This is a genomic window from Halodesulfovibrio sp. (assembly GCF_025210605.1).
Taxonomy (GTDB): Bacteria; Desulfobacterota; Desulfovibrionia; order Desulfovibrionales; family Desulfovibrionaceae; genus Halodesulfovibrio.
Window position 1 is genome coordinate 55,815 of the sequence record NZ_JAOARI010000024.1, and the last position, 57,671, is coordinate 113,485.

General features: G+C 44.7%; 47 protein-coding genes and 2 tRNA genes (1 of these 49 only partly in view). 21 read left to right on the forward strand and 28 right to left on the reverse strand.

Features of this window, described 5'->3' with window-relative positions; genetic code table 11:
- On the forward strand, positions 1-647 hold the 3' portion of the coding sequence (locus N4A56_RS09380) for an HD domain-containing protein (RefSeq protein WP_293668184.1). 157 nt of this gene lie to the left of the window's left edge; 647 of the gene's 804 nt are visible here — the last part of the coding sequence; its start codon lies off the left edge, out of view; it ends in the stop codon at positions 645-647.
- Positions 648-657: 10 nt separating this feature from the next.
- Positions 658-1,218 (forward strand): class I SAM-dependent methyltransferase, encoded by a 561-nt coding sequence (locus tag N4A56_RS09385; protein WP_295546763.1) that lies wholly within the window; start codon positions 658-660, stop codon positions 1,216-1,218.
- Between the two features lie 434 nt (positions 1,219-1,652).
- Here the strand turns inward: N4A56_RS09385 and N4A56_RS09390 are convergent, their stop codons facing one another.
- From N4A56_RS09390 to N4A56_RS09400, 3 genes are all read right to left on the reverse strand, one after another.
- A complete protein-coding gene (locus N4A56_RS09390; protein WP_295546766.1) occupies positions 1,653-3,644 on the reverse strand; it encodes an alkyl sulfatase dimerization domain-containing protein in 1,992 nt (663 codons plus the stop codon).
- 122 nt (positions 3,645-3,766) lie between these two features.
- The gene (locus N4A56_RS09395) at positions 3,767-4,426 is read right to left on the reverse strand and encodes an HAD-IA family hydrolase (protein ID WP_295546769.1); all 660 of its coding nucleotides are present in this window, start codon (positions 4,424-4,426) and stop codon (positions 3,767-3,769) included.
- 300 nt (positions 4,427-4,726) lie between these two features.
- Positions 4,727-4,803, reverse strand: a tRNA-Met gene (locus N4A56_RS09400).
- Positions 4,804-4,993: 190 nt separating this feature from the next.
- Between N4A56_RS09400 and fsa the strand changes: the two genes are divergently transcribed.
- On the forward strand, positions 4,994-5,647 hold the full coding sequence (fsa, locus tag N4A56_RS09405; protein WP_293668178.1) for a fructose-6-phosphate aldolase: 654 nt from the start codon (positions 4,994-4,996) through the stop codon (positions 5,645-5,647).
- Between the two features lie 83 nt (positions 5,648-5,730).
- Here fsa and N4A56_RS09410 read toward each other — a convergent pair whose 3' ends face one another.
- The 5 genes from N4A56_RS09410 to N4A56_RS09430 all read right to left on the reverse strand — a co-directional run bounded on the left by N4A56_RS09410 (position 5,731) and on the right by N4A56_RS09430 (position 11,332).
- Complete coding sequence (locus N4A56_RS09410) at positions 5,731-6,453, reverse strand: ABC transporter ATP-binding protein (RefSeq protein WP_295546772.1); 723 nt, start codon at positions 6,451-6,453, stop codon at positions 5,731-5,733.
- Complete coding sequence (gene cbiQ / locus N4A56_RS09415) at positions 6,453-7,220, reverse strand: cobalt ECF transporter T component CbiQ (protein ID WP_295546775.1); 768 nt, start codon at positions 7,218-7,220, stop codon at positions 6,453-6,455. Before cbiQ ends, N4A56_RS09410 begins: the two co-directional genes overlap by 1 nt.
- A 3-nt stretch (positions 7,221-7,223) precedes the next feature.
- Positions 7,224-7,880, reverse strand: coding sequence for a cobalt transporter CbiM (gene cbiM / locus N4A56_RS09420; protein WP_295546778.1), 657 nt, complete (start codon positions 7,878-7,880; stop codon positions 7,224-7,226).
- 165 nt (positions 7,881-8,045) lie between these two features.
- Positions 8,046-9,473 (reverse strand): sodium:proton antiporter, encoded by a 1,428-nt coding sequence (locus N4A56_RS09425; RefSeq protein WP_295546931.1) that lies wholly within the window; start codon positions 9,471-9,473, stop codon positions 8,046-8,048.
- Positions 9,474-9,889: 416 nt separating this feature from the next.
- Positions 9,890-11,332: a sodium:proton antiporter gene (locus tag N4A56_RS09430; protein ID WP_295546934.1), complete on the reverse strand. Its 1,443-nt coding sequence runs from the start codon at positions 11,330-11,332 to the stop codon at positions 9,890-9,892.
- 662 nt (positions 11,333-11,994) lie between these two features.
- On the opposite strand from N4A56_RS09430, the gene N4A56_RS09435 reads away from it, so the two are divergent.
- On the forward strand, positions 11,995-12,585 hold the full coding sequence (locus N4A56_RS09435) for an RNA methyltransferase (protein ID WP_293668314.1): 591 nt from the start codon (positions 11,995-11,997) through the stop codon (positions 12,583-12,585).
- Between the two features lie 344 nt (positions 12,586-12,929).
- Here N4A56_RS09435 and N4A56_RS09440 read toward each other — a convergent pair whose 3' ends face one another.
- Positions 12,930-14,165: a glycosyltransferase family 2 protein gene (locus tag N4A56_RS09440; protein WP_295546779.1), complete on the reverse strand. Its 1,236-nt coding sequence runs from the start codon at positions 14,163-14,165 to the stop codon at positions 12,930-12,932.
- Between the two features lie 563 nt (positions 14,166-14,728).
- On the opposite strand from N4A56_RS09440, the gene N4A56_RS09445 reads away from it, so the two are divergent.
- The 6 genes from N4A56_RS09445 to N4A56_RS09470 all read left to right on the forward strand — a co-directional run bounded on the left by N4A56_RS09445 (position 14,729) and on the right by N4A56_RS09470 (position 21,180).
- Positions 14,729-15,904 carry a class I SAM-dependent RNA methyltransferase gene (locus tag N4A56_RS09445; protein WP_295546781.1) on the forward strand — a complete coding sequence of 392 codons (1,176 nt, stop codon included), beginning with the start codon at positions 14,729-14,731 and terminating at the stop codon, positions 15,902-15,904.
- Between the two features lie 85 nt (positions 15,905-15,989).
- Positions 15,990-16,478, forward strand: a complete 489-nt coding sequence (gene gpt, locus N4A56_RS09450; RefSeq protein WP_293668169.1) for a xanthine phosphoribosyltransferase — start codon at positions 15,990-15,992, stop codon at positions 16,476-16,478.
- A 77-nt stretch (positions 16,479-16,555) separates the two neighbouring features.
- Positions 16,556-17,626, forward strand: coding sequence for a BMP family ABC transporter substrate-binding protein (locus N4A56_RS09455; RefSeq protein ID WP_293668168.1), 1,071 nt, complete (start codon positions 16,556-16,558; stop codon positions 17,624-17,626).
- A 30-nt stretch (positions 17,627-17,656) separates the two neighbouring features.
- Complete coding sequence (locus N4A56_RS09460) at positions 17,657-18,718, forward strand: ABC transporter permease (protein WP_295546783.1); 1,062 nt, start codon at positions 17,657-17,659, stop codon at positions 18,716-18,718.
- A gap of 2 nt (positions 18,719-18,720) precedes the next feature.
- Complete coding sequence (locus N4A56_RS09465) at positions 18,721-19,641, forward strand: ABC transporter permease (RefSeq protein ID WP_293668165.1); 921 nt, start codon at positions 18,721-18,723, stop codon at positions 19,639-19,641.
- Between the two features lie 3 nt (positions 19,642-19,644).
- Complete coding sequence (locus N4A56_RS09470; RefSeq protein WP_295546785.1) at positions 19,645-21,180, forward strand: ABC transporter ATP-binding protein; 1,536 nt, start codon at positions 19,645-19,647, stop codon at positions 21,178-21,180.
- An 80-nt stretch (positions 21,181-21,260) separates the two neighbouring features.
- Here the strand turns inward: N4A56_RS09470 and N4A56_RS09475 are convergent, their stop codons facing one another.
- The 3 genes from N4A56_RS09475 to N4A56_RS09485 form a co-directional block, all read right to left on the reverse strand.
- The gene (locus N4A56_RS09475) at positions 21,261-21,665 is read right to left on the reverse strand and encodes a VOC family protein (protein ID WP_293669316.1); all 405 of its coding nucleotides are present in this window, start codon (positions 21,663-21,665) and stop codon (positions 21,261-21,263) included.
- 537 nt (positions 21,666-22,202) lie between these two features.
- Positions 22,203-23,546, reverse strand: coding sequence for a multiheme c-type cytochrome (locus N4A56_RS09480; protein WP_293669317.1), 1,344 nt, complete (start codon positions 23,544-23,546; stop codon positions 22,203-22,205).
- Between the two features lie 42 nt (positions 23,547-23,588).
- Positions 23,589-24,155, reverse strand: a complete 567-nt coding sequence (locus N4A56_RS09485) for a NapC/NirT family cytochrome c (RefSeq protein ID WP_293669318.1) — start codon at positions 24,153-24,155, stop codon at positions 23,589-23,591.
- A gap of 287 nt (positions 24,156-24,442) precedes the next feature.
- On the opposite strand from N4A56_RS09485, the gene N4A56_RS09490 reads away from it, so the two are divergent.
- From N4A56_RS09490 to N4A56_RS09515, 6 genes are all read left to right on the forward strand, one after another.
- Complete coding sequence (locus N4A56_RS09490) at positions 24,443-26,833, forward strand: response regulator (protein WP_295546790.1); 2,391 nt, start codon at positions 24,443-24,445, stop codon at positions 26,831-26,833.
- Positions 26,826-28,277: a sigma-54 dependent transcriptional regulator gene (locus N4A56_RS09495; RefSeq protein WP_295546793.1), complete on the forward strand. Its 1,452-nt coding sequence runs from the start codon at positions 26,826-26,828 to the stop codon at positions 28,275-28,277. Before N4A56_RS09490 ends, N4A56_RS09495 begins: the two co-directional genes overlap by 8 nt.
- Before the next feature lie 169 nt (positions 28,278-28,446).
- Positions 28,447-29,049, forward strand: coding sequence for a cytochrome P460 family protein (locus N4A56_RS09500; RefSeq protein ID WP_295546796.1), 603 nt, complete (start codon positions 28,447-28,449; stop codon positions 29,047-29,049).
- A gap of 190 nt (positions 29,050-29,239) precedes the next feature.
- A complete protein-coding gene (locus tag N4A56_RS09505) occupies positions 29,240-30,574 on the forward strand; it encodes an ATP-binding protein (protein ID WP_295546798.1) in 1,335 nt (444 codons plus the stop codon).
- Entirely contained in the window at positions 30,564-31,217 is a 654-nt protein-coding gene (locus tag N4A56_RS09510) for a response regulator transcription factor (protein ID WP_293669327.1), read from the forward strand. The genes N4A56_RS09505 and N4A56_RS09510 overlap by 11 nt, the downstream gene beginning before the upstream one ends.
- A 159-nt stretch (positions 31,218-31,376) precedes the next feature.
- Positions 31,377-33,101 (forward strand): aldehyde ferredoxin oxidoreductase C-terminal domain-containing protein, encoded by a 1,725-nt coding sequence (locus N4A56_RS09515; protein WP_295546801.1) that lies wholly within the window; start codon positions 31,377-31,379, stop codon positions 33,099-33,101.
- A gap of 81 nt (positions 33,102-33,182) precedes the next feature.
- On the opposite strand, the gene N4A56_RS09520 is transcribed toward N4A56_RS09515, so the two are convergent.
- From N4A56_RS09520 to N4A56_RS09545, 6 genes are all read right to left on the reverse strand, one after another.
- Positions 33,183-34,583, reverse strand: a complete 1,401-nt coding sequence (locus N4A56_RS09520) for a glutamate decarboxylase (protein ID WP_295546803.1) — start codon at positions 34,581-34,583, stop codon at positions 33,183-33,185.
- Between the two features lie 183 nt (positions 34,584-34,766).
- Complete coding sequence (locus tag N4A56_RS09525; protein ID WP_295546806.1) at positions 34,767-35,207, reverse strand: hypothetical protein; 441 nt, start codon at positions 35,205-35,207, stop codon at positions 34,767-34,769.
- Positions 35,208-35,346: 139 nt separating this feature from the next.
- Entirely contained in the window at positions 35,347-35,478 is a 132-nt protein-coding gene (locus N4A56_RS09530) for a hypothetical protein (RefSeq protein WP_295546809.1), read from the reverse strand.
- A 497-nt stretch (positions 35,479-35,975) separates the two neighbouring features.
- Positions 35,976-37,196 carry a lactate racemase domain-containing protein gene (locus N4A56_RS09535; protein WP_295546811.1) on the reverse strand — a complete coding sequence of 407 codons (1,221 nt, stop codon included), beginning with the start codon at positions 37,194-37,196 and terminating at the stop codon, positions 35,976-35,978.
- Positions 37,197-37,206: 10 nt separating this feature from the next.
- Positions 37,207-39,300 carry a TRAP transporter fused permease subunit gene (locus tag N4A56_RS09540; RefSeq protein WP_295546813.1) on the reverse strand — a complete coding sequence of 698 codons (2,094 nt, stop codon included), beginning with the start codon at positions 39,298-39,300 and terminating at the stop codon, positions 37,207-37,209.
- 196 nt (positions 39,301-39,496) lie between these two features.
- The gene (locus N4A56_RS09545; protein ID WP_295546815.1) at positions 39,497-40,495 is read right to left on the reverse strand and encodes a TAXI family TRAP transporter solute-binding subunit; all 999 of its coding nucleotides are present in this window, start codon (positions 40,493-40,495) and stop codon (positions 39,497-39,499) included.
- Between the two features lie 239 nt (positions 40,496-40,734).
- On the opposite strand from N4A56_RS09545, the gene N4A56_RS09550 reads away from it, so the two are divergent.
- Positions 40,735-41,418 carry a GntR family transcriptional regulator gene (locus tag N4A56_RS09550; protein ID WP_293669342.1) on the forward strand — a complete coding sequence of 228 codons (684 nt, stop codon included), beginning with the start codon at positions 40,735-40,737 and terminating at the stop codon, positions 41,416-41,418.
- 51 nt (positions 41,419-41,469) lie between these two features.
- Here the strand turns inward: N4A56_RS09550 and N4A56_RS09555 are convergent, their stop codons facing one another.
- The 3 genes from N4A56_RS09555 to N4A56_RS09565 all read right to left on the reverse strand — a co-directional run bounded on the left by N4A56_RS09555 (position 41,470) and on the right by N4A56_RS09565 (position 44,039).
- Complete coding sequence (locus tag N4A56_RS09555) at positions 41,470-42,612, reverse strand: YcaO-like family protein (RefSeq protein ID WP_295546816.1); 1,143 nt, start codon at positions 42,610-42,612, stop codon at positions 41,470-41,472.
- Positions 42,613-42,621: 9 nt separating this feature from the next.
- Complete coding sequence (locus tag N4A56_RS09560; protein WP_295546819.1) at positions 42,622-43,638, reverse strand: TfuA-like protein; 1,017 nt, start codon at positions 43,636-43,638, stop codon at positions 42,622-42,624.
- An 86-nt stretch (positions 43,639-43,724) separates the two neighbouring features.
- Positions 43,725-44,039 carry a hypothetical protein gene (locus N4A56_RS09565; protein ID WP_293669348.1) on the reverse strand — a complete coding sequence of 105 codons (315 nt, stop codon included), beginning with the start codon at positions 44,037-44,039 and terminating at the stop codon, positions 43,725-43,727.
- An 873-nt stretch (positions 44,040-44,912) separates the two neighbouring features.
- On the opposite strand from N4A56_RS09565, the gene N4A56_RS09570 reads away from it, so the two are divergent.
- Positions 44,913-45,239 carry a hypothetical protein gene (locus tag N4A56_RS09570; RefSeq protein ID WP_295546822.1) on the forward strand — a complete coding sequence of 109 codons (327 nt, stop codon included), beginning with the start codon at positions 44,913-44,915 and terminating at the stop codon, positions 45,237-45,239.
- Positions 45,240-45,489: 250 nt separating this feature from the next.
- Here the strand turns inward: N4A56_RS09570 and N4A56_RS09575 are convergent, their stop codons facing one another.
- On the reverse strand, positions 45,490-45,840 hold the full coding sequence (locus N4A56_RS09575) for a hypothetical protein (RefSeq protein ID WP_293669352.1): 351 nt from the start codon (positions 45,838-45,840) through the stop codon (positions 45,490-45,492).
- 213 nt (positions 45,841-46,053) lie between these two features.
- Here N4A56_RS09575 and N4A56_RS09580 point away from each other — a divergent pair.
- A tRNA-Thr gene (locus N4A56_RS09580) sits at positions 46,054-46,129 on the forward strand.
- Between the two features lie 169 nt (positions 46,130-46,298).
- Here N4A56_RS09580 and cutC read toward each other — a convergent pair.
- From cutC to N4A56_RS09605, 5 genes are all read right to left on the reverse strand, one after another.
- Positions 46,299-48,731: a choline trimethylamine-lyase gene (cutC, locus tag N4A56_RS09585; RefSeq protein WP_295546825.1), complete on the reverse strand. Its 2,433-nt coding sequence runs from the start codon at positions 48,729-48,731 to the stop codon at positions 46,299-46,301.
- A 271-nt stretch (positions 48,732-49,002) separates the two neighbouring features.
- Positions 49,003-49,755 (reverse strand): phosphate ABC transporter ATP-binding protein, encoded by a 753-nt coding sequence (locus tag N4A56_RS09590; protein WP_295546828.1) that lies wholly within the window; start codon positions 49,753-49,755, stop codon positions 49,003-49,005.
- Positions 49,752-50,627 (reverse strand): ABC transporter permease subunit, encoded by an 876-nt coding sequence (locus N4A56_RS09595; RefSeq protein WP_295546831.1) that lies wholly within the window; start codon positions 50,625-50,627, stop codon positions 49,752-49,754. The genes N4A56_RS09590 and N4A56_RS09595 overlap by 4 nt, the downstream gene beginning before the upstream one ends.
- The gene (locus N4A56_RS09600; RefSeq protein WP_295546832.1) at positions 50,624-51,493 is read right to left on the reverse strand and encodes an ABC transporter permease subunit; all 870 of its coding nucleotides are present in this window, start codon (positions 51,491-51,493) and stop codon (positions 50,624-50,626) included. The genes N4A56_RS09595 and N4A56_RS09600 overlap by 4 nt, the downstream gene beginning before the upstream one ends.
- A gap of 47 nt (positions 51,494-51,540) precedes the next feature.
- Entirely contained in the window at positions 51,541-52,368 is an 828-nt protein-coding gene (locus tag N4A56_RS09605) for a phosphate ABC transporter substrate-binding protein (protein ID WP_295546835.1), read from the reverse strand.
- Between the two features lie 769 nt (positions 52,369-53,137).
- On the opposite strand from N4A56_RS09605, the gene N4A56_RS09610 reads away from it, so the two are divergent.
- Positions 53,138-54,862: a metallophosphoesterase gene (locus N4A56_RS09610; RefSeq protein ID WP_295546836.1), complete on the forward strand. Its 1,725-nt coding sequence runs from the start codon at positions 53,138-53,140 to the stop codon at positions 54,860-54,862.
- Positions 54,863-54,897: 35 nt separating this feature from the next.
- Here N4A56_RS09610 and N4A56_RS09615 read toward each other — a convergent pair whose 3' ends face one another.
- Complete coding sequence (locus N4A56_RS09615; protein ID WP_295546838.1) at positions 54,898-55,083, reverse strand: hypothetical protein; 186 nt, start codon at positions 55,081-55,083, stop codon at positions 54,898-54,900.
- 1,102 nt (positions 55,084-56,185) lie between these two features.
- Between N4A56_RS09615 and N4A56_RS09620 the strand changes: the two genes are divergently transcribed.
- Positions 56,186-57,241: a site-specific integrase gene (locus N4A56_RS09620; protein WP_295546841.1), complete on the forward strand. Its 1,056-nt coding sequence runs from the start codon at positions 56,186-56,188 to the stop codon at positions 57,239-57,241.
- The last annotated feature ends 430 nt before the right edge of the window (positions 57,242-57,671 follow it).

Sequence of the window (57,671 nt, forward strand, 5' to 3'; positions counted from 1 at the left end):
TGGACTCAGATCTGCGGAAAGCTGCATTGCTTGGTGCGCTTTTTCATGATGTAGGGCGCTTCGAGCAGTACAAGGTTTACAAAACATACAGTGATCGAAACTCTGTTAATCACGGGCTGCTTGGATGTCGCATATTGCGCCATGAAAATGTGCTTGCCGGTGAGTCAAGAGAGATGCAGCAAGCAGTGCGGGCAGTAGTTGCTTTGCATAATAAATTTTCATTACCTGCAATGCTGCCTAACCATATCCGCGTTGCTACAACCATTGTCCGTGACAGCGATAAATTGGATATTTTTCCTGTGCTTGTTTCGAATTTTACACATGACGGATCAAAAAGTGATGTTGTAACGCTTGGTCTTAAAGATGGTGCAGAATTATACACACCTCAAATTTTACATAACGTTCTGCATGGTGAACCTGTTCGATATGTAGACATGCAGTATGTGAATGACTTTAAGCTGCTGCTTTCAAGTTGGGTTTTCGGTCTGGAGTATCGCACAGCTATGCAGTTGATGCATGAGCGTGGTGTCATGGAGCAGTTGTTGGAGACGCTGCCTGCATTACCGGAGATGGCTGACGTGAAAAATGTTGTTCGTGAAGAAATACAGCGTGTGCTGAAAACCAATTCTGAAAAGAAGGGTAAATAGCATGTGCGCTATGAAGTCTTTTTTGTGGAAGAAGCTTATCACAAGCACTGTAACGCAGGCAGTAGCTTTGACGCAGAGCACTGGTGCAAAACGAGTATTGGTTCTCGGAGAGAATACTGATTCGTTGCAATCTGCCTTAGCGGAGTCTGTTAATCAGATTGAATCAATCGATATCAATACGCTGTATTCTATTTTTTCTTATTCACAAGAAAACCCTAAAGCCCCAGTCCCAACCTTATCAGTCGCAGACGGAACCTACGATCTTTGTATTGTCAGCTTTTCCTTACATCAATTCGAACCTGAAACAGCAGAGCGTATTGTTCGAGAATGTTTGCGTATTGCTCCTAAGGCATTGCTGATTGATTTTGCTCTTGCAGAACGCAATATAGAGCTCCCCTCCCAATATATTTGCTCCCTTGCAGAACAGTTTTTTCATGGTGGGCATTGGGATATTTATCAACACTATGTGCGAGTAGGGGCACTGCATGGCATTGCACATCGTGCTGAGGCTAGTGAACTTGCAAATGTGACAGTGTGGGGCGGTGGTGTACGGTTATTGCTCATTGGCTAGCAGTAAGTTAGCCTTTTCTACTAGGTGTGTTTATTAATCAGGGTCAAGGGGATGTGTCTCCTTGCGGGAGTGCAGGGGGCAGCGCCCGCCTGCCCGTCGGAGACCTTTCGCTGAGTGCCAAACACGTACGTGGGGATACTGTTTTTAAAAATCTCCAAAGACTTTTGTCTGCGATAACATTTTGTTTTTTCAAATAATCACGGCTTACGCGCCACTACCTTTCTCAATAAAAAGAACCGAACCTTTTTGCACACTTCCCAAAAAAATTATTCTAACTGGGGTTAAGGGGACGTGTCCCCTTGCGGGGGTGCAGGGGGCAGCGCCCGCCTGCCCGTCGGAGACCTTCTAATGGAGACGAGTACGCAGTCAGTGCCTTTTGCACCAAAAAAGGCATGGCTGTTAAACCATGCCCTTATCAACATTGTTTGCTGTTGCTATTGCTTCGTTAGCGGAGCGTTTGGTGTTACTATATTAAACCAGAATTTGAACGTATCCAGCATTCCTAACAGCTTTTCCAATTTCTGTTGATCGCCCTTCACAGTAGCTTTTTTATCCTTAACAGCTTGTTTGAGAGTCGTTTGTTTCAGGAATATCTGATTAAGCAGGGTGCGCGGTATTTCAAGCGTTAGATCGGCATTTTCAACTAAGCCTTTGTGGTTGGAGAGCGCTGCGTTGTGTAAGTCCAGAACGTAATTTTCAGAAGTGTCAGTGAGCTTCAAATTGATTGTCATATCGTTGCCGACTGCTTTTTCTGGATTGATACGAATTGCAATATAGTCCAACAGCATTGTGGTATCCATTGCTAATAGGATATCTGGTGATGCTGTTTGCGGTGCTGGCAATTCCTCAATACCGTTTCGCAACTCTTGAGCGCCAGTTAAATAGAAGTTTCTCCATGGACCGGACTCTGACTGATACCCAAGCTGCTCGAGAGCATCGGCAACAAGCATTCGTGCATCTTTGTTGGATGGATCTGCAAACACAACATGGTTGCCGACTTCTGCTACCCAGCGATATTCGCCTTTCTCATACGCCTTGCGTGCCTTGGTAAGAATCTCTTTTGCTCCGCCCATGTATTCAACATATTTTTGGGAAGCTTCTACTGGCGGGAGAACGTGAAGTGTAGACGGGTTGCCATCAAACCACCCTAGATAAAAAACGTATGTGGCTTTTACGTTATGGTAGAGCGTGCCATAGTACCCACGCATAGCCCAGTGCTTGGCTAGCTTCTCTGGAAAATGAACTTGCTCGGCAATTTGATCTGGCGTGTAGCCCATGTTGGCAAGGCGTAAGGTTTGGTCATTAATATACCGATAGCCGTCACGCCCTAATGTGAGGTTTTCTATAACCGCCTTGTTGCCCCATACTGGCCAGTGATGCATACCGTAAAGGACTTCTGCATTTTTGCCCCACATTTGAATTGTTTCATCAAGATAACGTGACCATGCCAGCGGGTTACGTACTTTAGCGCCGCGTAGCGTGTATGTATTGTGGAGCGTATGTGTGCAATTTTCTGCTGCGGAAATTGCTTTAAGTTGCTTAATGTACCAATGCATTTCTGCCGGAGCTTCTGAACCCGGTGCCATGAGGAATTCAAAGTCCAAACCATCAATATGCATTTTTTGACCTGTTTTGCGTATAAGGTCTGTTGGAAGAATAAGGGTAACAGTTCCTGTTGATGTTGTTGTGCCGAGTCCTGCCCCCACTTGTCCCTGTGGTGATGGAGGAAGGAGGTTGCCATACATGTAGGTTGCTCGGCGGCTCATGGCGTTTCCTGCATAGACGTTTTCGGATACGGCTGCTTCGGTAAAGCCTTCTGGAGCAACTATTTTTATCTTCCCGTCCTTCACCTCTTTTTCATCAATGATCCCGCGCACTCCGCCAAAATGGTCGACATGACTATGCGAATAGAAAACAGCGACAATAGGTTTTTTAGGGCGATGTGCGTAGTAAAGATCGAGCGCAGCTTTGGCCGTTTCAGCGGAAATAAGTGGGTCGATGACAATAATGCCTGTATCGCCTTCGACAATGGTCATGTTAGAAAGGTCTGCATTACGAATTTGATAGAGCCTGTCTGTGACTTTGAATAGTCCACCTTGCATTACCAGATGCATCTGTCGCCAGAGACTAGGATTAACGGTGTCGGGTGATTTTTTTTGCTTTAGGATGAATTGGAATGCTTGCATATCCCACACGGCACGCCCTTTAGCGTTTTTGATGATGCCGTTGTCGGGAAGGGGAGCAATAAGCCCTTTCGCAGCGTCCTTAAAGTCTTGTTCATCGGCAAAAGGAAGAATTTTTAACCAACTGGAGTTTTGTTCGATTGTTGCCTTGGTGGCAGGGTTTGGTGAAACTGCTGCAAAGGAAGGAAGCGCGAATGCAGCAAGCATTAACCAGAGGAAAAGAGTGAGTCTGATTCCATTCATGTTGTTCTCCTGATAAACGTCACGGGGGATATGCTATGGTACCCCGTTCAGCGTATCAGTCTGTGATAAAACAACATATAGTGTGGAATGGTCTAACGCTGGTTATGAGAAGTTGTTTGAGATTAAGGCGTTATCTGTAAAAATAGATCCCAGCAATCTGTTGCGATAAAGTCAGGACGTATTGCCTCAAATTCCTCGCGTGTTGCCTCGCCGCTGCATACTCCGGCAGTAAGCGTCCCTGCTGCTTTTCCTGTATGGACATCCATTAGATGGTCACCGGTCATAAGCGCTTCAGTTGGGCTGCATCCGGCTAGAGCAAGCGCTCTGTGCAGGTGATCGGGATCAGGTTTAACAACGGGAACATCATCGCGGGTGAGAATTACCGGACAGTATTTATCGACATCGGGAAAAACAATACGAACAGCTTCTGTGCAGTTTCGGGTGATAATACACGGTGTGATATCGCGCTTAAGTAATTCGGAAAGAAGCTGGCGCACCCATGAAAACACATCACTGCGCGCTGCTGCCTCAAGTTCTACATCTCTTGCAGCGTTTATGGCTGCTGTGTCGATGGAATCTATGAGAAAAAACTGGTCAGTTGGAACTTGTCCCTTGGTCATATCCAGCCATTCGAGCAGAGGAGAGTCATTCATATCTGGAAGCGCAGGGTATACTTCTCTAACGGCTTCATATGCTTTTCGTTTCATTTCATTGAAATCAATGGTGGGAATTGCAAGTGTCCCGTCAAAATCAAAAACAACGGCTTTTAGTGAATGTATCATTAGTATCCCTAGGCTGTTTATGAGCACGGATTTGGATTAGCGGAATGGACTACTCTGAATTTTTTAACGGGCACATGCTGTAAGGTCAACCTGTCAGCAACGATGTGGTAATATTCCATAAACAGGGAAGTGGCTGACAAAAAGAGAATTACTCTGTAGGGTTGGAGTACCTATACTATGCATGCACGAGAAGCCATAGTGGTGGAATACTAAAAGACGCGGTAGGACGGGGCGTATATTCTATACAAAGGGTGTGCATTAGGCATAAAAAAAGACCCTTAAAAAAGGGTCGTAATTTTATGGTAGCGAGGGAGGGAATTGAACCCCCGACACTGCGGATATGAGCCGCATGCTCTAACCAACTGAGCTACCTCGCCATCAAAGACTTATTCTGGCTGCGTTGTGAACAACGTAACCGCTAAGTGCGAAATGTCTTTTGAATAAAACAGCGGAGAAAGTCAAGCAAAAAAAAAGAAAAATGTGAAAAGTCTGCTTTGGTTATGCGTTGATACAACGGGCATAACAACAGTTTCCTTCGATTTTTCAAACATCATGCAGAGGGATTTTATGGAATTTTTTATTGATACCGCAAGTATAGACGACATTAAAACTGCATCAGAGCAGGGTTTGATTGATGGTGTTACAACCAACCCGACTTTGCTTTCTCGCGAAGGCGGCGACTGGCGAGTTCGTGCAAAAGAAATTTTAGAGGTCGTTGACGGGCCTGTAAGTTTGGAAGTTGTAGCAGAAGATGCAGCGGGAATGATTGCTCAGGCGCATGATTTAAAAAAGATGGGCGATAATGTTGTTGTTAAGATTCCTATGACTTCAGAAGGATTAAAAGCTGTCAAAGCGCTTTCCGCAGAAGGCATTCACACCAACGTGACACTTGTTTTTTCTCCATTGCAGGCTCTGCTTGCCGCAAAAGCAGGCGGCACTTACGTAAGTCCATTCATTGGACGCCTTGATGCTATTGGCGACAGTGGTATGAATCTTGTGGAAGAAATTCGTACTATTTTTGATAATTACGGGTACACAACTAAAATTCTTGTTGCAAGCGTGCGGCATCCTATGCATGTGCTGGACGCAGCCTTAGTTGGAGCCGATGTGGCAACAGTTCCGTTTGCTGTGTTGCAGCAGTTTGTGCAGCATCCTCTTACAGATAAAGGGCTGGAAAGCTTTTTGGCAGATTGGCACAAATTGACTGGTGGTAAGTGGTAAAAATCTTTCTATAGAAGAAAAAAGGGAGGCTGTGAGCCTCCCTTTTTTATGTGCGTAGGAACGTGTTCAAATTTATGCAAAAATTATTCGTGGTTGTGCGTTGCATCGCCACCTTGGTGAGTATGGATATGTGTGTGCGGGATGCATTCTGTCGGCTTTGTCATTCCGTTTTCGACCTTGAGAAATGACGTGCATGTTTTGTCGAGAAATCCCCAGTCGTGCGAAATTATGCAGAGGGCAATATCAAGACTGGCAAGAATGCTGATAAGCCGTTCCCGTGTGGCAGGATCGAGGTCGTTTGTCGGTTCGTCAAGAAGCAGGGCTTTGGGGCGCATTGCTAAAATTGAAGCAAGAGCGACCATTTTTTTTTCACCGCCAGATAACTTATGCGTTATGCGGTGTTCAAAGCCTTTAAGACCTACGAGGTCAAGCATTTCTGTTGCTGTTGAGAGAGCTTCATTTGCTGTTTTGCCAAGGTTTAAAGGACCAAAGGCAATATCGTCTATGACTGTAGGAGAAAAAAGCTGGTCGTCGGAGCGCTGGAACAGATAGCCAATTTCAGCGCGCAATGTACGAAATTCTTTTTCATCTTTTAATTGAGAGCCTGCATAGGTTACGCAGCCCTTGTGCGGCTTTAAAATCCCCATGGCAGTAAGAAACAGTGTTGTTTTGCCGCTGCCGTTGTCTCCCAGTACACCAAGGCGGGAACTAGGATATAGCTCCAGATTTGCGCCTGAGAGCGCAGGAGCAGCAGCGCCAGCATAGGTATAGTGGATATCGGTAAGCGAAAGTAGCGGATTGGTCATTAGAGTAACTCCATAAGCTGAAAATAATCGGCAGCAAGTAAAGCTACCCCTGTTAACCCAATGACTGACGCAACAATTGTATCGGCTTTGCGGGCGGGCAGTCTGTGCAGAGAGTGGAAGGTTCCTGTAAAACCACGAAGTTTCATTGCGTTAGAAACTCTTTCGGCTCTGTCGTGACTTTTAATTAGCACCATAGCAATGAGGTTTGCATAGGTTTTGTAGGTGTGACTGTTGGTTTTGGGTACAAACCCGCGTAGCGTTGCGGCGGTGGACAGGCGTTTGTATTCTTCAAGAATTACATGAAGATAGCGCCATGTAAAAAGGAACAATAAGCTGAGCTTCTGCGGAACTCGAAGTTTGGCTAGCCCTGCTCCGATATCTGTAACTTCCGATGTTGCAAGCAGGGCAATGAAAGCTGTGATAATCGCGTTCGATTTGAGTGTAATCAGCAAGGTAATGTCAATACCCTCGCGAGTGACGGTGAATCCACCCCATGAAAAAAGAGGAGTGCCTGCTGTTGAAACTGGCAATGTCAGCCAGAGAAAGCCTATAAAGATATTGACGAACACAAGGCGTCTTAAAAGTATTCGTGCTGGAAGTTGAGCGATGAAGAGCAGTGTGCTCCCGGCAATCAGTGCAACAGCGGCAGCAGGAATGGTTGTCAGCATAGCAGTGCAGACAGAGAATATGGTGGCAGCAGCAATTTTAGCTGCGGCATCCATAGTATGAAATGGACTTGTGCCTTCGGCGAATGATTCAAGTGCCATAAGCTACTCTGTTGTGGTGCTAGGTGTTGCTTGGGGCGTAGTTGTCTGTGCTGGTGAAGCAATAGTGAACGGGAAGACCTGCGGGCTAACCTTGGCAAGAAATGTCACAATAACTGCGGAGATAAGTCCCTCAATAATCATGACAGGTACACTGGAAGCCAATAAAATTTTTGCTGAATTGAGGAAGTTATCGCCCCCAAGAGCCAGTGTGCCAGATGTGAGCAAGGCTGAAAGTGCAACAGCTGTCATACCGCACAGAAATGCTGCCATGCGTAGGGAAAATGTCCCCTTAGTAAACATTGGTCGGAAAATATAAAAACAGATGACTGGCGGAAGCGCCATATTGAGCGTGTTGACACCTAGGCTTGTGATGCCGCCAAATTGGAACAGGATGGCTTGCAACGTAAGGGCAATGAGAATGGCAGGGAATGCTACCCAGCCGAGAAGTAATCCAAGCAATCCATTAAGAATTAGATGACCGGAAACAGGTCCTATAGGGATATGGATAAGAGAAGCAACAAAGAAAGAAGCTGAGAGTATTGCTGTCGTCATAAGGTTTTCAGAATCGAGCTTTTTCAAGCCGATAAAAACTCCTCCTGCTGATAATGCAGCGCAGGAAGCAAGAATGACGGGCGGAAGGACACCTTCGGCAATATGCATAGTTCTTTCCAGTGAAATATGGTTATTGGATGCCTATCAATATCATTGACTGAAGGTTATCGTCAACGTGTTACGAATTTAAAAAAATAGCACGCCTTGTCGTTTGAGTGACAGACAGCCCTTTCCCCCATGATGGGAGAAAGGGCTATCCTGTTTTACAGTTAGTTAAAAGAAGATGAAGGTAACCATAAGGAATATAGGGATAAGGATGCCGAATGACCATGCCATATAGCCGAAGAAACTAGGCATTTTTACACCCTGATCTTCTGCAATAGCACGCACCATAAAGTTCGGTGCGTTACCAATATAGGTGTTAGCACCCATAAATACAGCACCTGCGGAAACTGCCAGCAAGGTGCTTGCCATATCCCCCATAAGGTGAGCAGCGTCTCCACCCGCAGTGTTGAAGAACACAAGGTAGGTAGGAGCGTTGTCGAGGAATGAAGACAGGATACCTGTCAGCCAGAAGTACATAACGTTAACAGGCTCGCCGTTTGTGTCTGTTACCATGTTAATAACAGAAGCAAGAGCACCGTCTTTGCCTGCTTTAAGGATAGCAATTGCTGGAATCATGGAAAGGAAGATGCCGATAAACAGCTTGCCTACTTCCTGAATCGGGAACCAGTTAAAGTCATTAAGACGACGACATTCGTTGTCGGTCAATTTTAAGGACAGTCCTGTGATAATGAGCAGGAGAACATCACGGACGACATTCTGCAATTCCACATGAACATGGTACACGTTGAATTCAACGTGTGGATTCCACATGCCGGAAAGCAGTACAGCACCGATTACACCGATAAGCAGAATAAGGTTTACTTTGCCGTCGAGACCGAGTTTTTCGCCACCGCAAGCGTCGGCACCCTCTGGGGATGGACGTCCTTCTTTTCCGAAAAGGTAGGTGTCGAGAATAAAGTATATGCCGGTCAGAACTGTTGCAGTAAACAGCATTGGAAGCAGCATGTGTTTAGTTGTCCAGAAGAAGTCTACGCCTTGCAGGAAGCCGAGAAAGAGTGGCGGGTCACCAAGTGGAGTAAGGGAGCCACCAATGTTTGCTACAAGGAAGATAAAAAAGACAACTGAATGAATTTTGTATTTACGGTGTGCGTTAGCACGCAACAGTGGGCGGATAAGCAACATTGCTGCGCCTGTTGTTCCCATCCAGCTGGCAAGTGCTGTACCGATAACTAAGATGAGTGTGTTGATGACAGGAGTGCCCACCAAAGAACCGGTAAGCCGTACGCCGCCTGCAACAGTAAAAAGTGTCAGCAAAAGGATGATGAACGGGAAATACTCTAATAGAAGCGCGTGTAGTGTTTCGTAGAGCGCAAGTGAAAAACCAAACTTAACTGTGAATGGTACAAGAAAGCATAAAGCCCAGAATAAAGAAATTTTTCCGAAGTGGTGATGCCAGAAGTGCGGAGCAACTAAAGGCAAAATAGCAATGGAAAGTAACATACAGGCAAATGGCAGCACCCATATGCTAGAAAGAGCAGCACCATCAAGGTGCGGTGCTCCAGCAGCAGAAGAAGCAACTGCAACGCACGGCAGCAAAAGCGTTGCAAGTAACGTCAGTAGTTTTGTAAACAACATAGAAGGTTTACCCATCAACATAAACTCAAACTCCTTTTCTCAATCCCAGCGTTATTTAAAAAAATAGACTTAGATTCCGCGCATACTATGCTTTTCGAGAAGGAGTCAACGTATTCTGGAAGTTGGTGGTTACTCCGGTTAGAAAATGTGTTTTTTCGAAACTGAAGTAATGTGGTGGGAAAAGAGCTTTTTTTGCTGAAACAGAACGTCGAGTTATATTCAAATTAAATTTTATTCATGTTGAGTATTCAATCCGTGTTTTTTTAACAAACTTTTGATTTGTGCGTACAAACAATATTTTGTGCACAACTCGGGAGTGATAGTCAGTGTAAATGCTGTCAGCTAACGTTGAGTTCAAGCCAAAAAAAAACGCCCCTGCCAAACGACAGGGGCGTAGCAATCATTCAAACCTGAACTTAACCGATGAATACAAAGGTGATAAGAACGAAGGTAGGAATAAGGATACCGAAGGACCATGCCATGTAGCCGAAGAAGCTAGGCATTTTTACGCCCTGATCTTCTGCGATGGAACGAACCATGAAGTTAGGTGCGTTACCGATGTAGGTGTTAGCACCCATGAATACAGCACCAGCGGAGATAGCAAGCAGAGTGCTTGCCATGTCACCCATAAGATGAACAGCGTCACCACCAGCAGTGTTAAAGAACACAAGGTAGGTAGGAGCGTTATCAAGGAATGAGGAAAGAAGACCGGTGAGCCAGAAGTACATGGTGTTCACAGGTTCGCCGTTGCTTGTAACCATGTTGATTACAGAAGCAAGAGCACCGTGCTCGCCAGCTTTCAGGATAGCGATAGCTGGGATCATGGACATAAAGATACCGATGAACAGCTTGCCAACTTCAAGGATCGGGAACCAGTTGAAGTCGTTAAGACGACGGCATTCGTTGTCGGTAAGTTTAAGAGAAAGACCAGTGATGATAAGCAGAAGAACGTCACGAACAAGGTTCTGAAGTTCAACATGTACGTGATAGATGTTGAAGCTTACGTGCGGGTTCCACATACCGGACATAAGTACAGCACCGATAACACCGAGGAGCAACAAGAGGTTAACTTTACCATCAAGAGCAAGCTTCGCGTCTGAACCGCAGTCGTAGATCTGACGACCATTTTCAAAACGGCAGCTACGGGTAACAGCTTTTTCGTCATTATCGCAGCAATCGGACGGAGGTACTGGTTTGCCTTCTTTAGCAAAGAGCATTGTGTCGATACCGAAGTAGAGAGCAAGCAAAATTGCAGCAGCAAACAACATGAGAGGCAGCATGTGAGTGGTGGTCCAGAAGAAGGAAACACCTTTCAGGAAACCGAGGAAGAGTGGTGGGTCACCAAGTGGAGTAAGGGAACCACCGATGTTTGCTACAAGGAAAATGAAGAATACAACGGTGTGTACTTTAAATTTACGGTGTGCATTCGCGCGAAGAAGCGGACGAATGAGGAGCATTGCTGCGCCTGTAGTACCCATCCAGCTTGCGAGCATAGTACCGATAAGCAGGATGACAGTGTTTACAATTGGAGTACCGACAAGGTTACCTTTAAGGCGAACGCCACCTGCTACTGTAAACAGAGCAAGAAGAAGAACGATGAACGGAATGTACTCGAGAAGCAGTGCATGAAGTGCTTCGTACAGCGCAAGGGAGAAACCATATGCCATTGTAAACGGCACGAGGAAACAGAGTGCCCAGAAAACAGACACTTTACCAAAGTTGTTGTGCCAGAAATGTGGCGCAGCAATTGGACCAATTGCAATTGAAAGCAGCATACAAGCGAATGGAATTACCCAAATCGCAGAAAGCGTTGACCCATCGAGATGCGGCGCACCGTGAGATGCGGACGCAAATGCCATAGCAGGGAGCAACACACCTGCTAAAGCCAAGCTAAGGCTTGAAAAAAATTTAGATTTCAAAAAATTAAACACAGCGTAAGACTCCTTCATACAAGTTGCGTATCAAAAGATACAAAGCGGATATACCTATGGAATGCTCAATAAAACACGAACTATTGACATTTCATATTGCGTGTGGGTGCAATAAAATTCGGTATATTCACGGACTTCTTGGGTTAAGTAGAAGATAAGTGGCTCTTTTACTCGTACACAATGCACATTTCAATAGATTCACCGGAAAAAAATATGATTTGCAGCAAGTTAGTTGTTTTAGCTTTGAAAATCGTTTGGTTAGATAATCAAATTTTTTTGCCGATAATCAAATATATAACCGGTTTCACTATGTCCGTTCACTGCGTGACAAGAGTTGTAAAAGCCTGTACACCCAACTCGCGTAACTTTTCAAGAAAGAAATTGGTTTGATATCAAAATGGGTATCAGCATGCAGTGCTGTTGCAGCATAATATCTAAAGCGGTGTAGCTAATTTTGTACGTAATTTGTATGATTACGGCGCATTGTGTCAAAAAAAGTATGTTCTGTGGCAGCATGCCGATATTACAATAACAACACGCCTGTTGCAGGGGCAGCTCCCGGCATACGTACAGGTCATAATGGTATGCAGATGACAAAAGAAAGAACACCTGAAAGAACCGCTAAGCTCGAACGAGTATTAAAGCTTCGTCAAAAAGATTTGACTCTGGTTATGGCTAATGTGCATGACCCGCATAACGTATCCGCTATTTTGCGTAGCTGTGATGCCTTTGGTGTGCCGAAAGTACATCTTTATTATACTGATACTCCGTTTCCAAAACTTGGAAACAAATCTTCTGCATCTGCACGGAAATGGGTAGATACTGAGCGTCACGATAATACTGATGAGCTTATGAAGTCCCTTCGTGCACAAGGTATGAAAGTCCTTGCTACAAGTTGCTCTCCTAATGCTAAACCGCTTCGTGAGTACGATCTTTCAGAGCCAACCGCTGTCATTATGGGAAATGAACACCGTGGGACGGATCCGGAGCTTGTAGAAGTTGCGGACGGTGAGGTGTACATTCCAATGTTCGGTATGATTCAGAGCTTTAACGTGTCTGTTGCAGCTGCGGTGATTCTTTCTGAAGCATCACGTCAACGTCAGATTGCAGGTAAATACGATCAGCCAACCTATTCTGAAGAAGAGTATAAAGAAGTTCTTGAAGATTGGTTGGAACGCTAGTCTGATACCACATACTGTTTTTCATCGGACACGGGGAACATAGTTTTTTCCATCCTACAGGATGACAGATTATTAGCATCCACAGAATTTTTGCACGCTTACACTGCATAATTTAGATGCAATAAGGCTGCGGGGTTGTGAAATGAATGAGGGCTATCCTAGCAATAGGATAGCCCTTTTTTTGTACATTGTAGTGGAGCACAAGCCGTATAGTTGTCAGAAGAAACGTGCTGGCATCGCAGATAAAAGTCTTTGGAGAGTCCAGAGAAGCTTTCTACAGAAAGGAGCTCTGGTCGTCGAAGACAAAAAACTCAATAGCAAATTACTCGTATTGGATATCTCTGCTACAACAGCCCCAAATCTGTAAGCCAGCCTTCATAGAGAGCCTGAAGCTGAACTTCTTTTGCTTTTCGTGCCCAGTTTGCAAGTCCGGCAGCTTTTTTTGTTAGTGTTCCAATGTCTTCAAGCTGGTTGTCAATGTGCTCAAGTTTGTCATTTGCCATTTGGAGTAGACTGTCATTGTTCGCAGCTTCTGCAACAGCTGCCAGTTTGCGGTAGAGCGGCAGCATTGGGAAGAAAAATGTCTGTAGCAGTCTAATGCCACAGGCTTCTTCAAATCTTCCTGTCGATTCGAGGTATGCAGCAAGTTGAACATAGCCTGTCTGCCAAAGCGGTTCTTCAATAATGAGCGCAAGGCATGTTGAAGGGTCAGGCGACTCCATCATTTGCTCGTTTAACTCCTGCTCCCGTTCTGGGGTGAGCGTCATATAGCTTTCGAGCCAAGGAGAAACGGTGAACTGGTAGCCTTCATCTTGAGCAAACCGATGCTTGTCAGGTCCGAAGCATCCCTTGCAGCGGTCATTGAGTCGCATGGTATCAATGCTGAGATCATCCTCGATGACTGATGTTGTGTTGTCCGGTTCAAGCAGCGTTGCCTGAGGAACGATATCGATATTCTGGTCGTTGTTACGGATTGCGCAACATAGTTCGAGAACTTCCATTCCGGTTTTATATTTTGTGTCGAACTGCCCAGCGTCCTCAAATGTGCTACTACGCATACACATGCCGTTTACAGGCACAGCCTGAAACGAGCGCGGCTTTGTGACAGCAGGATGTGTTGCCGGGAAAGACGCAAAAAGTGGCTGCGCCCGTAAAGAAGGTGTAAATGTGGTTCCGCAGCTTTGAACACGCCCTGATTGTGGACAGATAAGCAGTGGTGCTGCAATGCCGGTGGCAGGGTTGCTCGAAAGATATGTCAGCAGCGACGTAATTGCATCTGTCGTGATCTGTGTTCCTGCTTCGAGGAAAAAGAGGTAATCACCCTTTGCTGCGGTTGCCGCATTGTTGAAAGCACGTGCCCTATCTGCTGGAGCGGTGATTTCGAGAACAGCAGGGCGCACAGGTAATAAGGGTGCGGCTTCGTTAATGAGTGTAGATACTGCTGGCACTATCTCGCTGCTTGCAGCAATGAGCACTTCGTACTCAATGTCGCTTGGTAGAGCAGTAAAAGAAGCAATAGATAATGCCGCAGCCTCAGTAGAGCTGGTGCATGAAACAAGAATGGAAAGTGTTGTTGTCATAGGATGTATCTTGCGGTTAGTGAATTCGATAAAATCGGGCGTTGCCATATATAATGATACGTATAAACAAGTAAACACAAACTGAGGGTCACGAAGAGATTACCTCTGTAACGGCTGAAGCGTATACCCGATTGCTGAAATATTGTGTTAGTAAACGTATCTCGCAAAACAGGCAACCGTTCTTGAGACAGGACATGCCAACAAGAGGAGTTATGCGAAGCAGGACAAGGGGCTGATACAGTTTTGTGGGAACTTGATACACGTTGAGACGTTAAAAGTGTCTCAGGAAGGGAGGGTTTGCATCTTAGAACGGAGTCATATATACCCTGTTCATCTTAAAAACTGATACTGACTTTTTAACGAAAAGTTACGGAAAATCAATGAGTAAGATCGACCTCGCAATACAAACACGACATTGGCGGAAGCCAATGCAGGTTTGGTGCGGGGTAAGTGAAAGGGTGCAGGGCATACGTCCTGTTTCGGATCTGGTACAGTTATGCGGATGGAACGTGTAATTTTGCCGGATTTTTTATTTGTAGCTGCACGAAGCGTGCAGGAGAATCATGAGTATTTTTAATCGCAAGTCAGAGGTGCTTATTACATGTCCCCGTGGGGCAGCACCTATCTTGGCTGAAGAAATCAAGCAACTCAATTTCCCGGTTAAACACGAGCTTACTGCTGCGGTGGAAACCTTCACAACAATAGCTGGCTGCATGCGGTTGAATTTGCATTTGCGTACAGCGCAGCGTGTTCAATTTCAACTGGCATCATTCAAAGCCTACACAGCCGACGATGTATACAAGTACATTCGTGAATACATCGACTGGGACGAAATTATTACCCCAGACGGCTACCTCTCTATCTCATCTTTTGTTCAAAACGATTCCATTCGTGATACTCGGTATGCCAACGTTCGAGTAAAAGACGCTATTTGTGACTTTATGCGCGATAAGCATGGTCGCAGACCGGATTCTGGTCCTGAGCAAACAGGTACTGTACTGTTTCTGCATTGGGTTCAGAACCGTTGTAAGCTCTATCTCGATACTTCCGGCGAACCGCTAAACCGTCGCGGATACCGTAAGCTTCCTTGGGCTGCGCCAATGTCTGAACCGCTTGGTGCGGCAGCGTTGCTGGCGAGTGGCTGGGATAGAAAAAGCAATGTTGTGAACCCAATGTGCGGTAGTGGTACTCTTGCTATCGAAGCTGCACTTCTGGGGCTGAACAGTGCACCGGGACTTATGCGCGATAACTACGGTTTTATGCATCTGCCTGATTTCGATCAGGGACGTTGGGATAGCCTTCTTGATGAAGCTGAAGCAAATGAGCTTGGCGGTCTTGATTTTAGAATCATAGCAACCGATCAGAGTAAAGAAGCTGTTGAAGCTGCCAAAAAGAACGCAATTGCAGCGGGGGTTGATCGCTACATTGAATTTGATGTGTGCGACTTCCGTAAGACTGAAATTCCAGACGGTGGTGGCATTGTAATCATGAACCCTGAGTACGGTGAACGTCTAGGCGACGTACGCTTCCTTGGCGATGTGTACAAAGGCATCGGTGACTTCTTTAAACAGAAGTGTCAGGGCTACGACGGGTTTATTTTTACAGGTAACATGGACTTGGCAAAACAGGTCGGCTTGCGAACATTTAAGCGCCTTACATTCTTTAGTGCTAAAATTGAATGTAAGCTGTTTGGATACAAGCTGTACTCTGGTTCTAAAAAAGCAAGTAAGCAGAACTAACGTAGCAGAACTTTCATTTTTAGACGATAACAGCTATTGATGTTACCGTAATACTTCCACTTTTAATACATATTGGACGAATACAGTGTCTGACTCCAAACGCTATTCAAAGGTTACTCCTGTATCTTGGGAGTTGTTGCAAAGAGATGCCAAGCAACTTGCTTGGGATTTACTTAATAAAGGTACCTGGAAAGGCATTTACGCCGTTACACGCGGTGGACTTGTTCCTGCTGCCATTCTCGCAAGAGAAATGGAAATTTACCAAATTGAAACCATCTGCCTGAACAGCTACAGCTGGAAGAATCAGGGCGAGATGAATATTTTGAAAGAAGCACACGGAGACGGCGAAGGCTGGTTGATAATTGATGATCTGGTGGATACCGGAGGAACAGCGCGTGTTGTACGAGAAATGTTGCCAAAGGCACATTTTGCAACGCTCTACGCTAAACCGGAAGGTAAGCCGCTGGTGGATACATTTATTCGTGAATACACTCAGGATACATGGATTTTATTCCCTTGGGATTCTGAAGTGCAGTTTACGGAGCCGCTGGCAAAGCGGGTTAGTGACAGCTAGTTAGTATATATGGGGAGTTGCAGGGAACTTCTGCGACTCCCGTTTATTTAGGCACTTATGTTTCATGGGAGGAAACAATGCGTAAAGTAGTGGGTATTGCAATTCTTGCAGCTATGGTTGCTGTAGCCGGTTTTGGCGCAACTGTAGCACAGGCTAAAGATTTGAAAGTCGGTTTTATTTATGTATCACCTGTTGGTGATGCTGGTTACTCCTACGCCCATGATATGGGGCGTCAGGCTGTTGAAAAAATGGAAGGCGTAGAAACTTCCTATGTTGAGTCTGTACCGGAAGGCGCAGACGCAACCCGTGTTATCAACAATATGGCGCGCAAAGGTTTTGATATAATCTTCGGCACCAGCTTTGGTTACATGGACCCAATGCTCAAAGTAGCAAAGAAATTTCCTAAAACAACCTTTATGCACTGCTCAGGGTATAAAACAGCACCGAATATGTCCGCATACTTCGGACGCATTTACCAGTCCCGTTACCTTGCAGGTCTCGTAGCTGGTTCTATGACCAAATCTAACATCATCGGTTATGCTGCTGCATTCCCGATTCCAGAAGTTAAGCGTGGCATTAACGCATTTACTCTTGGTGTACGTGCTGTAAATCCTAAAGCAAAAGTTCATGTTGTATGGACAAAAACTTGGTATGACCCTGCAACTGAAAAAGAAGCTGCAAAATCTCTTATCGATATCGGTTCTGATGTAATTGCACAGCATCAGGATTCTCCTGGTCCTCAGGAAGCAGCTGAAGAAGCAGGCATTTACTCTATCGGCTACAACTCTGATATGTCAGAATTTGCTCCTAAAGCACACCTTACTTCCGCAGTTTGGAACTGGGCAGCATTTTACCCGATGGTTGTTGAAAAAGTAAGAAAAGGCGAATGGAAAGCTGACCACTACTGGTGGGGACTTTCTGAAGGTGTAGTTGACCTTGCTCCTTACGGCGACATGGTACCGAAAGATGTGCGTACTATGGTTGATGCTCGTAAAGAAGAAATCAAAAATGGTACATTCAAGGTGTTCACAGGCCCTATCAAAGACCAGTCCGGTGCTGTTCGCATCAAAAAAGGCGAAGTTGCTTCTGATGACGTGCTTGCCGGTATGGATTGGTTTGTTGAAGGTGTAGAGGGCTCTAACCAGTAGCCGTTGGGCTAATCTGGAGTATCTTAGCTTATGCTAGGTTTTACGATTCAAAAACGTCAGGAGCCTCTTAAGTGGGGCTCCTTTTTTATCTTTCTGGTTGCGTTGGTCTTCTCCCTTGGCGTGAGCGGCTTACTTTTAGCTGTACAGGGAAAACCACCGTTCGAAGCAATGTACCTGTTATGGGACGGAGCTTTTGCACATGACTGGGCACTTGAGGATACCATTCTCAAAGCCATACCTATTTTTCTTTGCTCACTGGGCGTTGCTGTCTGCTTCCGTATGCAGATTTGGAACATCGGAGCAGAAGGGCAATATGCTCTTGGCGCAATGGGGGCTACATGGGTTGTGCTGAGTATGCCGGATGCACCTGTATGGGCGTTGATGCCGCTTATGTTTCTCGCTGCCGCCGCCTTTGGAGCACTTTGGGCTATCATTCCAGCATTGTTGCGCGAAAAGATGGGGCTGAATGAAATTATTTCTACGTTGATGCTCAACTATATCGGCATCTTGCTTTTACAGTATCTAGTGTACGGTGCGTGGAAAGACCCTGCAAGCTTCGGTTTCCCTATGACGATCATGTTTCCTGATACAGCGATTATCGGTGAGTTATTTGGTCGTATCCATTGGGGGATTCTTGTCTGTGCCGGAGCCGGTATTGCTCTGACAGTATTCTTAAAGCACACACGGCTTGGCTTTGAGATTATGGTCAGTGGTGAGAACCCGCGTGCTGCTCGCTATGCACGTATGCCATATAGTGCGCTTGTTGTGTTGGTTATGGGTATTTGCGGTGCGTTGGCTGGCTGGGCAGGACTTATTGAGACATCTGCAACGCTTAACCGTCTGCAACCGACTGTTGTCGTAGGCTACGGCTTTACCGCAATTGTTGTTGCGTGGCTTGCGCGATTGCGTATTACTTCAATTGCCGGTTACTCTATTTTGCTTGCAGGCTTACGAGTCGGTGTAGAAAACTTACAGTTGGAATTGCAGGTTCCGGCTTCGTTTACCGGCATCATGCAAGGACTTATTCTGTTGAGCGTGTTGGCTGGACAGTTCTTTAACTGGTACTCATTCCAGAGAAGCAAGCGAGGATAATCGTGGGCTTAGAACTTATTATTCCTATTCTGGCTGCGACTATTCAGTCCGGTACTCCGATTTTGTATGCAACACTTGGCGAGATGCTCACGGAGCGTTCCGGTGTATTGAACCTTGGTGTTGAAGGGATGATGATTTTCGGCGCTTTTTTTGCGTTTGTAATTTCATATTATACCGGAAATCCTTGGCTTGCATTTGCCTGTGCGGGTATTCTTGCTGGAATTTTGGGGCTTGCGCATGCTGTGGTCTGCCTTGTTTTTCAAGGGAATCAGGTTGTATCCGGACTCGCATTGACCATTCTTGGTGTCGGACTTGCTGACTTTCTCGGCACACCATACGTAGGCATGTCTGCTGCGGGATTTTCTCCGTTTTCGCTTCCCTTGCTGTCCTCCATTCCAGTGATTGGTGATATCTTTTTTAAGCACGATGCACTTGTGTATGTGTCTTTCTTTCTACCGTTTTTGTTCTGGTTCTTTATGAACAGAACACGCTGGGGGCTTGCCCTTGGTGCTGCTGGCGAAAATCCGGCTGCATGTTTTGCGGCAGGACTTAATCCCGTGAAGTTGCGGTGGGCTGGTATTTTCTTCGGTGGTGTATTGTGTGGACTTGGTGGCGCGTACCTTTCTCTCGCCTACACCCATCTCTGGACAAATAATATGACAGCGGGGCGTGGGTGGATTGCGGTAGCCTTGGTTATTTTCGCTTTCTGGCGTCCGGGACGCGCAATGTTCGGTGCGTACCTTTTTGGTGGTATTATGGCTTTTCAGCTTCGGTTACAGGCGGTTGGTGCAACATTGCCGTCATCGTTGCTGCTTATGCTTCCGTACGCTCTGACAATTGTTGTTCTTCTTTTTTCATCAGCGCGAGGCAAGGGGCGTCAGGCTCCTGCGGCTCTTGGCGTGAATATTGAGCCGGGGGAATAAGTCGTGGCAGAATATGTAAACAAGCGAACCAACCGTGGAGCGTTTGCCGGTCAATCTCCATTTGTACGCCTGCAAGGTATCAGCAAGCATTTTGGAAAGGTACGAGCAAACCACGAGATAACACTGGATATTCGTCCCGGTATGATTAAAGCCCTTCTCGGAGAAAACGGAGCGGGGAAATCTACCTTGATGTCTATCCTTTCAGGACGATTTCAGCAAACTTCCGGTGATATTCTTGTCGATGGGGCTTTGACACTTTTTTCTTCGCCGAAAGATGCAATCAAGGCGGGCATCGGCATGGTGTACCAGCATTTCATGCTTGTCGAATCCATGACCGTTGCACAAAATGTTTTACTAGGTCAGGAAAAAGCGTTTCTCATCAGCCCGAAAGAACAGGAAAGAGAAGTTGCAGAGCTGGCTGAACAGTACGGATTGCCAATTGATCCTTCTGCAACAGTTTCTACGCTTTCCATGGGGGAAAAGCAGCGCGTAGAAATCCTTAAGCTGTTGTATCGTGACAGCCGTGTACTTATTCTTGATGAACCAACAGCTGTATTGACGCCAACAGAAACAGAGCAACTGTTTGAAGCTATGTGGCGCATGGCAGACCAAGGTAAGTCACTCGTTTTTATTTCTCATAAGCTGAAAGAAGTTATGGCGGTTGCAGATGAGATTGCTATTCTTCGCAAAGGTGAAGTGGTAGACGAGTTTAAAGAAGCTGATGTGCCGAACGAAACCGTACTTGCTAACCGTATGGTAGGGCGTGATGTTGAGCTTTCACTTGATGCACAACCGGCAGAGCTTGGTGCAACCGTTCTGGATGTTCAAGGATTGGACGGGGACGGACTTGAAGATATCATGCTGTCTGTCAAAAAAGGCGAGATTGTCGCCATTGCCGGTGTAGCAGGCAATGGTCAGAAAGAACTTGTTGAAGTTATTTGTGGTCTTCGTAAGCCTGTGCGGGGCGACGTTGCAATTCTTGGCTTGGAGTGGCACGACTTTTACCCACGGCCCCCAAGAAAAGGGCGATCACTGGCGTATATTCCAGAAGATCGTCAGGGTCTTGCCACATGCAAGTTTGTTGATCTTGTCGATAACTTTTTGCTTACTACGCGTCACTCCTTTACCACAGGACCTTTTTTGAATCGTAGTAAGGCAATTGATACCACTGTTGAAATTGTAGAACAGTTCAACGTACAACCCGGACACATTGATGCTGACGCACGTTCTCTTTCTGGTGGTAACCTACAAAAGCTTGTAATCGGTCGTGAGTTTTATCGACAGCCGGATATTATTGTTGCCGAGAACCCGACACAGGGTTTGGATATTTCTGCTACAGAAGAAGTATGGCAGCGTTTGCTTGAAGTACGCAGCCGTGCAGGTATTTTACTCATTACCTCTGAACTTAATGAAGCGCTACAGTTGGCTGACCGTATTGCCGTTATGTATCGGGGGCGCATAATCGATCAGTTCCCGAAATCAGACACTAAAAAAGTGAATGCAATCGGTTTGATGATGGCGGGTGTTACGCCTGAGTAGACTGATGTGGATAAATAAAAATAGCGAAGCCCGTGCAATAAGAAGTTGCACGGGCTTTTATTATTATATGTAAAAGGAGGCTATGAAGGGTTAACCGGATGCAGCTCTTTAGCAAATTCAACCAGATGTCCTGTAGGGTCTTTGACCATAGCAGATTCAAAATTCCATGGTTTGACTTCTGGCTTTGTTACAGTGCTAGCGCCGTTTGCTAACGCTTTTTTATACGTTTCAGTTACATTATCCACCTCAAAGCCTATCTGCATTCCGAGTGCTGTGTTGTCTGGATGTGCTCTTTGATATCCCTGTGGAACAAGTTGAGTGGCAAGTTCATGCTGAGCAAAGGCAAGTACTGTCTCTCCGGTTTCCATTTCTGCGTACGTACCACTTTCATGCGTGAAGCGGAGCTTCAGACCGAGTACGTTTTGGTAGAACGCAATTGCTGCCGGAATGTCATCAACATATAGAGTAACGTAACCTAGCTTCATCGTGTGTTCCTCCAGAAAATACGAGTTAATGGTGATCTTGCTATGTGTACTTTTACCCTAATCCAGCAAGCAAGAAAAGAGGGATATGTGATTTTGATGATTCTTACTATCCAAAATGATAGTATATTTTCACAATATTCAGGCAGAACTATGAACACTGCTGATTGAAAGTAGATAGCATTTATACCCCAAAAAGCAGGCTCCCTTGTGGGTGGGAGCCTGCTTTTTATGATTCTTAGCTAATAGATTTCACTTGTGAAGGTAAACAGTGCTGTTGCATGTGCGGGTAAAGTTTGGCGTTACGATTGTTGCTGATGACAAGCGTGCTGGTGGCATTATTATTTGAGAATCATTAGCTAAGTTGAGAATGTGGTAACCGCGCCTAGGGTTGATGTAAGCTTTCTTGTGTGGCGTGGTTGCGACATTTGTAAATAGTTATATTGTTGTTCCTGTGCGGTATATTTGGGGTTGGCAATGTCGAGTGTGCTGCCTGCACAGTAGGGGACACCCGAAGGTGTCCCCTGTGATTGGATTCAATTAAAGAGGACCAGTACTCATTACAGGACTGAGTTCTTCAATTTTATTGTTTTTGATACGCCAGTTGTAGATGTCTTCCATATCTTTGTAGACCTGGAAAACTTGGAAGAAGCCATGCCAGTGTGAATAGTCAGGACCATTCATAGCTGAACCGTGGCGAGCACGACGACCACAATGGTGCCACAGGTAGTACATAAGTTCCTGATATGGATCTTTCCATTTATCTTCTTTGAGCAGACCCTTGGCAGCGAGTTCTTTCTTCATTTTTACAGCGCCGTCCCAGTACTTGTTGTACAGAGCAACACTGTTATCCAGCAGCTGACGCTGTGCGTCGATGTGGGATTCACCGTGACAGCTTTTACAAACCTGACGCATCTTCTTGTCGCCTTCAACGCCATCTCCGCGTTCACCAGTACGGATTTCGGAACGTTTGTGTACAAGGTTCCATTTGAGACGGGATGTTACGTTGTGCGTAGACTCAAGTGTGCCGATGCCGCTCATATGGCAGACCGCACAGGTAGGTGCAGTGTAGTCACCCGGCTGCCATGCGCCGGAAGCTGCTTCCCAGTTCCATTCATCACCGTGGGCGTTGAAAATCTGACCGTGTTTGGATTCTTCGTAGATTTCAATATGCGGATGATCTGGACCAAGGTGACATGAGGCACACGCTTCAGGTTTGCGCGCTTCTGCAACGGAGAACTGGTGACGTGTATGACATACTGTGCAGTTGCCGATGCCGCCATCTGGGTAACGTGTTCCGACACCGCCCGGCCAAGTCATTTTAACCGGCTTGTTATCTGGGCCAAGCTCGACTTCTGTGCCGTGACAAGCCTGACAACCGCCAGCACCTGAGGCACGATTGACCATGGAGCCTTCTTTTTCGCCAAGGAAGTCAGCGCCTTCTGTTGCGATAAGTTTTTTGAATTTTTCGGACTCGATTAACGGCTTACCTGCAAGGTTAGCATGAGCAGATTTTGAAAATTCTTCTGCTTCGTACGGGTGACAGCGTGCACAGGTTTTAGCGGAAACCATAGGGGAGATGTAGATATCTGTACCTTTCAGGCCTTCACACTGGCTCGCCATAGGGGAGTCTTTTTCAACAGCATGACAGTCGTAACAGGATATGCCAGCGTTGCCCATGCGACCATTTTTCCAGCTAGCAATAATGCCCGGTGTCTTAACTGAGTGACACTCAATACAAGACGCTGCTTCTTTACTGTAGCCGCGTTTGATTACAAGTTTTTTTTCGCCAACTACGCCTGCATTTGCAGCAAGTGCAGTCATAAGAACTCCACCAGCTATAAAGATGCTTAACAGCGTAATTTTATGCAGAAATTTCCTCACACGTTCCTCCTTCAAAAATAGAAAAATCAATCCAATGCGTAGCTACTTTTTCGTTGCAAAGTACTCTTTAGTGTGAATTCGCATGTTCTTATGTCCGACATGCTCGTGGCAGCTTGCACACTTTTTGCCAGTATCGCCTCGTAGGTAGTCCCTGTGGGCAATAAGCCCGCCTTTAGAGATTTCTTTTGGCAACAGGTTTACGTGGCACTTACGGCACGCATTGTCATACGTGAATTTTGTACGGTTACGATCGGCAGCAGCTGCCCAATCATATGTGTACGGATCAATAAGCATGTTGTTGACTACGTCAGATACGCCAGTGACTGCTTTTGCTGTGAGATATTCCACAAAGGAACCGTGCGGTAGATGACAATCGACGCATTGCGCCTGAAAGCCTTTGGAATTCATTCCGCCGTGTTTTGACTCCTTCCACGATGTTTGGAACGGCTTCATAACGTGGCAGCTCACACAGAATGTATCTGTATTGGTTGCTTCAACCATGTAGCCAGATGCAAGTACACTGACGACTGTCAGTGCAACGCCCATAATGGCTCCACTGAGCCAGATAGAGCGTTTTGATTTTTTTCTCACATCTGCCTTCTCAGGCATCAAATCACCCCCTTAACAGTTAGTAGAGAGGGGTTCTCCGAAGAGAATTTGAGCGTGCAACGCACGCTACCCTCAGGTTTCTGAGTCATGTTGTTGAGCAGGTAATTCCAAAAAATGTGCCATCAAAGTGAAAGAAACGTGGAATATAAAATTGTTTGATAATTCGTATTGTTATGATTTTATCAATAAATGAAACATGTTGAACGTGTTGAATTTGTCAGAAATATCTGACAATAATTCAGAAAATTCTGAATCGGCTGTCATATTTTTCTGAAGCAGGTGGTGCGGTGAAAACGAAAATTTTATTCTTTCCCGGTGTGGTGTTGCTGCTCTGGACAGGGCTGATAATTGCGTTGTTCAGCTGGTTTGTAATGGGCGAGCAGCAGCATATCGAACAGATCGCTTTGCGGCAGGCAAAGGCTTTTTTTAGTCAGGTTGTCACTGCACGAGAGTGGAATGCCATGCATGGCGGTGTGTATGTGGAAGTAACTGATACAGTGAAGCCTAATCCCTATTTGCAGGGGGAAGACAGAGATATTCTTACTGTAGACGGCAAGATGTTTACAAAGATTAATCCTGCTTACATGACCCGCCAGCTTTCAGAGATTTTATCCATTAGTTCTGGAGTGTCGTTTCATATCACCAGCCTTACCCCCAAGCGTGCAGCAAACGCTGCTGACGCGTGGGAAACGGCAGCACTTCGTAGTTTCGAAAAGGGAGCTGCTGAACAGTTTGAACTTCTTGATCGTGGTTCTGAGCATGCCACGTATCGGTATATGGCTCCCCTGTATGCTACATCTTCATGTATGCAATGCCATGGCGAAGCGGAACAGCTTCCTGAAAATACGATTCGAGGTGGCATAAGTGTGTCAATTGCTGCGAATCCATTATGGGCTCTGGCAGATGCCAATCTAGACCGTATGGGGCTGGTATTTCTTGTGGTCGGGATTACGGGGTTTGTAGGGTTTGGATATAGCGCAGTGCAGATTATTCGAAAACGCGATGAAGCTGAGACGGCTAGTCGAATTAAGTCAATGTTTCTTGCAAATATGAGTCACGACATGCGGACGCCACTTACCGGTATTATTGGCATGTCGGAACTTTTGCGCATTAAGCCGGAGCCGCACGAACAGGAAGAATATGCATCGCTGTTGCAGCTGTCTGCCAGCAACCTGCTTGAAATTGTGAATGATATAACTGACTTTTCGCGTATTGAATCGGGAAGGATGGAGTTGAAGGAACGTCCTTTTGTGTTGAGCAGGCTTGTGCAGCAGAGTCTGGATATGGTGCGCTTTGCATGTTCCCGTAAGGATCTGACATTGGAAAGCATTATAGGGGATGACGTTCCAGATCAACTGATTGGTGATGAGTTTCGCATACGCCAGATGCTTGGAAATTTGCTGGGCAACAGTGTGAAATTTACAAAGAGTGGTTCCGTTGTTTTGGAGATTCGGAGCAAAGGAATCCAAGACGGAGTTTGCATGCTCCGCTTTTCGGTACGCGATACGGGTATTGGAATTAAGCAATCCCATCTTGATAGTATTTTCGATAGCTTTTCTCAGGGGGAAGCCGCACTTGAAGACGGGCGAATGGGAACTGGACTGGGGCTTTCGATTACCCGCCAGCTTACATCAATGATGAACGGGCGCATATGGGTGAAAAGTAAACTTGGAGCCGGTTCGAACTTTACTTTTGAAATCCCACTTGCTTTGCCGGATGAAAAAGAGCGCATTGCAGACAATGGCATCACCTGTGTGAGTGTTTTTGGCGAATCGACCTTGCCTGCTGGATTTACCATCCTTGCTGTAGACGATAATCCTTTGAATAGAGTGTATATTCAAAAAATTCTGGAAGCACACGGGCATACTGTATTGCTTGCAGAAGATGGTGAAAAGGCTCTATCTCTTTTGCAAAGCAGATGCGTGGACATAATCTTTATGGATGTGCAAATGCCTGTAATGAATGGCATTGAAGCAACGGTGCAAATACGAACTAGAAGTGATCTTGCCGTTGCGGCGGATGTTCCCATTGTGGCGGTAACAGCATTTACCGTGGAAGGAGACAGGGAGCGTTTTTTACGGGCAGGTATGAATTATTATGTAAGCAAGCCGTTGCAGGCACAAAGCTTATTGAATGTGCTGGATGAAGTGTTTCGAGCATCATTACCCCTTGGTGGAAGCGATGTTGCAGTGTCACGGAAAGTGCATGAGGCGCAGGACAGGGCGGCGAGTGGGGAATTTGAACATCGGGAGGAAGCTTTGGTTCTTCTGGATAAAGAAAAAGCCATGGAGGCGATGGCGGGTAATGCAAGGTTGTTCACCATACTTTGCACGAGCTTTTTACAGGAGTCAGTAGATAAAGAAGAGAGCCTAACACAGGCAGTAAGTTCCCACGATTGGAAAGCTGTTATGGTGGCTGCTCATGCTGTAAAGAACTCTGCCGGATTACTGTGCGCCAAGGCGTTACAAGAGGTTGCTGAACAGATCGAAACAGATTGCCGCATGATAGTAGAAGCACACGGTGGCTCTACTGACTCTATAGAGCCTGTATCGCAAGCGTACTCTGTGGAGAAGAAGCAGAGTGACGCTATTACGATTGCTGTTGCCAATTTTACGGTGATTATGGCTGAAACCCGTGATGCTATTGCGGATGCAATACAGGAGAGTGAGCGTGGCTAAAATTCTTGTTGTTGATGATGAATTGTTGATTCGCACGATGCTGTCTGAAGTCATAAGCTCGTTAGGGCATGAGGTTGTCGTAAAAGAAAATCTTACACAGGGATTGGCAGCAGCAAAGCAGACCTGTTTTGATGTTATTTACCTTGATGTTCTTTTACCAGATGGCAATGGGCTGGAGTCCATTAATGATATCCGTCTTGTTTCTTCCAGTCCGGAATTGATTATCATGACAGGGCATGCCACGCCGGATGATGCAGAGGTGGCTGTACGGCATGGTGTATGGGAGTATCTACGCAAGCCCTTCACTGTTGAGCACATTGTCCGGTCACTTACCCGTGTTGTTGCTTTTCGAGAACAAAAGCGCCAACAGATGAAGTCATCGCTAAAGCGTGATGCTATTGTGGGGAATAGTCCGGCGTTAATGCAAGCTCTTGATCTTGTGGCACAGGCTGCATCCACTTCTGTAAATACGTTGGTTCAGGGAAAGACAGGCACAGGAAAAGAACTTTTCAGCCGCGCTATTCATGATAATAGCTGTCGGTCAGATAAGCCTTTTGTTGCGCTGGATTGTGCTTCATTTACAGAAAATTTGTTGGAGAGCCATCTGTTCGGGCATAAAAAAGGCGCTTTCACCGGCGCTACGGCAGATCGGGAAGGCGTATTACAGGCTGCGGATGGCGGTACTCTGTTTCTTGATGAAATAGGTGAATTGCCCATGCAGCAGCAGAGTGCTTTTTTGCGGGTGCTCGAAACAAAGCGGTTTCGTCCGGTAGGTTCTACCAAAGAGATAACAAGTGATTTTAGGTTAGTTGCCGCAACGAATAAAGATTTGTGGGAAATGGTTCGCTTGGGGTTGTTTCGTGAGGATTTGCTTTACCGCCTGCGGGGGCTGTCGATTACATTACCACCATTGCGGGAGAGAAAAGAAGATTTACCAGAACTGGTCGAGTGGTGGTTTTCTGCACGCGGGAATGGACAGGGATTTGGAAATAAGGTTGTGTCAGACGATTTTATGGAAACAATCATGACATACAACTGGCCGGGGAATGTTCGTGAATTTATCCATAGTATGGACAGGGCTTGCACAGCCGCAGGGCAAGAGGAGGTACTGTACAGTACACATTTACCAATGGAGTTACGAGTACGTGTTGCCCGTGCGGAAACCGATAAACAGCTTGGCAAAAGCGTTAGCGTGCCGGATGTAGAACAAGTATCCGTAACGCAAGGAAACAAACATGTTGCGGCGATACCTGCGGACTTTAATCAAGCTGGTTCTGATTTTGTCCCCCAACCATTAAAAGAGTACAGGTTGGCTAAAGAGAAAGAGTATATCGAGGGTTTGCTCAGCTATACTAACGGTGACATTAAGCAGGCACACAGACTTGCTGGAGTTTCTCGCGGACACTTATATGAGCTTATGAAAAAGCATAATTGTTCCAAATAATTGTACAAGCATATTCAGTTAGTAAGCACACCGTTGCGTGCGCGGTCTTTTGATAAATAAATCAAAAGAATAGCGTCTATACTTTCCTAAATACTTGAATGACAGTGGGTTAGGGTAAGATACTCTAGGTACATAACTGTAATGACAGGTTGTAACCAAGGAGTAGCCCGTGGGGAAATCCATACGGAATATCCGAATAGTATTATTGCTTGTGTGTGGAGCAGCTCTTTTGGCTTGTCCTGCGTTGGCTGTGTATGACGAAAAGGAAGGAACTTCAACGCAGGAAGAGTGGGAAAAAGCATTCAAAGAGTGGGACAGCGCACGGCAGGTTTGGCATGAACCGAAGGAAGCTCCTAATAAAATGCCGTTTCCAGATAGTTACCGTGATTGGAATGTGTTAAGCGTTTCCTACCGTGAAGACAAGGAGTCTTTACGAGTGATAATGGGTAATGACGTGGCAATGCTTGCAGCGCGGAATAAATATTTTCCACCATGGCCTGAGGGGACAATTTTAGTAAAAGTGCTTTGGCGGCAACGCAGGCTACCCACATGGCCGGAGGCGTTGGTTCCGGCAGAGCTTATTGCAATCGCTATGATGTATAAACAGAGAGAGCAATATGCCGATACGCTGGGCTGGGGATTTTCCGTGTGGAATAGATTGAAGCGTACATTACCTGAAGATTTTGACGCAACTGTGGAAGAGTGTGTTGAATGTCATGCTCCGTTGAAAAAAAGTGATTATGTGTTCACCATGCCCGCTATCTTGCCGTAACGGGAGTAGGTTATGTACGCAGAAGCGACAGGCGTAGCACTGTTGCATAGCACAATTGAATAATAAAAAGAGCAGGTGAGTATCTGCTCTTTTTTTTGTCAGGCTTTCGCGGTATGAATTAATGGCAGTATGTTCAGCTTTGCCGTGCAATATATGGCAGCGCTGCGTATTTGCTATAGGGAGCGTATATATGCGTTTTAACGCTAAAGACAGTGTTGTTATTGAAAATATTTGTATAGCTGGTGCGCTGTTCTGCCTTGTGTTGGGTGGAACTCTCTACTTGCTTGATGCTGTGGTCGCTAGTGGCTGGGCACTTGCAATGTTGTGTATGTTTCCGGCAGGTCTTTTAGGAGTTGTTTTTGCGTTGCATAGAAAGCTGCGAAGCGATGCTCTTGAACAATGCAATCGTGTTCTGTGTGAGCTTGCAGAAACAAAATTAACGGTGCATACACTGCGACGCAACAAGGCGTTAATGCAATCAGTTTTTAATGCTTCAAATAATATATATTATGTGTTTGATACGCTTTTTGTATGCCAGAACGTAATAACTTCCAGAGAAGATTTGTTAGAATTTTGTCATGCAACAGATCCTTCCGGACAACGATTAGAAGAGCTTTTTGCCAAGAACTTCTCAGGAAGAATTAGAGGTGCGTTGCTGGATAGTTTAAAGAGAAACCGACAGCAAAGTATAGAGTACAGCATTGAAAACAACGGCAAAGAGCGTTGGCTGGAAGGGCGGGCTTTAGCATTGCCGCAAAGTGGGTGCGGTGCACGTCTTGTTGTGTGGATCGCACGGGATATTACAGAAGAAAAATGTAATCGTGAAGCAGTGCGGGTGCTTTCGACTCGGCTGGCATTATCCGAAGAGCAGCAGCGTCGTAGAATTGCCGTGGAGTTGCATGACAGTTTGGGGCAGATTCTGGCAATCGTGAAAATGCGCCTCAATCTTTTGGGAAGATATTTAAAAGATGGCGATGAGCGGAAGTTGCATGATGCTGTGATGGAGCAGCTTGGTAGTGGCATTGAATTGACTCGAACCCTTGTATGGGAACTGAGCCCACCAACATTGTACGCGCTGGGGCTTGTTTCTGCTGTTGAGTGGCTTGGTGAAAAATACGCCAAGGAGCATGACATTGCATTTTCTGTGGAAGATAAGATGCAATGTTGCATTTGGGGAAGCGATTTTAAAATTATGATGTTCCGTATCGTTCGGGAACTCATGGCAAATGTGGTGAAACATGCAAACGCAACATCCTGTGTTATTACGTTTACAAGCGATTCGGAAGGCGTAAGCATAACGGTTAATGACAACGGTAAAGGCTTCCCTGAAGGAACAGTGCAGAAAGGGCTGCAAAAAGGGTTTGGGTTGTTGACTATCCAAGAGTCTGTGTATCACCTTGGTGGGGATGTGCAATATACGTCAAACGGGGTTGGCGGTAGTGTGCGCATTGATTTTCCTTTCAAACAAATAGCGCCGGTTTCAGAATTTCAAACAGGCGCTGCTACGGGAACGTATGATGGATAAAACAATTCGCGTTGTCATTGCTGACGACCATAAAGTCTTTTTAGAAGGGCTTTGTTCGTTGGTAAAAGATGAAAGCGACATTGAAATTGTGGGTAAAGCGGCAAGCGGGGTAGAGCTTTTAGAGCTTGTAGATACACTGCGTCCAGATGTGGTTATCTCAGATATAAGTATGCCGGATATGAACGGAATTGTTGCCGCGCAAAAAATAACTCAGGATTTTCCTGATACGCGCATTATCGCGCTTTCTATGCATAAAGATAGGCAGTTTGTGCGGGAAATTCTTAAAACAAACGCCTACGGATTCTTGCTGAAAGATTGTTGTTTCGATGAGTTAGCGAATGCTGTACGTGCTGCGATGGCTGGAGAAATCTGTTTGAGTGAGCCTCTTAGGGATTCTGTAGTGATGGACTATATCGGTACGCTACGTAATCCAAAGGATGAAGAGGTTGCTTTATCTGTACGTGAGAGTGAAGTGCTTAAATTAATTGCCGAAGGTAATAGTACTAAAGAGGTTGCAGAGCAGTTGTGCATCAGTGCTAAAACTGTTGAAACGCATCGCAGGCAGATTATGCAAAAAACAAAGTACTCTAATATTGCAGAGCTTACAAAGTACGCAATTCGCTGTGGATTAACTACTGTTTAAACGCTCAAACAATATATTGGAAAATCAGAGGGATAAGGATAATCCTTAGAGGTATTCTACCTTTTCCCGATTGAGAGCTGTGTTGGTTCAATTTATATATAAATTCCTTAATGGCATTAATCCTCCGGTGGAAGCCGAAGCAATATAAGGAGTTTCATAATGAGAATTCTCAGAATTAACACTCGTACTCAAGAGTACGCATTTGAAGAACTTGGTGAATACGTAGGGCTTGGTGGGCGCGCGTTTACATCTCGTGTAATTAACAAAGAAGTTCCAGCAGATTGCCATGCGCTTTCCGCAGAAAACAAGCTCGTTTTTGCTTCCGGTGTGCTTGCGTGCACAAATGCTGCTAACTCTGGTCGTCTTTCTGTTGGTGCAAAATCACCACTCACTGGCGGCATCAAAGAAAGTAACTCTGGCGGTCAGTTTGCAAATCAAATGGGTAAAATGGATCTTCAGGCAATTATCTTTGAAGATAAGCCGGAAGATGACACAGAGTTCGTAAATATTTTTATTTCTAAAGATGAAGTAACATTTTCTTCCGCAGCAGACCTTGTTGGTATGAAAAACTACCCTGCACAGGAAAAGTTGCAAGAAAAGTTCGGCGAAAAAGCTGTTACTTGTCTTTGTGGTCCTGCTGGTGAGCACTGCATGCAGGCTGCAACCATTCAATTCTCAGACCCTGAAGGGCTTCCGACTCGTTCAGCTGGTCGTGGTGGTATGGGCGCTGTTCTTGGTTCTAAAAAAATTAAATCCGTTATTCTCGACCCAGCTGTAAAAGGCAAAGTGGTTATGGGTGATGTAGAAGGGTTTAAAGCAGCGCGTAAAGAATGGACAGACATTCTTCGTAGCCATCCTGTAACCAGCGAAGGGCTTCCTGCATTCGGTACTGCTATTCTCGTTAACATTGTAAACGAAGCAGGCGCATTGCCGACTAAAAACTTCCGTGATGGTCGTTTTGAAAATGCAGAGAAAATTTCCGGTGAAACACTTGCTGATACTATCACTAAAAGAGATGGTAAAGTGTCTCATGGGTGTCATACTGGTTGTATTATCCAGTGCTCACAGGTGTACAACGATAAAAACGGCAAAATGCTTACCACAGGTTTTGAATACGAAACCATCTGGGGCTTCGGTGCACACCTGCTTATTGACGACCTTGATCTTATTGCAACAATGGACCGTACTTGTGATGAAATTGGTATGGATACCATTGAAATGGCAAGCTCTCTTGCAATGGCAATGGAAGGTGGTCTTATTGCATGGGGTGATGGTCCGGCAGCTCTGGAATACCTCCAGAAAGTTGGTACAGGTGACCCTGTAGGTCGTATCCTCGGCAACGGTGCAGGCTTTACAGCAGCAGCGTTCGGTGTTGACCGTATCCCTACTGTTAAAAACCAGTCCATGCCAGCATATGACCCGCGTGCGGTAAAAGGTGTTGGTGTTACATATGCGACTACTCCAATGGGCGCCGACCATACAGCTGGCTACGGTGTTTGCCAGAACGTGCTTAAATGCGGCGGTGATGTTGATGGTCATGCTAAAGACGGTAACATCGAAGTTTCCAAGAACCTTCAGATTGCAACCGCAGCTGTTGACTCACTCGGTCTTTGTCTCTTCGTTGCGTTTGCTGTTCTTGATGACGAGCGCGGTGTTCCGTGCATGGCTAAACTCGTTTCTGGTTTGCTCGGAGAAGAATACAGCGTGGATGATGTGGTAAATCTTGGTGTTGGTGCACTGCAAGATGAGCTTGACTTTAACCGTCGTGCTGGCTTTACCGATAAAGACGATCAGCTTCCCCGTTGGTTTACAGAAGAAGCTCTTCCACCTCATAACGTAAAATGGGACTTCACAACTGAAGAACTTCAAGATGCAAAAGTCTAATACCTGCATTACGCAATCATAGAGAATAAAAAACGCCGGAGGAAAAATCCTTCGGCGTTTTCGTTTTTATGAATATGTCTATTAAGAGTGGTTGAATGACATTCGTTTTTTATCTTCGCCGCATGGAGGCGTTTCGGTCAGCTCTTCAATAATCTCTGTAAAATCTTTGAGGAGCAGGTGGAGCATATCAACACTGGTGCCGTGTCGAACAACAATTCGTTGAACCACTGTTTCTTCGCAGTCTGGTGGGAGTGTGTAGGTTGGAACAAGCCATCCGCGTTGCCGTAATTCATCTGAAAGTTGATAGAGACTAAATGACGGCTTTGCATCGTCTTTAAATTTCCAGCAAATAAGCGGTAAGCCCTTTGAGCTGTTGCTGATAAGTTCAAACAAACCGAATTGCTCAAGCCCAGCTTCAAAGTATTCCGCAGCAGCAAAACACGACTCTTGTACTTTAATGTATCCTTCGTAGCCGAGTCTAAGTAGATTGTAATATTGCGCGATGACTTCACCACCAGGGCGGGAAAAGTTGAGTGCAAACGTCGGCATCTGTCCGCCAAGGTAGTTAACACGGAAAATAAGATCTTCGGGCAGGTCTTTTTCGGTTGCCCATATGACCCATCCGCACCCCAGCGGCGCAAGACCGAACTTATGACCGGATGCATTTATCGATTTAACCCGCGGTAGTCTGAAATCCCATTTAATTTCTGGATGCATGAACGGTGCTACAAAACCGCCGCTTGCTGCATCTATATGCATAGGGATGTCGAGTCCGGTTTGTTGCTGTAGTTTATCAAGTGCTGCATGCACGTCTTCGACAGGTTCGTAATGTCCAGTAAATGTCGTTCCCATTGTTTGCACAACGCCAATGGTATTTTCATCACAATGCGCAATAACATCTGCCGGAGAAGACATATAGCTGCCTTTTCGCATAGGCAGTTCCCGTAATTCAATATCCCAGTATCGGGCAAATTTATGCCAGCAAACTTGAACTGGACCGCATACAAGATTTGGCTTGTCACATGGTTTGCCTGCTGCTTTTTGACGTGCTCTCCAGTTCCACTTTAGCGCCATTCCACCAAGCATGGCGGCTTCACTTGAACCAGTTGTGGAACAACCGATAGCAGGGCTACAATTTTCATTAGAGGAATCTATGCATTCTTTGGCGTTCCAAAGATTCGAAAGCATGGAAACACAGCGTGATTCAATTTCGGCTGTCTGCGGGTACTCATCCTTGTCGATCATGTTTTTGTCCATGCATTCATTCATAAGGTCTTGAACTTCGCGTTCAAGCCATGTCGAACAGAATGTCGCCATATTTTGACGTGAATTTCCGTCTAGAAGCAGTTCGTCGTGAATCATCTGGTACACAGCTTCTGGGTTGCGTTCTTTACGCGAGATACGGTGTACGTTTAAGGGCTTTGCCATAGATTCGACAGTAAAAAGATCGTCACGGATAGCTGTATGATTATGAAGGGGCATAGTACCTCCCTGCTGTTTTGTGAAATTATCAATAAGTACAATATACTATAATAGTTTACTGCTTATGAAAGTATAAGTTGGCAGCAGACACGAATAACGCCTTCTTTACGGTAAAGGTAAAGAAGGCGTTATTTGCAAAGCATATTCGTGTGTAGTTTTTTTTAGTGAAACGAGTTTGAGTAGCTATAGCGGGAACACACAAACAGGCTGCGAAAGGCTGTGGCAATACAAAGACAATTTAGCGACGTCTGCCTCTGCCACCGCGTGGTCTTCTGATTGCACCGCGTCTGCTGCTGGTGCGTCCTCTACTGCGAGAGTAATTTCTACGACTGCCGCGGGTGGATGAAACATTTCGTCTGCGATTATACGAGGCGTTTCCTCTACGATTGTAAGAGGAGCTTCTCCTACGGTGGTATGTAGCATCTTTTTTGCCCCGGTATCTTGGATAATTTCTAGGGCGATTGTATCTTCTGTTATGGCGGCGGTAGTGGCGGTCTTTGTGGCGATGGTGATAGTGTCTGCGCTTGTACGTATTGTATGTCGGTGAGTAGTTGATGTTGTAATAGGCGGGATACCCGTAATAGTCGTATCCATAGTCATAGCCGTATGAATATCCGTAGCCACCTGAAATTGTCGTGGTACACCCTGTCATAACTGCGAGCATTATTCCACAACTAGCCAGTAAGATGAGCCTTTTTATCATGGTGTCTCCTTGGCAGCACTGCGGACACAATAGTCGCAATTTTTGTGACAGTGCTGTTGCTTAGTGTGTCTCTATCTCTGGTTCACTATCTTCTGTGATGTGATGGATGTGATCTGGCGCCATGAGAGTGGTTGTGGTGCTGTCCGTGATGCTGATGATGGTGGTGTCGATGATAGTTGGAGCGTTTCCCATAGTGTGTGTCGTACCAGTATGGTGAATATAAGTAAGGCGGGTCGCTATAATCATAGCTGTAATTTGTTGAGGTCGCGACGCATCCTGCAAGAGAGGTGAGCAGCATCATGCAACCTGCAAATAAAATGAGTTTTTGTATCATAGTCTCTCCTTGGCAGTACTGCTGTTGTGCTCAGTACACATGGTAGTGCAGTGCTGCTGCTAAGTGTGTCTTTCGAAACCATAGCAGAGGGAGAAGGCTTTCTTTGAGTATTTTTGCTTTGAGTATAGTTGCATTACATGCGTCTGGTTATTGGGGCTGAAACACCGCACGGAATCAGGGATTCAAAGAATTTGCTTTTAGGTGGGAAAGGTTATTTTCTAACAGCTTGGCGTTGCTATATAAAAAAATGAACCCCATGTTGTTAGAGTGTACAACATGGGGTTCACAGTATGAAAAATTGAGTTTGATTTTGTGTGTAGCAGGTAGATTTAGTCCGCGACAGTGGCAAAAGTTATCAAAACGCTAGCAACGTGCCTGAATCGTCAAAACCGAGTTGGCGTGCGTTGTCTGGGAAAATGGTTGCACCAGCTTTTTTTAGATCATCAAATACGGGGGCGGTTGCCCAGAAATGTTGTAAAGATAATGTGTTTGTGATGCGAACGGCTCTGATATTTGACGGAGCTTTTGCAAGTGCAGCATCTATAACAACTTTATCTGTCGGCAGAGTGATAGGAAGCCGCCCGCTAGCCCATACGCCGGTGGTAAGGGAATTTGCATACGTTGCGGCGGGGTCAATACTATCTGCGAGTCGTTGAGGAATAAGGTCTGCCATGCCGATACCGTGGGCATTTCCTTGTGATTCTGGAGTAAGATTAAGTACCACGAGTGTTTTGTAATCAGGCTTTCGTTCGCCTGCCATGCGCCGCCATGCTCCGATTACGTTGGTGTCCATTCCTGTTCCGCTAATATTTTTCCCCATTTCATCGATGATAAGCAAATCGAGCGAATCCAAAGGAATACGTGGAAGGATTGCTGCGGAAACAGCAAGCAGTGAGGAGTCTGTTTTTGCTATGTCGTTCTGTGTGCAAAGTTTGATGCTATGCAGTTTTTCCACGGCATTTTCTACTACAGCAAGCCCTGCCAGAATGGTAATGTGCTCTTGTATTCGCAGTGCGGCTGGCTTGATGACTTTTTCTAAAGGGAAATTGTGCAGATTATCAGCACCGCGTGGTTTTCCTAGTCCAATAGCAAGCATTTTGCACAGACCGGATTCAACTTCTCCGTGAAAGAGTGTGTGAGGTTTTACGCGATTCATGACAAAAATATAGTCTGCTTCAATGGCGTCCTTTGCGACAAAGACTTCTGCGCCTTCTTCTATATGCCCTAAGCTGACTGTTTCGATAGATGAGACAATCGGGCAGCCAGTCGACTCTTCTGTAATGCCTAACTTAGCAAGAATAGCGGTTTGTCCTTCCGCAGTAGAACCGCCGTGTGATCCCATGGCGGGGATGATAAAGGGGCGAAGCCCAAGTGCGGTAAGATTGCGTACTACAGTTTGAACCAGTGGCACTATGCGGTCAATACCACGCGAGCCTACGGTAATACCGACAGAGGCATTCGGCTTTATTGCGGAGCTGTCAAAAGAAGCAAAGACCGCGTCTACGGTCTTTGCAACATCATCAATTTGGGACGTCTCGAATTGTTGTTCGACGTCGTAGAAAATAGGGTACGTCATGAGATTCCTGCTACGCTGTTTCAGTCAGAATGATATCATCCAACGTCGTGTCTATATCGAATGCGTTTGTGTATTTTAGAATGGCTGTGAGAATAGCAAAGATAGTTACTCCAATCCAGCATTGAAGTTCGGGTAATGCATACAGTAGCACAGCATTACAGCCGAAAGTAAGACGGAGCAGCGGGTGCAGCCTTCGTATATAAACTCCTTCTAGCGATACCGCAGTGCAGAATAGCGCTAACAGGATAATGCCGATAGTCAACACTGTTTGCCACAGTGGACCCAAGAACAAAATGGATGGTTCGTATACAAACATAATCGGGATAATAAAAAGCCCACTCGCCAGTTTGAAAGCATGGATGCCAGTCTGAAATGGGTCAGACTTGGCAATTCCCGCGGCGGTGTATGCTGCAAGACAAACAGGTGGTGTTACGTTTGCTGACTGTGAATACCAGAAGATCAGCAGGTGCGCCGCAAGCAGGAATATAGTGGCGTGTTCCGGCGGAACCTGAGAGTTTATGATAGCAAATAATGCCCCCGCCGTGGTCGGGTCTGAGATCATGTCGAGACTTAATCCCATGGACTGGATGAACTTAGGTTTTACAGCCATGACATAGCGAAGTTTGATGAGGTTAACGAGAAACGGCGCACTGAGTGTCGCAAGAATGATGTATGACGCGGTTACAGGCAAGCCCATACCAAGAATGAGCGATGCGACCCCGATAAGTCCGATAGTTACAAGTAGGCTTGATCCCGCAACAGTCGAAATGAGCATTGAAAATTTAACGCCGAGGCTGACAAGAAGGACAATGCCAATGACTACGCCGGAGCAGAGCAGAATAATGGCAGTAGCCACCATGTTTTTTCCACCCAGAGCAAACGCATCAACAACATCCATAAGCCCCATACGGTGATTTTTGGTTAGCCAGCTTGCACCGACAATGGCTGCAATAGCCCAGCATGCAGCATACGTAGGGGTGTAGCCGACACTCATGAGTGTGATAAGCACGCCGATAGGAATAAAGAACGGCCAGCCTTCTTTAAGTACTTCAAAAAAACGCGGGATGTCCTCTTCTGCTGTTGGTTGTAGACCTTCACTGCGGGCGCGTGAATGCACGAAGAAAATTACCCCGACGAAATATAAGATTGCCGGAATGAAAGATATGGCGACAATTTTCAGATACGAAATTTGTGTCCACTGTGCCATAACGAAAGCACCTGCACCCATAATGGGAGGCATTATTTGACCGCCGGTGCTGGCGGCGGCTTCAACTGCTGCTGCAAACTTGGGACTAAAGCCTGTTCGCTTCATCATCGGAATAGTAATTGAGCCAGTACTTACGGTGTTTGCAACAGCACTGCCGGACACTGACCCCATAAGACCACTGGAGAAAACCGCCATTTTTGCAGGTCCTCCGACACTGCGACCTACAACGGAAACGGCAAGTTTGATAATAAAATCTCCTGCACCGGATTTAACAAGAAAAGACCCGAACAGGACGAATAGAAAAACATAGGAGGCAGAAATGGTGGCGATGCTTCCGAAAATGCCATCAGGGGCAAAGTACATACGGTATAGGACTCTAGTGATGGTAACACCGGGGAAGTTCCAGTTGCCAGAAAGAAATTGTCCCCAGTACAGGGCGTAACTTAAAAAGAAGATAGCGAGCAGAGGAATAATTTTTCCTGCGGCACGGCGTGCAATTTCCAGCATGAGCAACAGCGTTGTGCCAGCAAAAATCATATCAAGCAGAACCATCTGTTCATTGCGGGCATGAAGCGCATCTTCAAAAAATACTAAGTACAAGCCACAGATAACGCTGAGTGCTGCCAATAGCCAATCAGCATAGGGCTTTTTATCTAAGCTTTTTGCACTAAAAGGGTAGATCATAAATGCAAGCGGCACAAAAAACGCATAATGCAGTGCGTTGCGTTGAATCTCCGGCATAAGCCATACGGTATTGGTGAGAACATGAAATACACTTGCTGCAATACACATACAGTAAAATACGGTAGAAGGAATGCCAGTTAATGTACGTGTGCTGACCATTACCTCACCGGAATCTTCTGTCGCTTCCACTGATTTTTTTTTAAAGAACCCCATATTCCAACCTTACAGTCACTCTAATAAGTTTCAACAATGTTTTTCCGCAAAGCTGTTGCTAGCGAAGTAGTTACGAGCCAGTTGCTTTTTTATGATGAGCGGTGTTGTTTCCTATCACTATGGTATAGCTGAATTTAGAAACGACACCTCAGTGTTATCCGCCGGAGTGAGAAATGCTCCGGCGGATTTTGATATGCTATTTTGCGATAAGGCGTTCAGGAATCTCAATGCCGACTTCGCGGTAGTACTTTGCAGCACCGGGGTGCAAAGCAACAGGAAGACCGGAGAGAGCGGAATCAAGGCTCATGTTTTTGGTAGCAGAGTGTATTGTTCCGAGGAAATTGAGGTTTTCATAGATAGTCTTAGTGATTTTGTAGACTACGTCTTCTGGTAAATCTGCACGCACAGCAAGAAAGTTAGGCTGTGCGATGGTGCGAATATCTTTTTTTTGCCCCGGGTATGTGTTGGCTGGGATGATGTAGCGGTACCAGATTGGAAAATCTTTCTGGATGACAGCAAGCTGGTCGTCGGAAAAATCAAGAACTGTTGCGTCCCCGTTACTCATAGCAAAAAGCTGGGTAATAGCTGCTGCCGGTACTCCGGCTGGAATGTTTGCACCTGCTATGCGGTTATCAAGCATAGCTTGTGTTGATGGAGTGTATCCAAGAAATTCAAGTTTGAGGTCTTTTGCATTAATGTCGAGTGCCTGCAAAAGGGCGCGACCAGAACCTTCTGTCCCACTGCCGCGTTTACCAATGGAAAAGCGGTCAGTCAGTGCTCCAATATCAGCAATGGTTCCGGTTTTGGCGTATTTGTTCATTACTGCAAAGTGTTCAACGTTCGGCCACAGCATTGTAATTGAACGGAATGAATCTACTGGTTTTCCTTCATAGAACCCCTTGCCGCGTGAGGCTTGCAAGCCGAACAGCGATTGCAAAATAGCTAGGTGGGCTTCTTTATTATTCAGCATTTCGATGTTTTCACCAGAGCCTGCGGAGTTAATGGCTGTGGCTGTTATTCCATCATTCTTTGCAAGCTTAAGACTTACCAGTGTTCCGATTCCTACGCCTACTGGATAGTATGTACCGCCTGTGGTGGCAGTGGCGATAATGAGCCGATTACTGTCTTGCGCTGAAGCAGGAAGCGTTGTGGTTAAAAGAATTGCAATTGCAATGAGAGAACAAAATTTACGCACAGTCATACTCCTTTTAGCAATAAAAAGTAAAAACAACAGATTGTTACCAAATAAGTGTCAGGACTTGACAAGATTGTCAACAATTTTGTTGTATGGTTTGTTGTGAATGTGGTATTTGATGCTGGACATAGAATGGTAGATATTTTACCTAGCTTCTTCCCTTTTGCGGAAACTTGAGTATTATCCAGACGCCATTTAGATGATGGTATTTTTAAAGATAGTAATGGTAGGATTTTGGTATGAAGGACTGTCCACCTAGCCAACAGGTAGCTGACCATTTGGAAGATCTTATTCTGGCAGGGCAACTGTTGCCGCGAGAACGTCTTGGCGAAACAGACATGGCAGAAAGATTTGCTGTTAAACGTCACGTAATTCGTGATGCTTTTAAGATTCTTGAAAGCAAAGGGCTTCTTGAAATCAAGCGTTACAAAGGCGCGCGAGTCGTAAGCCTTTCTATGAAAGAAATTAGTGATGTATTTGATATCCGCATTAATTTAGAAAGATTCGCGTATACCCTTGCGTTAGATAATATGCGTGAAAAAGACTTTGCAGATCTGGAATCGATTGCACAAACGTTTCTCGATAGCGTTGATACTGCAAGTATTGAAGAGTTAAGCAGGCTTAATACAGAGTTTCATAATATTATCTACAAGCGCGCAGATAATATCCCTTTACTTGAGATTATTAACGATCTGCATATTAAACTGTATATCACACGGTTTGCCGCTTGGGATAAAAGAGAAAATATTATCCAATCCGGCAAGGAGCACCTTGAGTTTATTGACGCATTGAGAAAAAAAGATCTCGATGTGTTAAATGACCTTGCACGTAGACACATTTACAACTCCAAGATTGCATATGAAAAGCGTGTGTCACAAATTACACCGCTGGCTTTATGTGAAAAAGAAGTTGGATTTGAATAAAAGAAAAGTCGAATATCTTAGGATATTCGACTTTTTCATTATTCCACGTAGTTAAAACGGATTTACTGAAGTTCCGGGGATAAGTGTTTTGCGAATCGAAATATCTGGCAGCTCTTGTGGTATTTCCATCGAAAGGACAGAGGGAAAACCCGCGTTGCGAATATCTTTGAATACTGCTGCAAGTTCATCTGTAATATTCATGACGCGATGTTGTGGAATACTGCCTACAGCTGTTCCTTCTGGTATTGTTTTGAAATAGCGCATCGATGCATCAATAGCCTTTTGCGACGGTGGAGAGGCGACATCTTTCACCATGTTCTCGTTACTGCCATGTAGAAAACGTACGCGGCTTTGTGCAGCTGCTGTAATCGCACGCAGTATTGCAACTTCTGGCGATGTATGTGCTCCATACCCCATTGAAACTGCAATATGTGGGTGGGGCGTCTTCGCATCATATAAGACTGTCCAGTAGACAGAAATAGATTCTACAGGGCATGGAATTGATAGCAGGGTAATATCAATTGATGCCGCGTAAAGTTTGCTGAGTGTGTCGGCAACGGTGCTGGTCATAACTTCAGTAAGCGGTATCCGTCTACCGCCGCACTCTGCAAGGGTAAGTTTGCCATTTGTAAACATAGAGCAAATGGCGTGGCGCTCGATAATTTCAAAAATACCGTGGAGCATGGCTTCTTCAGGAGAGTTACCGCTCGACAAACCGATTGTAGTAAACGCTGCAAGCATAGGTTGTGTGTAATACGCACTGGATGCTGGAATCCACGATGTAGTGTGTTGTAAGAAATCATACATGGGAATCCACGGTAATTGGCGTTTTTTACTGTGATACACACCCTGATGACTTGTAGGAAATTCTGTTGCGGCAAGTATACTGTTACCTTCGTTTTGAAGTTCCTGACAGCTTGCGATCCGCTCGTAAGGGTGTTTCTTTCCTATAGCGGAGCGTTCTACAGCTTCCATGAGTGCTGCTGTTTGAGCGGCATCTGTGGTGCAGCCTTTCCCCCACGCATTTTGGATAATTGAATTTAGCGGTGTGGCAGCAACAAATACTGGGATATCAAGTCGATCAATGTGGGTTATATTTGGGCAACAGGCGACACCTAGCGCAGGCATATGGGGCGTAATTTTTGCCAGCGTATTACGTGGGTGTCTGGTGCGTATAGTGCCTGTTGTGTACATTTGATTTCTCTATGACCGAGTCGCGATAACATCGCGTGCAATATCTGAAACACGTTTGTTTCGCTGTAACCAATCCCACAGCCCAACTTCATATTCCCATATGTACCCGAAGTACGCAGGGTTCTTTGTAATAATCCAGTCATAGATGGATATGGCAGGTTCCATTTCCGGAACAATGATTCCAGCTTTGTTCGCCCATGCTTCTATATATGTTTGCCACGGTGAACTGCTAAGATGGTGGAGTAGTGCCTCCTGCTCTAATAGCGATGCATATTCACATTGGACAAGACCGTTGCTCAACAACCATTCTGTGCTATGAATTCGTGCTTTCTCTCGTTCAAAAATTGCTGTGCGTATAGTATGTGGACAGGTTGTGCTTGTTTGTTTCGCCCATTCCAGCGTATAAAATGTAGCGTACATTTTTGCTGAAATTTCTGCTAATGCTTCTGGCGAAGTAAATTGCAGAAAGTGATGGATGATTTCTGCCCCGTAGACAATATTACTATTCACAACACATGGGCGTAGATTGAGAGCACAACGACGCCACTTGTGATCTGTAAGGCTTGTAATAACCGTTCCGCATGCTGTGCGTTCTACCAATCTTCCAGTAGCTATTGCATAGCGTATGGCTGTAAGAGTGTCATGCAGCGTTGTTTCCGGTGTTTGTTCAGACAGTGCTGCGTATGCATCTTCTTCATCTGCAATGCGTTCAAAGAATCGCCCAACGCCTTCCATGCCAACCTGCTGAAGCTCCTTAGCTCGTATCGCTCCCATTCCGCCTGCGCCGATGACCCGTATATGAACGCGGAGTGCATCAACAATTTCTTTGTGCCACACACACGAGTCGCCGTTTGTTTTGCAATCAATAAGTACGATGGAGCCGACATCTTCTCGAATATTTCGCCATATATCACCTTGTCCGGCGGGAGGGTGGAATATGAATAAATCAGTATGGGCGGAAAAGCTTTTTTTGATATGCTCTTGCGCTGTAGCTTCACCACAAAATATTACTATTTTCTTTTGCATGGTATTCCTTTTTACAGGTTGATAATGCCCGTGACAGGACTGCATAAGCCATGCCGGAAAATATAAATATTTTCCTACTGTTTTGATTATTGCTTCGAAATAGCAGAAAGAAGTCCCGTTAGCCCGACAATAAGCAAAATAGGGATATAAATTATGCCCCATAGTGGTTGGTAGAAAAAGGCAATAAGAATAGTAATAAGAATGAGTGCCACTTGGATGAAGACAAAGGAAGTGCGCCGTGCCGAAGCCCATGCACTAAATGATTTCCATATAAACATAGCAATCGGAATAATAAGGATTAGTGCCCACCAGTTTACACCGGGGATAACGAGTCGGACTATGAGTGCAAGCGCGACTACGATTATTGCGATAGCACTGATAACTGAACCACGGTTTTGCATAGCGACCTCATCTAAAAAACTTTGATTCGTATTACTCCCAGTGAGACGTTGGTTGTACCGCACTGTCCTTTTCTGGGAGCCAAAGATTGTACCAAGTCACGACACGCGATGGCGTAGTGCAGGGGAGTGGCAAAGGCTTTGTTCTAGGTGTAACGGGAGCATCGTGTGTTGTCTTTAAGGGGTTGCTTGGTACGTTGTAGTGAAAGGTTAACAGTACACATCTTTTACTTTCACTTCGTTGATTAATAGTTAAGCTTCATTATGTTGCGAACAGTATGCATATTATTTCTGAGTAATTGTGAGTAGGGGAGCTAGAGATATTGAATAGTCTGCTTTATTAAGGGGTAATTTTAGCTGATATTGTAGAAGCGCCACCTTTGTGGGCAATAGATAGAATAGAAAACTAGTACTGGAAGAGAGCTGATTGTATAAAAAGATTATAATGCCATAGGGTTTCGAAAACTATCTTATGATTGTTCTTTAATATTAGCATGTTGCTTTTGTTTAATGCTAAGTGTGTTTTTATTTCGTAAAAAATAACACTTGGTTGGCAGTTATTTTGCATTGGAAATTGTATAGCACCGTGTATTCATGCAGCGTTTTCTATTTTGAATACTAGGCTGTGTAATTACATTGTAAATTTTTGTTGCGGTTATTTTTTCTTTCTTACTGCGTTGTCTGTAAAAAATGTGTTTTACCATGTATTTTACTTTGATTTTGAGAAGAAAAAGCTGCCTAGTATTCCTCACATACCAATTGAGAACGCGCCTTAGGATAGTCTATCCGTAAGTATGCGGCGGTGAATAGTCGGTAGAAATTTAGCAATAAGTATAACGGTGTATAGGTAGTTGAAAAACCGACGAGGGTTGATGAATGTTTATTGATCGCAAGCTTGAGTGCCGGATTTTGGCTTGTGCGACAACTTCTACAAAAGGCTTTGTACATATTTTTGATGCTTGGGCGGTTGTAAAAAAAAAGCGCCCAGACATGCAGGAAGATAAATTTTTAGAACATATTAAGAGGCTTTGCGAATTAGAGTATATTGATTGTCCAGAGTGCATGTCTGAGGCTACTGTACGGCAGCAGCTGAGCGTAGCAGATGCAATACAATATACGGTTACCCAAAGTGGGAAAGAGTATTTGCAAGCAATGGTAGATAGTGATTTATTTGAATTTGAGGAAAAGATAGATTGTATTTAGTGCGTATATGTAGCCGGATTGAGAACAACCCATGCGGGGTAATGAGCATGCCGTTAGTTTGTATTTACTGCAAATAAAGTTGGCGGGTAGGCGAAGCAATATAAAGGCTTGCCAACTTTGTTTGCAACCGGAAGTGTCGCACAACTCTTTTGTAATTGCTTGTTGGTTAAACGAATGCAATCTATTTACCTAAAAAGGCGGCATCACATTGATGCCGCCTTTTCTAAGTGCGTATTAGTTACCGGTGGTCTTATTCTTTAATAACGGCTTTAAGACTTGGTGCTGCCTTAAATGTTACTGTTTTTTCACCGTTAACGGTATCAACAGTAAATTCACCCAATCCACCTAGATCAATAGTTTGTCCATTCTTTAGTCCCATAACAATAGCAGCTTTTACGACATCAAATGCGAGGTATGCTTCATATTCGTTAGAAAATTTGTCGCTCATTGCTGTTGTCAGGTTGTTAACGATATTCTGTGTGTATCCGCTGATCGGATCATGCTTAACGCGCTCACGTACTGCTTCAATATCAGGTGCAATAACTTGGCATTCATCAGTTGAGCAGGACATACATACGCCGGGATAATCTTGGTTAGCCATGAATAACTCTCCTTTCTCTACAAATGTTGCATAAGAGTACCATGCTGAATTTGTTTTGGTCTATTTGATTGCGTATAGAATCTTTTGCAAAGCACAGAGCGGAGAATGTCAATTTGAGTTTTGTTCGAAGTGAAAATAGATGGTAACTAATGGTAGTATAAAGGAATTGCGCTTGACCCATACAATCTGTTGCGATAAAAATTCTCTACATTAGCCAACATAGCTCAGTCGGTAGAGCAACTGTTTCGTAATCAGTAGGTCGTCGGTTCAATTCCGATTGTTGGCTCCAGTAAATAAAGGCACTTGCAGATTTTTTCTGTAAGTGCCTTTATTTACGTTTTTAAAAGCTCTTTTTGTTGGGTAGAGCGTGGTAGGATTTTATAAAATAAAAACAACCTCCCCCAGTATGATACCGGAGGAGGTTGTTTCAGAATAACATTATGCCATTTTGTTTATTACTAACTGTCGAGTGTCGAACGGCTTATGATTTCATCTTGTACTTCTTTGCATAATTCAACGAAGAAAGCACAATAGCCCGCGACTCTAACAATGAGATTTCGATAGTCTTCTGGATGTTTTTGAGCTTGGATAAGCGCTTCGTTGTCAAGGTAGTTGAACTGCATTTGCGCGTTACCAAAAATAGAAGATGCCTGTAGCAGGCTTATCAATCCAGCTTCTGCTTCGGGTGTTTCCAGTGTTCCCTTCAGGAATTTGAAGTTGTGCGACATTCCTAAGCTCATGGATTCTACATTGAGCTTCGCAACAGAGTTGATGATGGCTGTAGGACCGTTTTTATCTGCACCTTGGGAAGGACTCATGCCGTCCGAAAGTGGAGAGTTACTTATGCGACCATCTGGAGTAGCAGCAATCATTTCCCCAAGAGGAGTGTTGAATGATTGGGACAGCGTTCCATGAATGAGGTGCGCATACAATGTCTTGTGCTGATTACTTGTTTTTTCTGTAAAGTCGATGATGTCTGCTGCAATCAGGTCTGCGTAGTCAAGGTTGTTACCGTATTTCGGAGCATTGAGGCAGTCCCGCTGTACCTGCTCATAGCCTTGCCAGTTGGCATCAAGAGCTTTTTTGAGTTCCGGTAATGTGTATTTTTTGTCATCGAAAACAAGTTTCTTGATTGCAGCCATACTATCAACATAGGTTCCGAGTCCGGCAAAAATAGTGCCTGGTCCACTGTAGAGTACAGCGCCACCTGCTGTAACGTCTTTACCACTCTGCATACATCCATCGACAAAGAGCGACATATACGGTGTCGGCATAGTGTCGCGGACAAGCTTCTGGTTAATGATAGTGCCCTTAGCCGTCACATCTAAAATATGGGCTATTTGCTTTTTTACTGCTGCATCAAAATCTTTATACGTTTCAAAATGTGAGATGTCTCCAGTATCCAAGCCAACTTTACCGCCGTAAGATTGCAGCACGCCCTGATTCAGAACAAATTCAATAGCGATAGGCCACTGAGTAAAGCCGCCCGCAGTCCATTGATGCACTCGTCCGGATTTTTGTGGCTCAACGCATCCCATCAGGCAGTAGTCGCGGGCATCTTCGTAATCAAACCCTTTTCGGAGCATCATTTTGATATGCGCGTCATCAAAATGGCATGCAGGCATCCCGTTGCCGGACTTAACTACTTCAACTACTTTTTGTAAATATTTTCGCGGTGATTGATTGTGGATTCGGCATGCAAGTGATGGCTGGTACATGCCTACTTTGCCGATGGCATCCATTACGAGGTATGTTAAATCGTTGGTACCATCGCCGCCGTGGCGCTTAACACCACCGACACAAAGGTTGATAAAAGGCATATACCCTGCAAAATATTGTGCTGTTGCGCTAGGGGTGTACCAGATCACTTCAGAGCACTTGAGAATAAAACAGCTCATCAGCTCGAAAGCTTCAGATTCGGTGAGTTGTCCAGAATCCATATCCGCAGCAAAGCAAGGGTATACATACTGATCGAAACGACCAAGCGAAGTGCTGCACTGGTTTTCTTCCAGCAAAAAGAGTGACTGGATAGTCCAGATGGCTTGCAGAGCTTCGTGAAATGTTTTTGGTGGATTAGCAGGAACAGTAGCGTTTACTTTGGCTATTTTTTCCAGTTCTTGTTTACGTGCAGGGTCTTTTTCTTTTTTTGCTAATTCCTTTGCGTAATCAGAAAGGCGATTAGCATAAATGAGGATTCCGTCACAGGTCTCAATAGCGGCTTCGTAGTGATGCTTTTTTTCAATTTCCTCAGCAGATAGGTCAGTGCGTTGACCCAATGCATCAAGATGTGCTTTTGCTTCAGCTCGTACGCCATTAATGCCTTTGGAAAACAGAATAATGTCATACCCTGGACTTGTGTCACCTCCACCACTTGTATGGTGGTAGGTTAAATCACTTACACAGGCTTCAGCAGAAAATTCCCAAATTCTTTCTTTCCTGAAAAGCTTTTCACATGCTTCGTCAATAGATCGTCCCTCCCAGAATGGGAACAACTCTTCGCGCATGATCTTTTTATCTTCTTCGCTAATTTCATATGGGTCTTGGGCGCGGGTGCTGATAGTGTCCAGTTCATCTCGAACCCATTTCCATGCTGTGTCAGGAGAGAACGCACCAGCGCGTGGCTTGCCGCATGGATGCCCGATAATGAGTTCTCCATCTTGGATGAGCATCGGCGCAGTTTCACAAGCCCGCTTAAAACCTTTAGCGCGGCGAATATTATTAGGCAGGTCAGGGTGCTCTTTTGTGACTTCTGTGTATGCTAATGCTCGTCCAATCGTAATGCTTGGCTTAACTTTCAGATATGCATCTTTAAGCCGTTGAATGCGTATAGGAAGTTGTGCTGTGTTGTCCGAACTAGCCTGAAATTCGTTTGTGTCGCAAGTGCAGGTCATAAAAAGTCCTTTTAATAACTAGTGCTTAATATTCGATCACGCCTGATGGTTTGGTTGTGCAGATTCACAAGATTGACAATATTCTATTCAGTATTTCGAAAATTAAAGTGGCACTATAGCAAAGGCTCTTTTTTTGTGAAGCCCCTACCGTAAGGGGAGGCTTTACATAAAAATATTATTGTACACCGCGCAGTACTTCGTGCTGGTTGTTAATGTCTGATGGTGGTATGGGCAGCATGGCTTATTGCTGTGCAAGAGCATATAGCATTACTTAAAACGTCGTATAAAGAAGGTTGTCTAGCGCGGCGTCGCTGTCGTGCTTACGATTCCATGAGCCAGCAATACCCCCTTGGCGCACTAGAAATACACGGTCAGCAAGTGATCGTGTTTGCGCAAGGCTATGGGAGACTACCAGCATAGGCAGGGTTGGTGCCAGTCGTAACAGAAGCTCTTCAATAAGCTTGGATGATTTATGATCAACTGAGGCTGTAGGCTCGTCCAGTAGCAGGATTTCCGGCTCAAGTGCGAGAGCTCTGGCAAGACAAAGTCGTTGCTGTTGACCGCCGGAAAGTGTCGTAGCAGCTGCTGGTAATCTGTCCTTAACCTCTTCAAGCAAGCCTACTTCATCAAGGACTCTTTCCATGTTTTTGCGAGCGTTATAATCGCTTGTTCCACGTACAAGTTTTTGTGGAAGCAACAGGTTGCGTTCAATTGAGACTGGAAGCACGTTTGGCGTTTGAAAAACCATTCCGACTCTGCTTCGTAAGAAATTGGGATCAGTTTTTGGGGAGGTTATTTCGACAGCTTCTCCACCAATGCGAACAACAATGCTGCCTTGGGTTGTGCATCCGTCAAAACAATCGTTCAATTTGTTTACTGCTCTAAGAAGGGTGGATTTTCCTGAGCCTGAACGCCCGACAAGAACGGTAAGCTCGTCCGGTTTTACGTCGAAACTTATATCTGAAACCGATGGATTTCCCTGAAAGGATACAGTTACATTGTTAAAAGATATGATGGAACTCATCCTTGTCTCCAACGGTTTTTCATTGTTGTGTGAAGCTTGTGTGCTAGCAGAAAAAGACTTGTGCTTACTGCAAGCAGAACTAGTGCAGCCCCGAAGCCACGTTGTAGTTCCTCGTGCGTTTGGTATTCAGCTGCTGTTGTATAGATAAAAAATGGTAAGGCTTCGTATGTATCGAACAGACTTCTTGGAAGTCCAGCGTTTGCCACAGCGCCAGTCAGCATGATTACAGCGGTATCTTCAGCGGCTCTGCCAATAGATAAAATGATGCCGCTCATAATCCCTTCACTGGCAGAAGGGAGTAAAATATGCCGTATGGTTTGTCCTTTGGAAAAGCCTAAACTGGCTCCCATGAGGCGTAAATCGTCGGACACGCCAGCCAGAGACGATTGCGTTGCTTGTACCATATAGGGGAGTGTGAGTAGTCCCATGCAAAAACCGGAGAGCAGAAGGCATGTTTTTGCATCAGGCATAATTGTGTGTCGTAAAAAAAGAATGAGTGCGAATCCAAATAACCCGATAAGAATAGATGGTATTCCTGCGAGCACTTCCATACAAAATGCGAATATATTACTCCAGCGGTCGTGTCCGAATTCATTAAGGTAGATACCGCAGAAGATGCCAAGGGGGATAGCTGTTATTCCTGCAAGCGCAATAATGGAAAGTGTGCCAAAACATGCAGGCCATATGCCGTCCCAAACTGGAGCAAAGCGGAAAATAGCATCCAGTGGCGGTGTTTCTTCAAAAAAGAGAGACAGGCTAATTGTCTCTCCCCCATGATGTACAAGAAATGCAATAAAACCAAGCACCCCAACCGTTGTTAGAAGCACACACAGCCAGCAAAAAAGGGTGAAAACTCGCTCTTGAAATCTCATCGTTGGTTTCCTGTAGTGTACCCAAGCAGTTTCAAACCCAGATTGACTAGAATTGTGTTCAAAAACAAGATTAAGCCGCACGCAAAAAGAGATAAATAGGCAAGGCTTTGACTGTCTGCTGCAACAACCAAGGCGATGTGTGCTGACATTGCTCGTAGTGAATCAAAAATAGATCCCGGAACCTGCGGAGCGTTGCCTGCCAGCATAAGCGGGATCATGGTGTCACCGATTGCTCTACCAAATCCTAGTACGGCTGCGGCTGCGAATCCTTTCCGTGATGCTGGCAGTACAAAGTACAAAAGCCGTTGTGCTGGATTTAAGCCAAGCGCCATAGCTGTGAGTGTTATTTTTTGTTCTACAAGAGCAAACTGGCTATGCAGCATGAGCACAATGGTCGGCATACTTAACACTGCTAAGCCGATTGTTGCCGCCAACCAAGAAAATCCGCTTCCATGCTGAAATATGTCGCGAATAAAAGGAACCAAAACAAAAACACCAACAAACCCGTATACAACGGTTGGTATGCTGGTCATAAGTTTTATAATTCGCAGTGCATAACGGGCGAGTATAGGAGGTCCCATTCCGTGTACAAAACAGCAAATGCCAATTGAAATTGGGAAGGCAACAAGGAGAGCAGAGGTGGCTAACAGTAGCGAGCCGACAACCATAGGCAGGATGCCAAAATGCCCTTGAAAAGGTCGCCAGTCCCATGTCAGCAAATTAGATAGAGCTTCTATGTGCAGCAGAGGCAGGCAAAACCATAGTAAGAATGCGAAGATGCAGAGGACAATAGCTGCGGAGAGTGCAGCAGAGCTACGGCAAAGAAAAAGCCACAGCGATGGTGAGTTTTTTATTTGATGATTCATAACTAAAACAGGTGGAACGCAAAAAAGCGCTCCACCTGCCTACAAAACTACATAGGGATGTAGCCGCTAGACTTGATAATATCGTGAGAAACAGGGCTGGTAATGAAGTCTACAAAGCTCTTCACAATACCAGTAGGGTTGCCTTTTGTGTTCATGTAAAGTTTACGCACTACAGGGTACTGTCCATTTTTAGCGGTTTCCTGAGTAACAACAACGCCGTCGAGGTTTGGAGCTTTAACGCTGGAGTCAAGGTGACCAATGGAAACATAGCCGATAGCATTCGGATCGCGGGAAACAGCAGACTTCATTGCACCGTTTGAAGGAACAATGTTAGCAGAAGTAGCTACTGCGCCTTTTTTGAGGAGTTTTTTCCAGTAAACAGCACGAGTGCCACTAGATTCATCACGGCAGTATAAGTTGATTGGAGCATCGTTGCCGCCAATTTCTTTCCAGTTGGTGATAGTACCAGCAAAAATAGCACGAACCTGTTCGCTGGTTACGTTTTTGATAGGGTTATCTGCATGCATTACTGTTGCAACACCATCAATTGCAAATGGGAACAGAACAAGACCGTATTTAGACTGTTCTGCATCACTCGCTTTACGACCGGAGTTACCGATATTTACCAGACCTTCACCCACTTTCTGAATACCAACACCAGAGCCGCCGCCAGCGATTGTAATGCGAATATCCGGATTAGCTGTCATGATTTTTTTAGCAGCTTTTTTCATGACAGGGATGTGAGCTGTACCGCCAGCAATGGAAATAGTTCCTTTTTTGCCTTTAAAGTCATCTACACCGTTTGCAAAAGCAGACTGGAAGCAGAATGCACAACAGAGCAGTGCAAGAAAGAAAAGAGAAGATAACCGTTTCATACGAGACTCCTGTTACATATATAAATATGGATACGTTACGTTTGCCAAAATTTAGATGCGGGAACATACCGTATCCTTTCTTTTTCTGACCAATAGAAAATATAGATCGAAATAGTCGCTAAGTATTTAAAAAGTCAATAGAGAGAAAGAGAAAGGACACGCTGTGGACTGATGCCGGACAGAAAAAAAGAGTCTGTTTTGCTGGGCGGAGACCCAAAGACCGTCAAAGTTGGGGCAACTTTGCGATGAAAGAAATGTTGCCCCAAAAAGTTGCCCCAAATTCATAGGTTACCAGTACTGTTTTTCCAAAGAAGTGACAGAATGGAGCAGCCGAACCCCCTTGAAACAAAAGAGCCGCCAAGCACTTATAAGCACTTAGCGGCATCTATGAAATGTCCTCTTGGTGGAGGCGGCGAGAATCGTAACTCGCAGCAGAATGTACACTCGAAAACGTGTACAGGCAGGGCTTCTGGCTTGTCTCCAAGACAAACCATGTCCCAAAATGTATGAGCATAGCTAGCATTAGAATGTACTAGAAATCAAGAGGTAGTGCATAAGAATTTCTCATTGAAATGTTTCGGCATCCTGCTGCACATTGCCGTAAGTTCGATTCTTAAAGTGGGAATCGAATTGGGGTTCGGATATGGATAGATTCGCTTGTTCTTAATAGTTTGTATTTATTGTATAGTGAGCATGGTGTTAAGATTCATGGGCGTGCTGTAATGAGTCCTGAACCATAGGAATGGATAAGTTGTAAGAGGGGATTGGTATGCGAATAGTTGCGATGTCCGATTGGAATGAAAGCAAACCGCAGGACGTTCTTTCTGCCGTTGAAAGTTTAGCGCCAGATTGTTTTATTTTTGCTGGTGATGGACTTCCGACTATAAGCAAAAAAACTGTAACAGACATACGTGATGCAACTAAGCTTAAAAAATTTTTATACGTACAAGGGAATCATGACCTTGAGATAGAAACATGGTGGGGACAATTGAGCGGAGTTGAGTGCTTGAACAATAAACTTGTCTTAGTAAATGGGATTCCCATTGTTGGCTACTCAGGGATAAGCAATAAGTCTCATTTTCATTCAAGCGTCCATGGCCATTGGGTGTTCTGCCGAGAGAAGAATTTAGAAAAAGATTTATATAGCCTTCTTGAAGGTATGAATGGACGAGCAATTTTAGTTACGCATATGCCTCCGCATGGAGTACTTGATTTTAGGTTTGGTATTGGTCATTTGGGGTCAAGAGCTTTAAAGAGAGTTGTCGAGAAGAAAGTTCCTCTCGTACATATTTTTGGTCATATTCACTCCTTTGGTGGAGCTAAAAGGAAATTCAAGTCGACTCATTGCTTTAATGTTGCTTCTTTCGAGAAGGAGACCTCTGCTAGAATAGTTGCCATAGATATAACAGCCAAAAGTCTAACAGGCTTTCACGTACAGGCTGTTCCTTCCAGTAGTTCAAGCGACTTGTTGCTATTATATAATATTTCCCAAGCACAGACTTTAGATGAAATTAAACGGATAAGGTGTGTGCCGAGTAAAGAAAAAAAACAGTCTTACTTTTCCGTTGATACGGACAAAAGAATGTTGCGGCTAAGATTGCCTCAAATTGCTCAGTGTATGAAAGAAAAAGTAGGCGGTAGAATTAGTCCTAATATAGTTCGTGAACTCGATGAGCTTGAGCGTTCACCATTTACGCGAGTGAGCGTGCGTAATTTTTTTTTGAATGAGTGCCTTCCTTGGCCAAAAGGGTTAACCCCAAGGTTGATGCTTGATTATTATGATAGTGGTGTAAGTCCCCGTAAAGAAAGTTCTCCTACACGTTTGTTGGAAGGTGCTGGTTCTCGGTCTAGAAATGCTGCCAGAAAATTTATTCTTGAAAAAATTTGTATTGAAACAGGTAGATACTGTGTAGATGTTGACAGGTTGTATAAACTACCTGCAGTAGCTTCTAGTTTTTTTTCGGCAAAGTGGATTCCTGATTCTGACAATATTATTGCGGCATCGCTAGTTACTGAGCAAGGGCTTGTTAAGTTTACGAAAGAGAAAAAAATAAAGACTGTAGAGCGAAAAGTACAAAAAGAAGCTAGAGGCTCCCTTGTGACTTTGGGCAAAGGTTATAAATCATATTTTGATTTTGAGGACGTAATAAATTTCAGTCATGTTTTTTTTGAGGCTGTTGGGGTTGGCAATAAGAGAAAGAATTTTTCTACGTTGAGTGAAATTACTCAGTTGATTTTGGGTGGTGACATTTCTTATGCTCCTCAATTTATATTAGATTCAGAGTTAAAAAAGAATCTTTCAATCACGCTACATTTTTTGGATTGTGCAGATAAAGAGTTTCTACATTCGTTGCTAACTAAGTGTTGCGTCAGCGAGGCTCTTTTAATGAGAGATGCTTCTACGGCCTTTGGAGGTAGTTCGAAACTATCTAAAAAACATTTTGTGCTTTGTCGTTTTGATTTTGAAAGTAATGAGGTCTGCATTCAAGAATAGGCAGGTGAAAGAAGGGGGGAGTGGTTACGGAGTAGCTACATGAGAGGGGCACGGGGTACCTTGGTTGCTACCTCATCTGCGTCCTGCGGTTCGCCTTTGACTACGTGGTTGAAGGTCTGGGTGACTACCATGTGAAAGTCGAAAGATACCCAAGCAGCGTAGGAGAACAGGGCAATGCGGGTAGCGAGGGACTGGAAAACCTTACCTTTTACCGCCCGCAAATTTGCGGTCGCTGATAAAGCTTGGCGTATGTTGTCTTGTTACTGGCTAGGGCGTTTGGCTTCAGGTTTATGGGATAGAATGATAAGGGAGTAGATACCGGATTGTTAATGGTTTTGAGGTGTCGAGTCTGACCCGATGAATTGTCGGGACAGGTGTTAACTTCATCTTTGTCCAAGTATATTGTTCCATCGTTGGTGTTACGGAAGTCAAAGCTTACACAAACATCCTTCGCTACGAACTAAGGTTCACCTTCTTTGCTGATGGGGGAACCTGTCCAAAAGCCCCATGTTCAAAGTTCATAATCTCAGTCATAAATTCTCCATAAAAAAAGGGAGACTCGTTCTTGAGCCTCTCTTAAAATTGGATTCCCACCTTGTTGGTTACACTCAACCGCAACTACAACGTCGGACAACTCTCTAATATATGCAGGTCTCGTAGGGTAGTCAGGGCTACTTGTTTTGCGTAGTACGCCTTCTATAGGTATGAAAAAGAGGGAAGGTCGTCTTGAAAAGGTTGATGAGCCGTTGAATGCCGATAGACTTAAGACGCTGCTACCGCTTACGAACTATGACGCTTTACAGAGACTGTGCAGTGTGGTTCATACCCTTGTTAAGTAGTTCTCTTCTATCCTTATTATAAAGGAAGATTTTCTTGTATTCGTCTTCTTTCTTTGCAGCAGTATCCCTGCAAGCTAGGGTTTTGATGCTTGAGTTCCGCGAACCATTCAAGCTCTGTAAGAACGTTTAATACCAACTACAACTGTGTCGATAGGACAGAACGAAAACTTCATGGGATGCCTTTAAACAGTTCATGTACGATGTCATGGGCTCTTGTGCATCAATGCAACGAGTACGCCTATCGTTGCTTGTTCTGTTCTGTAGCAAGAATGTGATAGCTTTTTTGTATTACTATTTAAAATACTAGATACTATATACTATTTAGTATCTAGCATGTGCTATATTTAAATTTTTAAAATACAAACAGCTCACTGTAAAGTTCAATGGTTAATTAAAAAAATAATTTGAGTTCATTTTTAATATGCTACTTCATTTTAAATTACTTTTATGTAGATTAAAACTTATTTATTATGGAGATAGTATTATGCTTTGTGAAATTAATGAACTTAAAAAGGAAGGGAATGGGTATTACTATGCAAATTTTGAATATGAAGATAGAATTATAAATAAAAGTCTTAAAACTCGTGATGTAATTGAGGCAGTGCATAAGTTATATTTGTTGTTAAAAGAATATGAAGATGACGATGAAACATCACTGAGGCTTTCTGAGGCGTTAAATCGTGCCTATGAAGAGCGTTATAAAGAATATGCTGACTCAAGAACCCCTTGTGCTCATATTGAAAAGATAATTTCGATAATTGGAGATATGAAGTTGAAAGATATTTCTGCAAGGCATCTTAATGAAATCCAAAATACTTTAAAAAGAGAAGGAAAAACAAAGACAACTATAAATAGGTATATGGCTCACTTAAGCGTGATTTTTACTCTTGCAAAAGAAGAGTGGGAAGTTCTGAGCACTAGTCCTAGGGTCAGAAAGCATCGAGAGAAAGGGAGTAGGACTTATATTCTTAATATGGAAGATGAGAAGCGGCTTTTCAGTTGGTTTAATAGGCATAAGCCGTTGACGAATAATGGGACTGCACTAGATGGATGGCATTATGCAGATTTTATGATGGTATTGCTTCACACTGGTCTGAGGTTATCTGAAGGGATTATGCTTCGTGTTGGAGATATACAGGGTGACCGGTTAAATGTTCGGGCTGAAAATGCAAAAAGTCATGTTGCTCGAACAGTTCCTTTGTCATTAGAAGCGCAACAAATTTTGGTACGTCGTAGTGAAGGGCTTGAAGAGCCAGAAGCATTTTTGTTCGATGGCATGAAGAAGGATACAGCAGGAATGAGGATGCGATTAGCGAAGGCTGCTTTGAAATTAGACCATACCGATCTAGGTTGGCATTCGTTGCGCCATACCTGTGCCACTCGGCTGTTACGTGCTGGCGCTGATATTGTGACAGTTCAAAGCTGGCTTGGTCATGCTGATATAATGACTACACGTAGGTACTTGAAATTAGTCGATGGTGCTTTGGATGAGGCTTTGGTTAATATGCTTAAAATGTTTGGGGGAAAGAAGGAAGAATAGCATTTTTGGATTTTCTCCACACTCGTTTGGACTATCCGTGAGTGTTTTATTGGATATCTAAGACCTATAGCTGTTAACTGGCTACGGGTCTTGTTTTTTCTTAGTGTGGGTGTGGGTGGGGCAAAATGTTATGACTAATATAAGGTCTTATGCTGCGCTTACGGGATATAAAAGTATAACGTTTTTACCTCACTACATTCTGAAATGTTTGAGGGGGTAATTGGGATACCTTCACATCTTGGTATTAAGAGTCAGTCGCTAGCAAAGATTATCCACAAGGAAAAATCCAAGAGCGTGTTCTGCGAGGTGTCATTATTGGATAGCAACTATGTAGCTAGATATAATAGCACGTGTACTTGTGATGATTTCTGCAAGAAGGGCGGAGTGCTACTAGGGGCTGATGGGCTACCTTAGTAATTTTTAAATGGTA

Bases quoted from the DNA above. Each gene is read 5' to 3' on its own strand.
- N4A56_RS09385 (WP_295546763.1), top strand. From the start codon at position 658: ATGAAGTCTTTTTTGTGGAAGAAGCTTATCACAAGCACTGTAACGCAG.
- N4A56_RS09390 (WP_295546766.1), bottom strand. From the start codon at position 3,644: ATGAATGGAATCAGACTCACTCTTTTCCTCTGGTTAATGCTTGCTGCA.
- N4A56_RS09395 (WP_295546769.1), bottom strand. From the start codon at position 4,426: ATGATACATTCACTAAAAGCCGTTGTTTTTGATTTTGACGGGACACTT.
- fsa (WP_293668178.1), top strand. From the start codon at position 4,994: ATGGAATTTTTTATTGATACCGCAAGTATAGACGACATTAAAACTGCA.
- N4A56_RS09410 (WP_295546772.1), bottom strand. From the start codon at position 6,453: ATGACCAATCCGCTACTTTCGCTTACCGATATCCACTATACCTATGCT.
- cbiQ (WP_295546775.1), bottom strand. From the start codon at position 7,220: ATGGCACTTGAATCATTCGCCGAAGGCACAAGTCCATTTCATACTATG.
- cbiM (WP_295546778.1), bottom strand. From the start codon at position 7,880: ATGCATATTGCCGAAGGTGTCCTTCCGCCCGTCATTCTTGCTTCCTGC.
- N4A56_RS09425 (WP_295546931.1), bottom strand. From the start codon at position 9,473: ATGTTGTTTACAAAACTACTGACGTTACTTGCAACGCTTTTGCTGCCG.
- N4A56_RS09430 (WP_295546934.1), bottom strand. From the start codon at position 11,332: ATGGCATTTGCGTCCGCATCTCACGGTGCGCCGCATCTCGATGGGTCA.
- N4A56_RS09435 (WP_293668314.1), top strand. From the start codon at position 11,995: ATGACAAAAGAAAGAACACCTGAAAGAACCGCTAAGCTCGAACGAGTA.
- N4A56_RS09440 (WP_295546779.1), bottom strand. From the start codon at position 14,165: ATGACAACAACACTTTCCATTCTTGTTTCATGCACCAGCTCTACTGAG.
- N4A56_RS09445 (WP_295546781.1), top strand. From the start codon at position 14,729: ATGAGTATTTTTAATCGCAAGTCAGAGGTGCTTATTACATGTCCCCGT.
- N4A56_RS09455 (WP_293668168.1), top strand. From the start codon at position 16,556: ATGCGTAAAGTAGTGGGTATTGCAATTCTTGCAGCTATGGTTGCTGTA.
- N4A56_RS09460 (WP_295546783.1), top strand. From the start codon at position 17,657: ATGCTAGGTTTTACGATTCAAAAACGTCAGGAGCCTCTTAAGTGGGGC.
- N4A56_RS09475 (WP_293669316.1), bottom strand. From the start codon at position 21,665: ATGAAGCTAGGTTACGTTACTCTATATGTTGATGACATTCCGGCAGCA.
- N4A56_RS09485 (WP_293669318.1), bottom strand. From the start codon at position 24,155: ATGCCTGAGAAGGCAGATGTGAGAAAAAAATCAAAACGCTCTATCTGG.
- N4A56_RS09505 (WP_295546798.1), top strand. From the start codon at position 29,240: ATGCGTTTTAACGCTAAAGACAGTGTTGTTATTGAAAATATTTGTATA.
- N4A56_RS09510 (WP_293669327.1), top strand. From the start codon at position 30,564: ATGATGGATAAAACAATTCGCGTTGTCATTGCTGACGACCATAAAGTC.
- N4A56_RS09515 (WP_295546801.1), top strand. From the start codon at position 31,377: ATGAGAATTCTCAGAATTAACACTCGTACTCAAGAGTACGCATTTGAA.
- N4A56_RS09520 (WP_295546803.1), bottom strand. From the start codon at position 34,583: ATGCCCCTTCATAATCATACAGCTATCCGTGACGATCTTTTTACTGTC.
- N4A56_RS09530 (WP_295546809.1), bottom strand. From the start codon at position 35,478: ATGGGAAACGCTCCAACTATCATCGACACCACCATCATCAGCATCACG.
- N4A56_RS09535 (WP_295546811.1), bottom strand. From the start codon at position 37,196: ATGACGTACCCTATTTTCTACGACGTCGAACAACAATTCGAGACGTCC.
- N4A56_RS09540 (WP_295546813.1), bottom strand. From the start codon at position 39,300: ATGGGGTTCTTTAAAAAAAAATCAGTGGAAGCGACAGAAGATTCCGGT.
- N4A56_RS09550 (WP_293669342.1), top strand. From the start codon at position 40,735: ATGAAGGACTGTCCACCTAGCCAACAGGTAGCTGACCATTTGGAAGAT.
- N4A56_RS09555 (WP_295546816.1), bottom strand. From the start codon at position 42,612: ATGTACACAACAGGCACTATACGCACCAGACACCCACGTAATACGCTG.
- N4A56_RS09560 (WP_295546819.1), bottom strand. From the start codon at position 43,638: ATGCAAAAGAAAATAGTAATATTTTGTGGTGAAGCTACAGCGCAAGAG.
- N4A56_RS09565 (WP_293669348.1), bottom strand. From the start codon at position 44,039: ATGCAAAACCGTGGTTCAGTTATCAGTGCTATCGCAATAATCGTAGTC.
- N4A56_RS09570 (WP_295546822.1), top strand. From the start codon at position 44,913: ATGTTTATTGATCGCAAGCTTGAGTGCCGGATTTTGGCTTGTGCGACA.
- N4A56_RS09575 (WP_293669352.1), bottom strand. From the start codon at position 45,840: ATGGCTAACCAAGATTATCCCGGCGTATGTATGTCCTGCTCAACTGAT.
- cutC (WP_295546825.1), bottom strand. From the start codon at position 48,731: ATGACCTGCACTTGCGACACAAACGAATTTCAGGCTAGTTCGGACAAC.
- N4A56_RS09590 (WP_295546828.1), bottom strand. From the start codon at position 49,755: ATGAGTTCCATCATATCTTTTAACAATGTAACTGTATCCTTTCAGGGA.
- N4A56_RS09595 (WP_295546831.1), bottom strand. From the start codon at position 50,627: ATGAGATTTCAAGAGCGAGTTTTCACCCTTTTTTGCTGGCTGTGTGTG.
- N4A56_RS09600 (WP_295546832.1), bottom strand. From the start codon at position 51,493: ATGAATCATCAAATAAAAAACTCACCATCGCTGTGGCTTTTTCTTTGC.
- N4A56_RS09605 (WP_295546835.1), bottom strand. From the start codon at position 52,368: ATGAAACGGTTATCTTCTCTTTTCTTTCTTGCACTGCTCTGTTGTGCA.
- N4A56_RS09610 (WP_295546836.1), top strand. From the start codon at position 53,138: ATGCGAATAGTTGCGATGTCCGATTGGAATGAAAGCAAACCGCAGGAC.
- N4A56_RS09620 (WP_295546841.1), top strand. From the start codon at position 56,186: ATGCTTTGTGAAATTAATGAACTTAAAAAGGAAGGGAATGGGTATTAC.